Annotated in this window: 48 protein-coding genes, 2 tRNA genes and 2 pseudogenes (1 of these 52 only partly in view); 21 read left to right on the forward strand and 31 right to left on the reverse strand. The window is 67.6% G+C overall.

What is annotated here, in order from left to right; genetic code table 11:
- Positions 1-271 precede the first annotated feature (271 nt).
- On the forward strand, positions 272-1,279 hold the full coding sequence (locus ACP95_RS02090; protein WP_202593752.1) for a tyrosine-type recombinase/integrase: 1,008 nt from the start codon (positions 272-274) through the stop codon (positions 1,277-1,279).
- A gap of 7 nt (positions 1,280-1,286) precedes the next feature.
- Here the strand turns inward: ACP95_RS02090 and ACP95_RS15535 are convergent, their stop codons facing one another.
- From ACP95_RS15535 to ACP95_RS15110, 4 genes are all read right to left on the reverse strand, one after another.
- On the reverse strand, positions 1,287-1,832 hold the full coding sequence (locus ACP95_RS15535) for a hypothetical protein (RefSeq protein ID WP_154018419.1): 546 nt from the start codon (positions 1,830-1,832) through the stop codon (positions 1,287-1,289).
- Between the two features lie 149 nt (positions 1,833-1,981).
- Positions 1,982-2,545 (reverse strand): hypothetical protein, encoded by a 564-nt coding sequence (locus ACP95_RS02095; protein WP_049979624.1) that lies wholly within the window; start codon positions 2,543-2,545, stop codon positions 1,982-1,984.
- Positions 2,546-2,669: 124 nt separating this feature from the next.
- Positions 2,670-6,584 carry an Eco57I restriction-modification methylase domain-containing protein gene (locus tag ACP95_RS02100; RefSeq protein ID WP_049979625.1) on the reverse strand — a complete coding sequence of 1,305 codons (3,915 nt, stop codon included), beginning with the start codon at positions 6,582-6,584 and terminating at the stop codon, positions 2,670-2,672.
- Between the two features lie 1,756 nt (positions 6,585-8,340).
- Positions 8,341-8,583: a winged helix-turn-helix domain-containing protein gene (locus tag ACP95_RS15110; protein WP_082224540.1), complete on the reverse strand. Its 243-nt coding sequence runs from the start codon at positions 8,581-8,583 to the stop codon at positions 8,341-8,343.
- Between the two features lie 169 nt (positions 8,584-8,752).
- On the opposite strand from ACP95_RS15110, the gene ACP95_RS02105 reads away from it, so the two are divergent.
- Both ACP95_RS02105 and ACP95_RS15965 read left to right on the forward strand, forming a co-directional pair.
- Positions 8,753-9,283, forward strand: coding sequence for an SWIM zinc finger family protein (locus tag ACP95_RS02105; RefSeq protein ID WP_049979626.1), 531 nt, complete (start codon positions 8,753-8,755; stop codon positions 9,281-9,283).
- Positions 9,284-9,285: 2 nt separating this feature from the next.
- Positions 9,286-9,432 carry a hypothetical protein gene (locus ACP95_RS15965; protein ID WP_202593753.1) on the forward strand — a complete coding sequence of 49 codons (147 nt, stop codon included), beginning with the start codon at positions 9,286-9,288 and terminating at the stop codon, positions 9,430-9,432.
- Here the strand turns inward: ACP95_RS15965 and ACP95_RS15540 are convergent, their stop codons facing one another.
- Positions 9,433-9,960: a hypothetical protein gene (locus tag ACP95_RS15540; RefSeq protein ID WP_154018420.1), complete on the reverse strand. Its 528-nt coding sequence runs from the start codon at positions 9,958-9,960 to the stop codon at positions 9,433-9,435. It lies immediately after the preceding gene.
- Between the two features lie 92 nt (positions 9,961-10,052).
- Here ACP95_RS15540 and ACP95_RS02110 point away from each other — a divergent pair, with 92 nt between their 5' ends.
- On the forward strand, positions 10,053-10,280 hold the full coding sequence (locus ACP95_RS02110; protein ID WP_049979627.1) for a hypothetical protein: 228 nt from the start codon (positions 10,053-10,055) through the stop codon (positions 10,278-10,280).
- 295 nt (positions 10,281-10,575) lie between these two features.
- Here the strand turns inward: ACP95_RS02110 and ACP95_RS02115 are convergent.
- From ACP95_RS02115 to ACP95_RS02140, 6 genes are all read right to left on the reverse strand, one after another.
- Positions 10,576-10,647: transfer RNA gene (locus ACP95_RS02115), tRNA-Ala, on the reverse strand.
- Between the two features lie 109 nt (positions 10,648-10,756).
- A complete protein-coding gene (gene rpsJ / locus ACP95_RS02120; RefSeq protein ID WP_049979628.1) occupies positions 10,757-11,071 on the reverse strand; it encodes a 30S ribosomal protein S10 in 315 nt (104 codons plus the stop codon).
- The gene (gene tuf, locus ACP95_RS02125) at positions 11,072-12,340 is read right to left on the reverse strand and encodes a translation elongation factor EF-1 subunit alpha (RefSeq protein WP_049979629.1); all 1,269 of its coding nucleotides are present in this window, start codon (positions 12,338-12,340) and stop codon (positions 11,072-11,074) included.
- Between the two features lie 126 nt (positions 12,341-12,466).
- Positions 12,467-13,423 (reverse strand): homoserine dehydrogenase, encoded by a 957-nt coding sequence (locus tag ACP95_RS02130; protein ID WP_049979630.1) that lies wholly within the window; start codon positions 13,421-13,423, stop codon positions 12,467-12,469.
- The gene (locus tag ACP95_RS02135) at positions 13,420-13,944 is read right to left on the reverse strand and encodes an amino acid-binding protein (protein ID WP_049979631.1); all 525 of its coding nucleotides are present in this window, start codon (positions 13,942-13,944) and stop codon (positions 13,420-13,422) included. Before ACP95_RS02135 ends, ACP95_RS02130 begins: the two co-directional genes overlap by 4 nt.
- A gap of 142 nt (positions 13,945-14,086) precedes the next feature.
- On the reverse strand, positions 14,087-16,276 hold the full coding sequence (locus ACP95_RS02140; protein ID WP_049979632.1) for an elongation factor EF-2: 2,190 nt from the start codon (positions 16,274-16,276) through the stop codon (positions 14,087-14,089).
- A 242-nt stretch (positions 16,277-16,518) separates the two neighbouring features.
- Here ACP95_RS02140 and ACP95_RS02145 point away from each other — a divergent pair, with 242 nt between their 5' ends.
- On the forward strand, positions 16,519-17,256 hold the full coding sequence (locus ACP95_RS02145) for a DUF5781 family protein (protein ID WP_049979633.1): 738 nt from the start codon (positions 16,519-16,521) through the stop codon (positions 17,254-17,256).
- Here the strand turns inward: ACP95_RS02145 and ACP95_RS02150 are convergent.
- The 9 genes from ACP95_RS02150 to ACP95_RS02190 form a co-directional block, all read right to left on the reverse strand.
- Positions 17,253-18,614 carry a PQQ-dependent sugar dehydrogenase gene (locus tag ACP95_RS02150; RefSeq protein ID WP_049979634.1) on the reverse strand — a complete coding sequence of 454 codons (1,362 nt, stop codon included), beginning with the start codon at positions 18,612-18,614 and terminating at the stop codon, positions 17,253-17,255. The genes ACP95_RS02145 and ACP95_RS02150 overlap by 4 nt on opposite strands.
- Positions 18,615-18,741: 127 nt before the next feature.
- The gene (locus ACP95_RS02155) at positions 18,742-19,371 is read right to left on the reverse strand and encodes a 30S ribosomal protein S7 (RefSeq protein ID WP_049979635.1); all 630 of its coding nucleotides are present in this window, start codon (positions 19,369-19,371) and stop codon (positions 18,742-18,744) included.
- Positions 19,368-19,796: a 30S ribosomal protein S12 gene (locus ACP95_RS02160; RefSeq protein WP_049979636.1), complete on the reverse strand. Its 429-nt coding sequence runs from the start codon at positions 19,794-19,796 to the stop codon at positions 19,368-19,370. Before ACP95_RS02160 ends, ACP95_RS02155 begins: the two co-directional genes overlap by 4 nt.
- 106 nt (positions 19,797-19,902) lie before the next feature.
- On the reverse strand, positions 19,903-20,325 hold the full coding sequence (locus ACP95_RS02165; protein ID WP_049979637.1) for a NusA-like transcription termination signal-binding factor: 423 nt from the start codon (positions 20,323-20,325) through the stop codon (positions 19,903-19,905).
- Between the two features lie 49 nt (positions 20,326-20,374).
- Positions 20,375-21,613 (reverse strand): DNA-directed RNA polymerase subunit A'', encoded by a 1,239-nt coding sequence (rpoA2, locus tag ACP95_RS02170; protein WP_049979638.1) that lies wholly within the window; start codon positions 21,611-21,613, stop codon positions 20,375-20,377.
- Positions 21,606-24,530 (reverse strand): DNA-directed RNA polymerase subunit A', encoded by a 2,925-nt coding sequence (locus ACP95_RS02175; protein ID WP_049979639.1) that lies wholly within the window; start codon positions 24,528-24,530, stop codon positions 21,606-21,608. Before ACP95_RS02175 ends, rpoA2 begins: the two co-directional genes overlap by 8 nt.
- A complete protein-coding gene (gene rpoB, locus ACP95_RS02180) occupies positions 24,531-26,363 on the reverse strand; it encodes a DNA-directed RNA polymerase subunit B (protein WP_049979640.1) in 1,833 nt (610 codons plus the stop codon).
- Position 26,364: 1 nt separating this feature from the next.
- Positions 26,365-27,933, reverse strand: coding sequence for a DNA-directed RNA polymerase subunit B'' (locus ACP95_RS02185; RefSeq protein ID WP_049979641.1), 1,569 nt, complete (start codon positions 27,931-27,933; stop codon positions 26,365-26,367).
- On the reverse strand, positions 27,933-28,160 hold the full coding sequence (locus ACP95_RS02190) for a DNA-directed RNA polymerase subunit H (protein ID WP_049979642.1): 228 nt from the start codon (positions 28,158-28,160) through the stop codon (positions 27,933-27,935). Before ACP95_RS02190 ends, ACP95_RS02185 begins: the two co-directional genes overlap by 1 nt.
- Positions 28,161-28,371: 211 nt before the next feature.
- Here ACP95_RS02190 and ACP95_RS02195 point away from each other — a divergent pair.
- A tRNA-Asp gene (locus tag ACP95_RS02195) sits at positions 28,372-28,444 on the forward strand.
- Positions 28,445-28,680: 236 nt separating this feature from the next.
- Here ACP95_RS02195 and ACP95_RS02200 read toward each other — a convergent pair.
- Positions 28,681-30,225, reverse strand: a complete 1,545-nt coding sequence (locus ACP95_RS02200) for an alpha,alpha-trehalose-phosphate synthase (UDP-forming) (RefSeq protein ID WP_049979643.1) — start codon at positions 30,223-30,225, stop codon at positions 28,681-28,683.
- A gap of 126 nt (positions 30,226-30,351) precedes the next feature.
- Between ACP95_RS02200 and folP the strand changes: the two genes are divergently transcribed.
- The gene (gene folP, locus ACP95_RS02205) at positions 30,352-31,566 is read left to right on the forward strand and encodes a dihydropteroate synthase (protein ID WP_049979644.1); all 1,215 of its coding nucleotides are present in this window, start codon (positions 30,352-30,354) and stop codon (positions 31,564-31,566) included.
- A gap of 13 nt (positions 31,567-31,579) precedes the next feature.
- On the opposite strand, the gene ACP95_RS02210 is transcribed toward folP, so the two are convergent.
- Together ACP95_RS02210 and ACP95_RS02215 are read right to left on the reverse strand one after the other, a co-directional pair.
- Entirely contained in the window at positions 31,580-31,846 is a 267-nt protein-coding gene (locus tag ACP95_RS02210) for a hypothetical protein (RefSeq protein ID WP_049979645.1), read from the reverse strand.
- A pseudogene (locus ACP95_RS02215) lies at positions 31,843-32,978 on the reverse strand (ATP-binding protein). The gene ACP95_RS02210 and the pseudogene ACP95_RS02215 overlap by 4 nt, the downstream one beginning before the upstream one ends.
- A 74-nt stretch (positions 32,979-33,052) precedes the next feature.
- On the opposite strand from ACP95_RS02215, the gene ACP95_RS02220 reads away from it, so the two are divergent.
- A complete protein-coding gene (locus ACP95_RS02220) occupies positions 33,053-33,535 on the forward strand; it encodes an Ig-like domain-containing protein (protein ID WP_049979646.1) in 483 nt (160 codons plus the stop codon).
- 124 nt (positions 33,536-33,659) lie between these two features.
- Here ACP95_RS02220 and ACP95_RS02225 read toward each other — a convergent pair whose 3' ends face one another.
- The 3 genes from ACP95_RS02225 to ACP95_RS02235 are packed head-to-tail and all read right to left on the reverse strand — an operon-like array spanning position 33,660 to position 36,126.
- Positions 33,660-34,460: a protein-L-isoaspartate O-methyltransferase family protein gene (locus tag ACP95_RS02225; protein WP_049979647.1), complete on the reverse strand. Its 801-nt coding sequence runs from the start codon at positions 34,458-34,460 to the stop codon at positions 33,660-33,662.
- A gap of 42 nt (positions 34,461-34,502) precedes the next feature.
- Positions 34,503-35,450: a hypothetical protein gene (locus ACP95_RS02230; RefSeq protein WP_049979648.1), complete on the reverse strand. Its 948-nt coding sequence runs from the start codon at positions 35,448-35,450 to the stop codon at positions 34,503-34,505.
- A 46-nt stretch (positions 35,451-35,496) separates the two neighbouring features.
- Complete coding sequence (locus ACP95_RS02235) at positions 35,497-36,126, reverse strand: protein-L-isoaspartate(D-aspartate) O-methyltransferase (protein ID WP_049979649.1); 630 nt, start codon at positions 36,124-36,126, stop codon at positions 35,497-35,499.
- An 86-nt stretch (positions 36,127-36,212) separates the two neighbouring features.
- Between ACP95_RS02235 and ACP95_RS02240 the strand changes: the two genes are divergently transcribed.
- The 5 genes from ACP95_RS02240 to nikR all read left to right on the forward strand — a co-directional run bounded on the left by ACP95_RS02240 (position 36,213) and on the right by nikR (position 41,782).
- Entirely contained in the window at positions 36,213-37,358 is a 1,146-nt protein-coding gene (locus ACP95_RS02240; protein WP_049979650.1) for a DHH family phosphoesterase, read from the forward strand.
- A 64-nt stretch (positions 37,359-37,422) separates the two neighbouring features.
- Entirely contained in the window at positions 37,423-38,523 is a 1,101-nt protein-coding gene (locus ACP95_RS02245) for an aldo/keto reductase (protein ID WP_049979651.1), read from the forward strand.
- Between the two features lie 81 nt (positions 38,524-38,604).
- Positions 38,605-38,913, forward strand: coding sequence for a hypothetical protein (locus ACP95_RS02250; protein WP_049979652.1), 309 nt, complete (start codon positions 38,605-38,607; stop codon positions 38,911-38,913).
- A gap of 66 nt (positions 38,914-38,979) precedes the next feature.
- A complete protein-coding gene (gene ppsA, locus ACP95_RS02255) occupies positions 38,980-41,247 on the forward strand; it encodes a pyruvate, water dikinase (RefSeq protein ID WP_049979653.1) in 2,268 nt (755 codons plus the stop codon).
- Between the two features lie 61 nt (positions 41,248-41,308).
- Entirely contained in the window at positions 41,309-41,782 is a 474-nt protein-coding gene (nikR, locus tag ACP95_RS02260; RefSeq protein WP_049979654.1) for a nickel-responsive transcriptional regulator NikR, read from the forward strand.
- A gap of 25 nt (positions 41,783-41,807) precedes the next feature.
- On the opposite strand, the gene ACP95_RS02265 is transcribed toward nikR, so the two are convergent.
- A complete protein-coding gene (locus tag ACP95_RS02265; protein ID WP_049979655.1) occupies positions 41,808-43,238 on the reverse strand; it encodes an amidohydrolase family protein in 1,431 nt (476 codons plus the stop codon).
- Positions 43,239-43,331: 93 nt separating this feature from the next.
- Between ACP95_RS02265 and ACP95_RS02270 the strand changes: the two genes are divergently transcribed.
- From ACP95_RS02270 to mutL, 3 genes are all read left to right on the forward strand, one after another.
- On the forward strand, positions 43,332-43,988 hold the full coding sequence (locus ACP95_RS02270) for a DsbA family oxidoreductase (protein WP_049979656.1): 657 nt from the start codon (positions 43,332-43,334) through the stop codon (positions 43,986-43,988).
- A 217-nt stretch (positions 43,989-44,205) separates the two neighbouring features.
- Positions 44,206-46,890 (forward strand): DNA mismatch repair protein MutS, encoded by a 2,685-nt coding sequence (gene mutS / locus ACP95_RS02275; RefSeq protein WP_049979657.1) that lies wholly within the window; start codon positions 44,206-44,208, stop codon positions 46,888-46,890.
- An 85-nt stretch (positions 46,891-46,975) separates the two neighbouring features.
- Complete coding sequence (gene mutL, locus ACP95_RS02280) at positions 46,976-49,276, forward strand: DNA mismatch repair endonuclease MutL (RefSeq protein WP_049979658.1); 2,301 nt, start codon at positions 46,976-46,978, stop codon at positions 49,274-49,276.
- Here mutL and coaBC read toward each other — a convergent pair whose 3' ends face one another.
- Positions 49,277-50,437, reverse strand: coding sequence for a bifunctional phosphopantothenoylcysteine decarboxylase/phosphopantothenate--cysteine ligase CoaBC (coaBC, locus tag ACP95_RS02285; protein ID WP_049979659.1), 1,161 nt, complete (start codon positions 50,435-50,437; stop codon positions 49,277-49,279). It abuts the gene before it with no gap.
- Positions 50,438-50,492: 55 nt separating this feature from the next.
- On the opposite strand from coaBC, the gene ACP95_RS02290 reads away from it, so the two are divergent.
- Complete coding sequence (locus ACP95_RS02290) at positions 50,493-51,257, forward strand: NRDE family protein (RefSeq protein WP_049979660.1); 765 nt, start codon at positions 50,493-50,495, stop codon at positions 51,255-51,257.
- A gap of 51 nt (positions 51,258-51,308) precedes the next feature.
- Here the strand turns inward: ACP95_RS02290 and ACP95_RS02295 are convergent, their stop codons facing one another.
- Positions 51,309-51,587 (reverse strand): hypothetical protein, encoded by a 279-nt coding sequence (locus ACP95_RS02295; RefSeq protein WP_049979661.1) that lies wholly within the window; start codon positions 51,585-51,587, stop codon positions 51,309-51,311.
- Positions 51,588-51,658: 71 nt separating this feature from the next.
- Positions 51,659-52,237 (reverse strand): RNA 2',3'-cyclic phosphodiesterase, encoded by a 579-nt coding sequence (gene thpR / locus ACP95_RS02300; RefSeq protein WP_049979662.1) that lies wholly within the window; start codon positions 52,235-52,237, stop codon positions 51,659-51,661.
- 81 nt (positions 52,238-52,318) lie between these two features.
- Here thpR and ACP95_RS02305 point away from each other — a divergent pair, with 81 nt between their 5' ends.
- Both ACP95_RS02305 and ACP95_RS02310 read left to right on the forward strand, forming a co-directional pair.
- Entirely contained in the window at positions 52,319-53,062 is a 744-nt protein-coding gene (locus tag ACP95_RS02305) for a tetratricopeptide repeat protein (protein ID WP_049979663.1), read from the forward strand.
- Positions 53,062-53,364, forward strand: a complete 303-nt coding sequence (locus ACP95_RS02310; RefSeq protein WP_049979664.1) for a DUF424 domain-containing protein — start codon at positions 53,062-53,064, stop codon at positions 53,362-53,364. Before ACP95_RS02305 ends, ACP95_RS02310 begins: the two co-directional genes overlap by 1 nt.
- A 54-nt stretch (positions 53,365-53,418) precedes the next feature.
- Here ACP95_RS02310 and ACP95_RS15115 read toward each other — a convergent pair whose 3' ends face one another.
- Positions 53,419-54,246, reverse strand: coding sequence for a high-potential iron-sulfur protein (locus ACP95_RS15115; protein ID WP_082224541.1), 828 nt, complete (start codon positions 54,244-54,246; stop codon positions 53,419-53,421).
- Positions 54,247-54,444: 198 nt separating this feature from the next.
- On the opposite strand from ACP95_RS15115, the pseudogene ACP95_RS02320 reads away from it, so the two are divergent.
- Positions 54,445-55,718, forward strand: a pseudogene (locus tag ACP95_RS02320) (aminotransferase class V-fold PLP-dependent enzyme).
- A gap of 75 nt (positions 55,719-55,793) precedes the next feature.
- Positions 55,794-55,995: the beginning of a Fe-S cluster assembly sulfur transfer protein SufU gene (sufU, locus tag ACP95_RS02325; RefSeq protein WP_049979665.1), read on the forward strand. 218 nt of this gene lie beyond the right edge of the window; only the first 202 of its 420 coding nucleotides appear in the window; it begins with the start codon at positions 55,794-55,796; its stop codon lies off the right edge, out of view.

Raw genomic sequence — 55,995 nt, forward strand, 5'->3', positions numbered from 1 at the left:
GGAAGACGGTCGCCTCGCTTCGCTCGGCGCTGCGACTTCCAGGGGTTCAAATCCCGCTCGTGTGAGTTCTGCGCCGCTCGCGACCGTTGCTCGCGGCGCAGAAACATGGACTCGCTGGGATTTGAACCCAGGGCCTCTTCGCTTGGCGAATAGCCTCCCCCGAGACCGCAAAGGGAGGCCGCCAAGCGGTCGTGAGGAAGGGCACGCAATGCACTACTCTGCGTGCCCGCATCCAACTGCGTGGGCGCGTTCGGTGATTCGAGGTACGAGAATGAACGCAATCCCACCGCACGAAGCGATGAACCGCTACCTGAAAGACAAATCTACAGACGTTACGGATTCGACGCTGTCGAATTATCAGACCACGCTAAACGGTTTCTGTGATTGGTTATGTGATGAGGCAGGAGTGAAGACGCTCAACACGCTGTCGAGCGACGAAATACAACAGTTCAAAGAGTGGCGGCTGGAGCGCGTGAAGACAATCACGCTCAAGACCGATATGACCTGCATCAAGGGGTTTGTCCACTTCTGCGAACACATCGACGCCGTCCCCGAGGGGATGCACCAGTTGGTTCGTGTTCCGAAGCCGAACCGCGAGGACGAGGTTGCAGATAGCATCCTGACGAGCGACGAGGCGACCGAGATTCTGACCTATCTGGATAAGCACGAGTACGTGAGCCTCCGTCACGTCATCTTCTCTGTTCTGTGGAAGACCGGAATGCGACGGAGTTCGCTGTACGGACTCGACAAGCGTGACTTTGAGGACGGTGCGAACCCATACCTCCGTGTTCGTCATCGACCGGAAACCGAAACGCCGCTGAAGAACAAGAGTCGGGGAGAGCGTGACGTGCGCATAACCGACGAGGTTGCCAGCGTGCTACGGGACTATCTTCGGTTCAACCATCCCGATGATGAGGATGAACACGGACGCACGCCGCTACTCACGTCGTCTCACGGAAAACGATGCGAACCTTCCACCATCCAGCGGAACATCTACACGGTGACTCGCCCCTGTCACTACACAGGAGAGTGTCCAATGGAACGCGACCTCGATGAGTGCGAAGCGACCTCTTACAATACCGCGAGTAAGTGCCCTGCTTCCGTGAGTCCTCACGCGCTTCGACGGGGGTACGTGACGGAATCCTTGAACGCTGGTCAGCCGAAGGACGTGACTGCTGACCGCGTGGATATGAGCCACGAGGTAATGGACAAGCACTACGACAAAGCGACGAAAAACGAGCAGATGGAACGGCGAGAAGATTACCTGATAGATGTCTGACTTAGATTCACTCAAAGAACTCCCGAATCTCTTCTACTAAGTCCTTCGTTGAGGTCGCATCAAATTTAAACTCTTTAGTTATTTCCTTCTCTTGGTTCCCCTCTTCATCAACTTGCACCACCTCTTTTCTCCGATACTCAATACCCCCGATGACCCATAGCACGGCGATAAATAGACTGCTTCCAGTTAGACCAATTAGAAGCGGACTTTCTTTTTGAATCCGCCTAATATTCAGGCCCTCATATTCATCGCTCAAGTAGATATATCGACGTACGCGTGACTGTGGGTCGTAGTGTGGCTGTAGATCGCGAATGTCGCCTAATACTCCGTATCTATGGAGACGGCCTACGAAAGTGTCTCTGGCAGTGTCATCGTAAAACACCTCTTCGTTCATCTGAGATGGGGATATATCTTGGATTACCCCTGAGTTCCTTATAAATGTCTGATATAGGTCTTCGAGTTGCGACAATAATTCTGCTAATTCAGAAGCCGGTGTGTCTTCTTCATTTGTGAACTGTATCTCGGCATAAACACGTTCTTCATATTCTACCATAGGATGCTATCCATCCACAATCAAAAAGAGTGTTACCCCACTCTAATACGCATCTGATTCACTGAACAAAAGACGACAGCCCCAATTCCTTGGAAGTCCGTTCTGTTTTGCTCGACTGAGTTGATACGCGAGGAGGCGGGGAGCCGGAGTCACCCATCTCCCACTTCAGTCTCCTCCACAGCTTGATGTTCCTCGATCTCCTGTTCGACCGCCTCCTCGATTAAATTGAAGAACGTTTTGAGTTCTCTGTCAACCTTTCTCGGCCGGGTTGAGAATATCTCTATGTCTTGTTTACTGAATCCCGAACGGGCTACCTTTCCGTCAAACTCTCCGGTATCGTCCAACTGACTGATGGCCCGTTCCAGATTTAGACCACCAAGTTCGGGCATCTCGTCGGGGAAGTCGTTCCATTTAATCGACAGTTTGACCATAGTATTACCATTACTCCCGAAAATGAGCCGCTTGACCCGGTAGTAACGAGAGGATTCGGGTTCGTAGCATTTGATGTAGTCTATTGAGATAATCAAAAATAACCGGCTGCTGTTGACGATGAACGGAATCGTTATCGGGTCATCGTCTTCATCGCTCAGATGTTCATTTCGGATTATTTCTTGCTGTGAGTAGAGGTCTCTGGATTCGCTACTTCTCCAAATCAGGAAAGAGAACACGGCACCTACGATGGAGAAGAAGAGTATGGCCGGATTCAGATTCATTACGTTAATGAGAGAATCTGGTTTCTGTGCTAAAAACTTGTGTGGGCCTGCGTTCATACAGCTCCATAGTGAGAATAACCCTCTTGTGAGTTGTGCGAGATCGAAGTGCGATGAGGCGGAGCAGTCAGAACACTTCGAGGTAGTCCTCCACGACCTCGCGCTCGTCCTCCGTCAAGTCAAACAGATCGTACACGGCGTCGTCGATCTCTGCTTCGAGGTCGTCGATGTTCGTCGCCGCCACCTCATCGCGGTCGTCATTGAGACGGCTCAGTAGTTCTTCGACGCCGTCGTCGCTCCGAGGGATGGGAATGGTCGTTTCCTCTCCACTCTTGACGTTGCGACCATCCACGGCGGCGTGGACGTACTCGGCGCGGCTCATCCGGGCTTCACGGTCTTCGGAGTACATCGCAGGATCGTTGATCACGTCCGACCGCCCGGCTTGTACCGTGAAGTCTCCCTCCACGTCACCTTGGACTTCAGCGTTGACTGGATACCTGCGGGTCTGCCATTCGTAGGAGATGTATTCCAGTTCCCCGTCATATTCGCCGAGATACGCTTCAGGGAAGCGGTCGGTCTTGCTGTCAAGGTCGATGGAGTCAACTATCTCTCCTGCTCGCTCACGCATTGTTCCGAAGACGCCTGCATCCTCCTCGGTGATGCAGGGAAGATTTTCGACGTACTGTGAACGGTATTCGTAGAATCCACCCATCTTGACCGTCGTGATGTGCTTGAAGTAGAAATCCAGAGCCTTCGAGTTGAGTTGGCAAGCCATCTCCTCGGTGAGGTCGCGATATGCGTCATCCAGTTCGATACCGTATGCTGTTTTGAAGTACCACATCCCTTCGCTATCCAGCATAAACCGAGCCTTTGTGGAGATATGTGCGCCGATAATCTTTGGCTTCTCGAATCGCTCGTGACTCTTTGGATAGATGAACGCGTACCAATCTTCCCTCCCCCTCATTCGCCCGCTCTCCCGGCTTTCCAACTGTTCACGATGGGCATCGAAGTAGTCCCACGTCAGCGGAAGTTCTTCCTGTAGATACTCAGCATCGTATGCCTTCGTTGTTGCGTCGTCTCCTTCTCCTTCGACGTAGTGAGGGAGAATAACGTGTAGGCCCGACCATTCGCCCCGCCATCGCTCAACGTCTTTCCCTTTCAGCCACGGACAGAGAAGGTCTGTTTCAATCTCATACTCGCGGTTTTCACCTGTAGGAACAACACGAACTGTTTCTCCCCCATCTTCCGGCTCAATCCGGTCAGCATTGACGGGCTTGACCAGATATACCTTATTCGCGCTCGTTTGCGTTCCCGCGAAGATGGCATCGGTGATCTCGCCGAAATTCTCGGTGCTTTCCGCTTCCAACTTCTCGAACACCTGCAACTCCTCGGGGGGCATCAACGGCCAGTATTCCTCTGCCGAGAGTTTCCGCTGTGGATAGTCGAACACGTCGATGAACTCGTCAGAGTACCCCGGCTCGCTTCGATTCTCGCGTACCGACGCGATGATGGCCTCGTCCAACTCCCGGTCACTTTCCTCATCGGTATTCGCTTTGACCCTCACGCATCGGATCTCGTTGTCTTCTCTCGCGGCCTCATCGGGTTCGTCTTCGAGAATGACGATAGCCGGGTAGTTTGTGGCGTCCTCGAACACCCCGGAGTCGCGGAAGTCGTACACCTCTCTGATTTCGCTATCTTCGAGCAGGACACGGCGAAGACCTTCCCCGTAGTCCGTGACCATAAACTGATTCGGCGTGATGAATCCGAGTTTGCCGGTGTCCTCTCGAAGCCAGTCGAGTCCCCGCTCGTAGAACGGACAGTAAATGTCGTAGTTCCCCGTCGTCGCGTCGTAGAGGGTATCCATCATTTCCTTCTGGCTGTCGGGGAGGTTCTGAATACGGACGTAGGGGGGGTTGCCCACGACGTAGTCATACTCCATATAGTTCTTCACGACCAGCGCCAGTACCGTATCCTCGAAGATCTTGAACAGCCGCCCGTCGTTGTGTTCCTCCTTGAGGTACCGAACGTTCTCAAGCATATCTTCGACGTAGGGGGTGAAGAACTCCTCCACGCCCGAATATTCCTGATCGGTGTGTTCGTTGATTCGCTCCTCAAGGCCGCTCTGGTACGTCCAGTCGAAGTCGTCGCCGAACTCCTCGGCGAGAGCCATATGGTCTTTGACGGTGTCCAGTACACCTTGCAGAGCCGCGAAATACTCCCCGAAGTTCCCAACACCAGTCTCCAACTGAATGGTGTCGAATAGCGGCATCCGAACGCGACGAACGAGGAACCCGTCTTCCGTTTCTGCGACTTCATCCTCGTCAACTTCGACGGGGAGCGGGACGGGAATCCTCACGTCCTGCTCGTCCTCGGTCATCGCATCGAACGTCATCTGTCGCGTCCCATCGTCGCCGAGATCAGCTCCCGTTAGTTCGCGCTCGTTCCGAAGGGTGTCCGTTCGGTAGATGGGGAGCCGGCGAATGGTGTAGTCCGGGTAGGACTGCTTCGCTTCGCGGTATGCCGGGAGAATTGCGACGACGAACCGAATCTGTGCCATCAGAACGGCGAACGGATGAATGTCGAGTCCGACGATTCGGGGGCGCGTACAGAGGTCTTGGAGGTGGTCTTTCCAGTCCGGGTCGTCCTCATACCGCTCTACCTCTGTGAGGTATCGTTCGACGGCTTCGACAAGGAAGGTTCCAGACCCACAGGCCGGGTCGATGAGGCGCTCGTTTGAGACGCCACGCTCGTACCCGACGCCGTCCATAATGTAGTCGATGACGGGTTGTGGAGTGTAGAACTCCCCAAGGGCTTTGCGCGTTTCCGGGTCGAAGTACCGTTGATAGAGGTCGCCGAGGAGGTCGCCTTCGACGTTACCGAAGTCGAACCGGAGAACGTTGAAGAAGACCTCGGCGACGGCGCGGCTGAAACGTTCTCGTGTTGGCTGGCTAATTCGCTCAATATCTGAGTCTCCCCGCCCCTCGGCGACGGCCTCGAACTGATTCGGCCCGGATTCGTGCCCTCGTGAAAGTTGCTCCTCGTAGCCATCAGTCCACCACACGAAAATGTCGTCTTGGAACAGACCCTCCACTAACTGATCCTGCATATCGTCGATGAGGTTGTCGGCGGCGACGGGGAAGGCGTCGAGATTGATGCTTTGGCCGAACCCCTGCAAGCCCCGGAAATAGTCGTCCATCCCGTCGTATCCGGTTCCCGCGAAGAAGTCGTGGTCTTCCGTCGCTTTCGCAAGGAGGAGACGCGCGAGGAGGGCGTGGCCGCTTTCGAGACAGAACATAAAGTCCCGTAGCGACTGGTTTCCGTCGATAAACGGCTCCCACGAGTCTGGTACCTCGTCCGGTTCGCTCGCGTAGGTCGCTTCCCAGAAATCGTACGCCCCCTTGACGAACTTCGCTTCCCGCTCATCGCGGAGTTCTTCGAGCAAGTCCATCATCCCGGTCACGAGATCGGCGAACGGACTGCCTTCTTCGAGCCGGAAGGTGTCGAAAAAGTGTTCCTGCCCGAGTTCGGCCTGCTCGTCAAGGGGAATTGGGTCGAGATCTTCGAGGAACTGGTTCACGTCATCCGCACTCGTTAGATCGAACTCGCGTTTCTGAAGCGCACTCACGAGGTCGCGAGCATCACTCTCAGTAATCGACGCCATCGACGCCACGAGGAGGGGTGAATCGACGCCGCGTCGATAGAGCCGCAACTCCTCCCCGTTAGTCAGTACTCCGTACTCGGCCCGCAAGAACTCCATATACCCGAACAACTGCGATTCGTGAGTGGGTAGATCGCGTCCTGTCGTCTTGAACTCATACACCGCAGTCACAGCTTCGTTCGAGTCAAGAGTAATGTAGTCCGGGCGTCGGTCGTCGGGAAGTGTGAACTCGCTTCTCAGATCCGTGCCCGTGCCCTCGTAATCCAGGGCATCATAGAATCCGCGTTCGAGAAACAGATTCTCAACGTCCCGCTCGCTCATATCTTCGTCCGTCTGCTCAGCGATTGAACGCAAGGAGTCGTGGAGAGCGGAGGCGTCCGGCATTAATCAGCCCAATACGTTCGCTTGTCAAAAAGGTGAGTGAGAGGAATATGCCGTGCAAAAGGAGAGAGTTATACATAAGTAATCAGGTATATTGGGAGAACTACCAGAAAAATATAGTAAATTTTCACCTCTATTTCTGCCGAGCGATGGGAGAACACCTACTGCATCCCATCCGAAACGCACAGCAAGCCCACAGAGCAGTTTGTTTTCTTTAATGAAGACTTCCTCTCGAAACCTTGTGGGATTATTCTGTGGGTCGTGTGTTGCCTTACGTAGATTCTCTCACCTTGCTCTGTCCGTAGCACTCGAAGGTGTGTTGAGATCGTCTGAACTCTGCTGAAATGCTCCACGTCACACAACGCGCTGTGCGGCCTCCTGTGCGGTTCTTTTTTGAGATGATGTAGGGTACACAAACCCCCGTAGTATTTCACCACGAGAGTGTCAGCTGCCTTAGAATCGCTCTACACTACGGGGCACAACTCACCGTCACATAGCCTCCTGCTTGCGCCCCACGCGTGCGCTCTGCGGTGTGCCGCTACTAATGGGCCACTACAGAGTGCTTCCTCATCAACAACTCATAGTTAAACTCGTAAAGTTCAATGCGATGAGGCAGGGGCTTATACTCCAGATTTGCTGTAGATATAGACCTTTGAGTTGAATATGAACTATCCACGGTACAGCTCTGTGGGTTGTAGTTCCGTAGTGTACTATTGAGTCGCATTTTGGATTGAGTACACGTTTGGCAGTCTCCTGAGTGGCCCCACAGAGAACGTAGAACAGTATGGCAACCCGTAGAGTGGCAACGCGATGTACCGGCTCGATCCTCGCGCCCTCATCGTGGTACCTCTCGTGGTTTTGGGCGCAGCGATAGTATGAGAACCCAAACTACCAGATAGTTTAGTATCCTGTAAATTTTATACTACTCCGATCCCACTCTCTCGGGTGGCACCGATGTGAACTCCCATCCCCGGTAGACGTAGGCGTACTCCTCGTTCAGATACTCACGATACTCCTGATCGTCGTCTTCCAGTCACTCCTTGATTTCTCGGCGACGCCCTGCGAACCAGTCGTTGTAGTCGAATAGCACAGACCCACAGCACACCTACAAGATCCTGCATACATTCAGTTCCCGAGACTCGTATGTCGAGAAATTCGACGCGTGAAGCGACGACAAAAGCTGCCCACTTGGAATCCGTCGAGAGCTGTCGAATGGTAGATCTCCGAGATTGCAGTCAAAATCGACAGAATACTGAGGCGGGGTTACGTAAGTATGCGCACACGCCCGCTCCCCGGTGTCCTAACCGATGGGCGCTGTCCGTGTTTCTTCCCCATCCTTAACGCGATGAGGAGGGGGGTGTTCGCTTAAGCAGTCCCGGCTGATCTGCTGAGCATTGGCAGAAAAGAAGGAGAGAGACAACAGAGAGAGGTAGTTCGCGGAGTAATTCAGAGGATTAACTCACCGAGTCCAATTGCGATGAGGCCGGGATAGACTTCGAGTAGTGGAGTTCACTTCTGCTGTGGATCCAACCGCTGTGGTCTGAAGTTCACGAATTGAATCCCACCGCTGAACTGAACCAACACTCCCGCCCTCATCGCGGTATAGATAGGACCGAGTCTTCCGGACAAACTACTCTGGATACCGATACTAATCAGCAATGCCGTACCGAACTACCACAGCAAAACCACATTACTCCGTCCGAATTGCCCTCACTCTATACACAACGTGTATCAGCATAAAGATACCGATATGTTTCTCTCAACGGTCTTTCTGCTGGTTTGGCTGATCTTCTATCGGGAACCACACAAGAGAGTTCCCCACCATTTTCGCGTCAACCGCGCCCTCATCGCGGAGCCGACGCAGTCGATAGTCAGCGTTCCGGCGCGTACAGCCGACCACGTCTGCCACCTCACCTGTGGACGCAGGTTGCCGATCACGAACCGCCTGTAGGAACTCCTCATCAGAATATTGCTGTCGTGAATCCCCGCCCTCATCGCTCATACTCTCCGTTATCAGCCGTAGCCGTAAAGTTGTTTCCTACAAAGGAAACTATATATGGGCTTCCTGCGTAGGAAAAGCCGAGGAGGTAGCCGTCCCTCGGGGCGTGGCTGTTCGGAAAACGCCCGGCGCTGGAGACGCCGGACGGTGGCCTTCTGTGGAGAGAAAGCCAATGGAAGATATACCGACTACGGCTGATAAGCGCATCGTTGAGGAACTGAGCTTTGGTGCGAAGACGGCGAAGCGCGTTGGGTGGGAGCAGTTCGAGTTTGGCGTCGAAGCACCCCACCTCGTTCGAGTGACGAACGCAAGTTACGGGTGTGAGAAAGACGACCACTCGTATCTCGTCGGCGTCGAAGATCGCGACGGGCTTCTCGTTCCCGCCGAGTGCGAGTGTCCCGCTGACAAGTATAACGAGGAGTACGACTGCAAGCACAAGGTCGCGCTGGCAACAATCGGCGGCCCGGTCGTTTTGCAAGCGGCTGTTGACTACTCTACCCCCACCCAAGACACCGAAGGAATAGGTTCCAAGACCCTCGCCGAGCGGGTTCGCGCCGATGGTGGCGTGATTCCCAAGGAAAGACGCGAGGAGGCCGGCGGCGTCATCGACGACGAACGCGAGGAGTGCGATTGCTCGAAACTCTCAGGAGGCTTCCCGTGCTTCGACTGCTACCTCGCCGGCGAGAAGGAACTCCCCGACTGACTATGCCTGTTGCTCAAAAGACCGACGAACCTTGCCCGCGCTGTGATGACGACCGCGACGTGTGGATGTTCGAGAAGGACGAGCCGACCGTCACAAAGGAACACTACACTTGTGAGGCGTGTGGGTTCGAGTGGACTGAGATGGAGTGATTATACGACAGTCACAATAGACAAGGTTGCCCACAAGACTGCTAAGACGACTGTAATCGTGTGGCTCCTTTCTTGCGCTCTTAGGCGAGTGCCTCTGGACAACTTTTCCAGTTCGAGGGTGGTTGTTGGACTCCACGCCTCCCATCGGAGCAGTTCTTTCTGACCATCGGCTTCCTCAATGTAGAGTACTCCATTGTCCCCAATTCCGTACTGCATTCCGAACCCGGTGAACTCTCCCAAGTCTTTGGGACTACCAACAGCCAAACAAAGCCGCTCTGCGTCTCCATTGTAACCAAACATCAACTCCGCGACCTCAACAAGTTGTTTGAACCCATTCTCACCTTCTTCTAAGTACGCAAGTCGAACTTCATCGTGTTCCTCACGTACCTGTTGAAGTCGGTGAACGCCGTTGCGCGAACGACGTGAGAACAGAGAGTAGCGGGGGTAGAGAATTGGGGTAGAGACTACTCCAAGGGATACCAATACGGTTGAAATTCGGAGTAGTGTCCCAACATCTATCTGGAACATTGTCACCTGTTGTGGAGTCTTTCCCCTTAGGACTTCTCCGCAGACGTGAGAAGAACTAACCCACATCCCCGCCTCATCGCGTTCCAACGCGAATGAACCGCTTCACCAACGGCGACCGCGTGCGGGTAGACATTCCCGACGAAACAGATCCCGATCACGAACGGTACCACGGGGTTCACGGAACGGTCGTGAAGGTACTCGGCGACGACGGCGGCGTAGTGACCGGCGACGACCGCGACGCGACGATTTACCGTGTCGAACTCGAAAACGAGGAGACGGCTGATTTTCGCTGGCGTGACCTACGGCCGGCGATTGAGTGAGTCTATCCTACCAGATTTGTTCCACCGCGCTGTTGCGCGTTTCCGCATCTGAGTGTAGGTACTTCATCGGTGTAGTTTGATGAGTACCGCCTGCTCATCGCGCCGTTGAACGTGATTGGCGCGCGTGCCGTCATTATTGCTAACGGGTATACGGCTATCGGGTCGCTCAAAGAAATCATCAAAACACAACCGGCAATCGACGCCGAAGGACGGGGCGAATACGCGACTTTAACGGTGTAGTGGTTATATAAAGAAGGGCCGCCTTGTGGCGATTACCGAACGAGCGTAACGCGAGTGGACTCGCTGGGATTTGAACCCAGGGCCTCTTCCTTGCGAAGGAAGCGATCTACCACTGATCTACGAGCCCGCACCCGAATCGACGCGGGGGAGCGGTTTGAACGTTGCGCTTCCTCGTCGCCGGGGCGTCACCGGCGCCGTCGCTACCCGGCGGAGAAAACGTGAGAACGGAAGGCCGCTCAGTCCTCGAGGACGATCTCGATCGAGACGTCGTTCGGGACCTGAATCCGCATCAGCTGGCGGAGCGCGCGCTCGTCCGCGTCGATGTCGATCAGCCGCTTGTGGACCCGCATCTCCCAGTGCTCCCACGTGGCCGTCCCCTCACCGTCGGGGGACTTCCGCGCGGGCACGTTGAGCTCCGTCGTCGGGAGCGGGATGGGCCCCGAAAGCGAGACGCCCGTCTTCTCCGCGATCTCGCGGACGTCGTCGCAGATGTCGTCCAGATCCTCCGGGCTCGTCCCCGTCAGTCGGACGCGGGCCTGTTGCTCGGGCATCTATCGCTCTTCGACGCTCAGGACCTTGCCGGCCGCGATGGTCTGCCCCATGTCGCGGATGGCGAAGCTCCCCAGCTCCGGGATCTCGCTCGACGGCTCGATCGAGAGCGGCTTCTGGGGGCGGACGGTGACGACCGCGGCGTCGCCGGACTTGATGAAGTCCGGGTCCTCCTCGGCGACCTCGCCGGTCGACGGGTCGATCTTCTGGTCGATCGACTCGATCGTACACGCGACCTGTGCGGTGTGGGCGTGGAACACCGGCGTGTAGCCGGCGGTGATCACGCTCGGGTGCTGCATGACGACGACCTGGGCCTGGAACGTCTCCGCGACGCTGGGCGGGTCGTCGGCCGGGCCACAGACGTCGCCACGGCGGATGTCGTCCTTGCCGATGCCGCGGACGTTGAACCCGACGTTGTCACCGGGCGCGGCGCTGGGCACCTCCTCGTGGTGCATCTCGATCGTCTTCACCTCGCCGCCCACGTCGCTGGGCTGGAAGGAGACGTTGTCGCCCGTGTTGAGCGTCCCCGTCTCGATCCGTCCGACCGGGACCGTCCCGATGCCGGAGATGGTGTACACGTCCTGGATCGGCAGTCGGAGCGGCGCGTCCGTCGGCGGCTCCGGCTCCGGCAGGTCGTTGAGGGCCTCGAGCAGAGTCGGGCCGTCGTACCAGCCGGTGTTGTCGGACGCCTCGGCGACGTTGTCGCCCTCGAACGCCGAGATCGGGATGAACGTGGTGTCGTCGGTCGCGAACTGGACCTGGTTGAGGAGGTTCGTGACTTCGTCGATGACCTCCTTGTAGGAGTCCTCGCTGTAGTCGACGAGGTCCATCTTGTTGATCCCGATGATGAGCTCGTTGATACCCAGCGTGCGGGCCAGGAACACGTGCTCTCGGGTCTGGGGCGCGACGCCGTCGTCGGCCGCGACGACGAGCACCGCGTTGTCGGCCTGCGAGGCGCCCGTGATCATGTTCTTCACGAAGTCACGGTGGCCCGGACAGTCGACGATGGTGAAGTAGTACTCGTCGGTGTCGAACTCCTGGTGGGCGATGTCGATGGTGACCCCTCGCTCACGCTCCTCGGCGAGGTTGTCCATGACGTAGGCGAACTCGAAGCCGCCCTTGCCCTTCTCCTCGGCCTCCTCCTTGTGCTGCTCGATGACGTGCTCGGGGACGCTCCCTGTCTCGTACAGGAGTCGGCCCACGAGCGTACTCTTCCCGTGGTCGACGTGGCCGATAATGGCCAAGTTCTGGTGCGGTTTGTCTTCGCTCATGGTGGATTCACGCGCTAAAGGCGCTGTGGGGAAACGTTCGGCAGAACGCCGTAAAACCATTTCGATACGCACCACCGTAATCCGGCCGCGTACGGCGGTTTGTGCCACTGTACCGTGGTTCTGCCCTCAGCGGGGCGACAATCGCCCCACGTCGGAGAGCACCGCCGACGCCGTCTCCGGGCCGCCGGCGCCGTGACCCGAGAGGTTCAGCCGGCCGGCGTGGGCGGTCTCGACCTGCACGATGTTCTGGGTGCCGGTCACCGCCAGCGTCCCGTTCTGGGGCACCAGCCGCGGGCCCACCCGGACGCCGTCGGGCGACGCCTCGGCGATCAGCCGCACCGTCCGGCCGTCGTCGCCGGCCAGCGAGAGCGCGCTGACCGGGAGCTTCTCGATCCCCGCCACCTCGGCGTCGGCGAGCGAGAGCGCCTCCTCGCCGCGGGCCTCCCGGAGCACGTTCGCGACGATCACGCCTTTCAGCGCCGCGTCGGTGCCGTCCACGTCGAACGTGGGGTCGGCCTCCGCGACGCCGAGCTCCTGGGCCTCCGCGAGCACGTGGTCGTAGCTCAGCCCCTCGGCGGCCATCCGGGAGAGCACGAAGTTCGCCGTGCCGTTGAGCACGCCCCGGACGCGCTCGACTCGGCTCGGCCCGAAGTCCTCGACGGTCCGAACCGCGGGGATCGCGCCGCCGACGGTCGCCTCGAAGCGGAGTTCGCCGGCGCTGTCGCGGGCGGCGGCCCGGATCTCGTCGTACCGTTCGGCGACCGGCCCCTTGTTCGCCAGCACGACGTGGCGGTCCCGGTCGAGCGCGGCGACGGCGTTGGAGAAGCCGGGCTCGGCGTCGCCGAGCGTCGTCGGCGTCGCCTCGACCAGCACGTCGTAGTCGGCGCCGAGCAGGTCGTCGTGGCGCTCGTCGCCGACGGTTCCCGTCTCGGATTTCCGCTCGAACGCCGCGGCCACGTCGAGCGGATCGCCCAGCGCCGCGCCGGTCGAGTCGGCGACCCCGACCACGTCGTGGCCGTACTCGCCGGCCAGCTCCGCGACGGATCGGCCGACGGCGCCGGCGCCGACGATTGCGAGCTTCACGAGCCCGCCTCCAGCGGTTCGACGACGGTCAGTCCCTTCGCGTCGGCGATCTCGCGGACGCGGGCGAGCGCGGCGCCGCGCTCGCCCGAGCGGGCGCCCAGCCGCAGGTACGCGCTCGAGACCGCCTCGACGCCGTCCGGCGCCGACAGCGAGAGCTCCTCGACGGACACCGTCGACGCGCTCTCGATCTCCCGCAGCGTCGCCGAGAGGTCGGTGTCGACGAGGTGGCCGGTCAACAGCACTCGGAACGCCTCGCCGTAGTACTCCTCGTCGGCGGCGACGACGGTCACGCCTTCCTCGCGCAGCCCCTCGATCACGTCGTCGAACCGGCCGGCGGGACAGTCGATGGCGACCTCGACGGGGATGCGCCCGCCGGGTGTGAGGTTCCCCCGCTCGTGGAACACCGAGAGCAGGTTCCCCCCGTTCTCGGCGATCGGCTCGAGCGCGGCCCTGAGCTCGCCGGGCTCGTCTGTGAGTTCGAGCCGGAGCGTGTGGGTGGTGACGCCGTCCTGCCGACTCATTGCTGTACGGCACCTCGATCGAACGGATACGGACCAAGCACGTGTGGACGGAGCTTCCGGGCCGGTAAAAGCCTTCCCGGGGTGTGTGAGCGGTCGCTACGGGGTCGAAAAAGCGCGGAGAGAAACCGCAGACGCCGCGGAGTTAGAGGTAGTCGACCGACTCGGGCAGCTCGAGCTTCATCCCCTTGCGCTCGCGGATCTCCATGATCTTCTCGCGCTGGAGGTTGTCCGCCATCACGCGGAAGCCGGCGTTCTCGGTGTTCCAGGAGGCGCGCCCCTCGGTCGCGCTCCGGATGTCGCTGGAGAAGCCGATCATCTCCTCGACGGGCGCGACGCCCTCGACGACCATCAGGCCGCCCTCCTGGTACATGTCGTCGACGCGGCCGCGGCGACCCTGGATCTCGCCGGAGGCGGCGCCCATGTGCTCGCTCGGCACGTCGATGCGGACGTCCTGGATCGGCTCCAGCAGCCGGATCTCGCCGTCGATCAGCGCGTGGTGGACGGCCTCACGGACGGCCGGGATGACCTGTGCGGGACCGCGGTGGATGGTGTCCTCGTGGAGGCGCGCGTCGTGCAGTCGGAGCAGCGTCCCCTGCACGGGCTCGGCCGCCAGCGGGCCGTCGTCGAGCGCCTCGCTCAGCCCCTCGACCACCAGCTCCATCGTCTCGTTCAGGTGCTGGATCCCCTTCGTGTCGTCGATGAGGATGTTGGTGCCGTGGATCGTCTCCACGTTCTGGGAGGTGTCCTTGTCCATGCCGGCGTCCTGCAGCGCCTCGCGGCGCTCCAGCTCGGGCATGTCCATGGAGACCTCGCCGCGCTGGATCGCCTCCACGATCTCCTGGCCCATCGGGTGGATGGAGATGTAGAACTTGTTGTGGCGGTTGGGCGAGACCCCCTCGACCTCGCGGGACTCCTCCTGGGGCTGCTCGCGGTACACCACGATGGGCTCACCGGTGTTGACCGGGATCCCCTGCTCCTTCTCGATACGCTGGGTGATCACTTCGAGGTGGAGCTCGCCCTGCCCGGAGATGAGGTGCTCGCCCGTGTCCTCGTTGATCTCGATCTGGATCGTCGGGTCCTCCTTGGCGACCTGCTGGAGCGTCTCGATCAGCTTCGGCAGGTCGTCCATCGTCTGAGCCTCGACGGACTTCGTGATCACCGGCTCCGAGATGTGCTCGATCGACTCGAACGGCGTCATCTCCACGGAGGAGACCGTGGAACCGGCGATGGCGTCGCGCAGACCGGTGACGGAGGCGATGTTCCCCGCGGGGACGCGCTCCACTTCCTCGCGTTCGCTCCCCATGAACAGCCCGACGGACTGGATCCGGTTCTTCCCGGCCGTCCCGGAGACGTAGAGGTCCTGGCCCTTCTCCAGCGTGCCGGAGAACACGCGACCCGTCGCGATCTCGCCGGCGTGGGGGTCCATCGAGATGTCGGTCACCATGAACACGACCTCGCCGTCCTCGTTGACCAGCCGCATGTCCTCCGCCAGCTCGGACTCGGCGTCGCCGCGCCAGATGCGCGGGACACGCCGGGGCTGGGCGTCGACGGGGTTGGGGAAGTGCTCACAGACCATGTCGAGCACCACGTCCGACAGCGGCGAGCGCTCGTGGAGCTCGTCGCGCTTGTCGTTGCGCTCCAGCTCGATGATGTCCTCGAAGGAGATGCCGGTGCGCTGCATCGACGGCATCGAGACGCCCCACTTGTAGAGCGCCGAGCCGAACCCGACGGTGCCGTCCTCGACGGACACCGTCCAGTCGTCGTCGATGTCGTCCATCTCCTCGATCATCCCGCGGATCAGCTCGTTCACGTCGGCGATGACGCCGAGCAGGCGCTCCTGCATCTCCTCCTCGCCCTCCTGGAGCTCGGAGATCAGGCGGTCGACCTTGTTGATGAACAGGGTCGGCTTCACGCCCTCGCGGAGTGCCTGTCGGAGCACTGTCTCCGTCTGGGGCATCGCGCCCTCGACGGCGTCGACGACCACCAGCGCGCCGTCGACGGCACGCATCGCGCGGGTCACGTCGCCGCCGAAGTCGACGTGGCCCGGGGTGTCGATCAGGTTGATGAGGTGGTTGGTGTCCTCGTACTCGTGGGTCATCGAGACGTTCGCCGCGTCGATGGTGATCCCACGCTCCTGTTCGTCCTCCTTCGTGTCCATCGCCAGCTGCTCGCCGGCCGTCCCCTCGGAGATCATCCCCGCGCCCGCGAGGAGGTTGTCCGAAAGGGTGGTCTTCCCGTGGTCGACGTGGGCGGCGATGGCGATGTTCCGGATGTTCTCCGGACTGTCCATCAGCCGCTCACACTCTTGGACAATTTTCTTGCGTCGGCCCATTACCGTCGAGTACCCGTGGCGGGGTCAAAAGGGTAGTGTTTCGCGTAGCCGGGTGTGCCACCGCCACACGGCGGTTTGGCCGTTCGTGCGGGTGATTTCGGGTCGACGCCTCCGACCGTTCGGAATCGGCGGCTGACTGTCGCCGCCTTCTACCCGGTCCGGAATCGGCGGCTGACTGTCGCCGCCTTCTACCCGGTCCCCCCGAAACCGTCTTCCCCCTCTACCCCGTGGTACTGACACACATGGATATACGACTCCCCGACAACGGCCCCGCGGAGCCGTTTCTCGGCGCAGCAGACCTACTCGAGACAGAGAGCGACATCGATCTGCCGGTCCACGTCCGCGTCCGCGACGATCCGGACGAGCGGACCTGGGCGGGCCACTACGAGGACCGCCACGTGCTCAACATCTCCCGGCAGGCCGCGACCAGCGCGATGGCTCGCGAGCTGGCGCTCCACGAGCTCTCCCACATGGCGCGCTACGAGCAGGAACACCCCTCCCACCACCAGTCGACCCGGGAGGCGATCTTCCTCGCGCTGGCGGGCAAGAGCGTCGAACGCCGCAAGCTGACCCACGTCCACCAGCTCGCCAACCACATGAAGGACATCTACGCCGACGACATCACGCTCTCGGTCGCGCCCGGTGGGAAGCTCGTCACGTTCCTCGAGTCCCGGCTGGCCGACGCCGTCGCCGACCGCCCGCCCGCGGTGCCGACGGGCTGGCAGCTCGCGACGCCCGGCTCGGACCCGGAGATCACCGCGGTCAACGCCGCCTTCGCGCTCGCGCTGGTCGAGCGCCACGACCTCGTCGACGAGGGGCACCGCATCTACGACCTCGCGCACGCGGCCGCGGACGACGCGCCCGAGATCGGCGTCGAGCGCTTCGCCGAGACGTTCCGCTCGCTGGCGGACGACCCCTCCGAGAGCGAGTACCGGAAGGCGCTGGTCGACGTGACCCGGAGCTACGTCGGCGCCGACTAGGGCTCGCTGATCCGCACCAGCACGTCGTCGATCTCCCGCGGGAACGGGTCCTTCGCCCGCCCGTCGCGGTTCGACGTGATCGCGTACAGCGCGCCGTCGGGCCCCTCCTCGAGGTGGCGGATCCGCCCCAGCTCGTTCACCAGCAGGTCGTGGCTCGTCACCGTGTAGGCGTCGTCGAGCCAGTCGGCGTCGTGGCGCACGCCGGTGTCGCCCAGCGCCGGCGGCTCGCCGTCGGGCGGCGTCAGCGTGAACGCCTTCAGCCGCTGGTGGACGAGACAGCCGACGAGCAGGCGGTTCGACAGCGTGGGCGCCGCGTCGCCGCGGTAGAACGTCGAGCCCGACGGCGCCCAGGTCGCACCCTCGACCTGCGAGCTCGCGACCGGCGGGCGGTAGTCGGTGTCGGGGTACTCCTCCGCGCTCGCCGCCTCCGGCCAGCCGTAGTTCGTCCCGACTTCCAGGGCGTTCAGCTCGTCGGGGCCGGTGCCGTGCTCGTTCTCGATCGGCGTCGCGTCCGGGAGCCAGCTGATCCCCTGTGGGTTGCGGTGGCCCAGCGTGAACACCCGCGGGTCGCCGCCGCTCTCGTTGCCGGCCGCGCCCTCGCCGGTGGGGGTGAGCCGGTGGATCTTCCCCGCCGGCGAGGAGGGGTCGGCCGCGAGGTCGCCGTCGCCGGCGTCGCCGGTCGTCACCCAGAGGTAGTTGGCCGGGCCGAAGCGCAGCCGGCCGCCGTTGTGGATGTTCGCCCTGGTCCCCTCCCGTGCGGGCGCCTCGAGCAGCACGTTCGCCGGCTCCGCGGGCCGGTCGCTCTCTGGGTCGAACGCGGCGACCCGGACGACGAGCTCCTGCTCGTCCTCGCCGACGTCGGCGGTGTAACAGACGTACAGGAGCGGCACGTCGGGGTAGTTCGGGTGGACTTCGACCCCCATCGTGCCGCCCTCGCCGCCGTCGACGAACCAGCTGGCCTCGTCGCTCCCGGGCTCGACGGCGCCGGCGTCGATGACGTCCGCCGGCTCGAACAGCGGCGTCACCTCGCCGTCGGCGTACCGCAGCACCTGCCCCGTGCGCTGAGTGAGGAACAGCTCGCCGTCCCCGGCAAAGGAGAGGTCCCACGGGATCTCGAGCGTCTCGGCCAGCACCTCGATCTCGAGTACGGGCTCGGCGGCGCCGGTCGGCGCCGACCAGTCGGGGTCGTAGCCGTCCCAGGCGGTCTCGTCGTGTTCGAGGCTCGGGTCGTACTCGGTCCCCCCGCCACCTGGCGAGTCGGTCGGCGAGTCGTCCGGCTCGTCGGGGCTGCTACAGCCCGCGAGACCGATCGTCGAGAGGGCCAGCATCGTCCGGCGGGAGAGCACGTCGGGGTCCATTGTCCGGCTATCCTCGAGCCGGGAGTAAAGGCCTTCTGTCGTCGGCGCTCCCCGCGGCGTCGACGCCGCCGGGATCGACGGCGCCGCCGCTGGCGGGCTGGAGAACGAGAGAGAGGGAGAGAACCGCTTAGCGGGCCGCGGCCGCGACGCGCTCGGTCTCCTCCTTCTGGGAGATCGGGTAGACGTTCACGTCGTAGTCGGCGGCGCCGATCAGCTGCTGGGCCAGCGCCTCCGCGACGGGGGTGGCCGTGTTGCGCGAGCCGTTGAGCGTGCCCTGCGCGATGAACTTCAGCCCCTGGTCGACGCGGCGCTGGGGCGCCACGTCGACGGCTTTCGGGACGGAGATCCCGCCGTACTTCAGGCGGACGGTCTCCTCGCGCGGCGCGGCGTTCTCGACGGCCGTGACGAGCACCTGCGCCGGGTTCTCGTCGGTCTGCTCGTGGACCATCTCGAAGGCGTCGCGCACGATGCGCGTCGTCTTCTGCTTGTGGCCCGTGTTGTCCTCGGTCTGCATCAGCCGGTTGATCAGGCGCTCGACGACGCTGATCTCGGACTTCTCGAACTGCTTGCTCGCGTGGCGGCCCATCGTGTGCGCGACGGGCGTCACGTTGAGATAGCGCTGGGTCGAGGGGTCGGAGTACTCGATCTCGCTCACGTCCCACTCGCCGAACAGGTCGGCGCCCGTGGTGGACGACTCCTCCGCGGCCTCGGCGTCGACCTCCTCGGTCTCGGCCTCGGCGGCTTCTTCCTCGCTCATCTGACTGGCTTCTCCGCGTTCCCGCGAACCAGTTCGATCAGCGACACGCCGTTGACCTTCTCGACCTTGTAGTTGACACCGGAGATGTCACCCATCGCACGACCCTTCGAGCCGCCGATCCCGGCGATCGTGACCTCGTCGTGCTCGTCGATGAACGAGATGGCGCCGTCACCGGGACAGAACGCGGTGACCTGCTTCCCGTTCTTGATGAGCTGGACCCGGACACACTTCCGGATGGCCGAGTTCGGCTGCTTCGCCTCGATGCCGACCTTCTCCAGCACGATCCCTCGACCCTGGGGCGCTCCCTCGAGCGGGTCGGACTTCTCCTTGAGTCCGCGTTCTCGGCGCGCGTACTCGGAGTCGGACCACCGCCGCTTCTGGCGGTCCTTCTTGAGTTTGCGCGCGGCGTATTTGCCGTTCGCCATACCCCAACTCCTCGACGGAGCCACTTAAGCGTCCCCTTTCGGGGAGGAGAAGACGGTTCGAGAGCGCGTTAGAGGTACCGCTACTCCGATCTGCGCCGGTCGCGCCCTACGCCAACTGCACGTCGTCGATGTCGAAGTGGCGGTCGGCCAGCCGTCGGGCGGCCTCGATCGACTCGCCGTCGGCGCCGATGGCGACGCCGCGGTCGGCCTGGGCGACCTCGACGTACGCGACCGTGCTGCCGCCCTGCGTCGAGAGCGTGACGTTACGCACGGCCGCGGGCGCGAGGCAGTTCGCGACGAACGCGGCGGGCTCGTCGGCGTCCTCCACGAGGTCGACGCGGGTGCCCAACCGTTCCTCGACGGCGTCGACCGTCCGGCCGTCGGGACCGATCGCCGCCCCCATCTCGCCCGCGGGGATCAGGAACACCGCGCGGTCGTCGTCGACGAGGCAGTCGACCGGCGTCACGCCGGTGGCCTCGTCGAAGGCGCCGATGTACTGCCGGGCCTCGTCCGACAGCGTCAGCGTCATCGACGCCACCTCGGGGCTGGCTCGCGGGCTGGTGGGCGGCGCCGTCCCATCAGTCGTCGGCCGACTTCATCGCGCTGCCCGAGCCCATGCGGAGGTCCACGTCGCCGGTGCCGATCGACACCGGCTTCCCGACGATGACGTTCTCGATCACGCCGTCGAGGTCGTCGACCTCGCCGTGGACGGCGGCGTCGAGCAGGTGGTTCACCGTCACCTCGAACGCCGCGCGGGCGAGCACGGACTCCTTCGAGCCCGAGATGCCGTGGCGGCCGATCGACTCGATCGTCCCGCGGTTGGTCATGATGTCCGCCACCAGCATCAGGTGCCGGACGTTCACGTCGTCGAGCCCCTGTTCGGCCAGCGTCTCGTGGGTCTCGTTGATGATCGTCTCGCGGGCGGCCTCGATCCCGAGCTCCTGGTGGATCTCGTGGATGTTGTTACACGTCGAGCGCGTGGTGTCGACGCCCTCGATCTCGAGCACGTCGCCGAACGCCGACCCCTCGGTGTAGAGCACGAACTCCTCCTCCTCGCGGTCGTCGAGCTCCTCCTTGCGGATCACGACGCGGGTGACCTCCTCGATCCCCTTGAACACGACCTCGCGGAGCTCCTCGACCAGCTGGAGCAGCTCGCGGTAGCTGGGCTGCTCGGGGCCGAACGCGATCGTCGTCCCCTTGCGCTTGGTCGCGACTTTGAGCTCGCTCTCGATGGTGTCCTGGATCTGCTCGGCGATCTCGCCCACGTCGTCGTAGGTGGGCCAGCGCTTCTGGAGCGTCTCCTCGTTGAGGTCGATCGTGACCTGCATGTCCGCGACGTTGGTCGAGACGTTCCCGAGCGCGAGGATCTTCGTCGCCTCGATCTGCCAGACGACCTCGCGGGCCTTGTCGCGGTCGGTCGCGTACTCCTCCTCGAGGTGGACCGTCATCGTCGGCGTGTCCGGCGTCTTCCGGGCGTCGACGAGCTCGATCAGCCGGGGGAGCCCCTGTGTCACGTCGATCTCCGCGACGCCCGCGAAGTGGAACGTGTTCATGGTGAGCTGGGTCCCCGGTTCGCCGATCGACTGCGCCGACACCGTCCCGACGGGGTCGAGCGCGTCGACGCGGGTGTCCTCGTACCGGGCGACGACGGCCTTGACGATCTCCTCGATCTCCTCGGCGGTCGCGCCCTCGTTCTCCTCGATGGCGCCGTAGATGCGGTCCTTCAGCCGGCGCGGGAGCTCGGTGTCCTCGACCAGCGCCTCGGTCGACTCGTCGACGTGCTCGAAGCTCTCGGGGAGCGCCTCGGCGTCAGTCATCGCTCACCCCCTGTCCCGCCTTGTTCAGGCCGGGACCGGCGAACTCCGAGAGGTTGGTCTCCTCGACCTGCTCGCCGAGGAAGCGCGCCTTCTGCTCCTCGCTGCTGAACTCGGCGTCCAGCACGCGCTGGGTGATCGCCTCCACGTCGACGGGGTCGTCCTCGTCGGAGGAGACTTTCACCGGCGAGGTGCCGTCCTCGCCGAACTCGAACTGGACGACGGTGCCCGAGGTGTCCCGGACGGTGCCGTCGTACTGCGCTTCCAGCTCCGAGAGCGCGTTGATCAGCCGGCGCTGGAGGTAGCCGGACTTGGAGGTCCGGACTGCCGTGTCGACCAGCCCCTCGCGGCCACCCATCGCGTGGAAGAAGAACTCCCGCGGGGTGAGGCCGGAGCGGTAGGAGTTCTCGACGAACCCGTGGGGTTTCGCCGAGAGGTCGCCCGGCTCGAAGTGGCTGAGCGTGCGGCCCTCGTAGCCGCGGTTGATGCGCTCGCCACTGACGGTCTGCTGGCCGACCGAGCCGGCCATCTGGGTCAGGTTCAGCATCGACCCACGCGCGCCGGACTGGGCCATGACCACGGCCGGGTTGTCGTCGGCGAAGTGGTCGTCGGCGATCTCCCCGGCGGAGTCACGCGCCTTGCCCAGCGTCTGCATGATCTTGAGCTCGAGCGTCTCGTCGACGGTCCGGCCGGGGATCGAGTTCAGATCGCCCGCCCGGTACGTCTCGATCAGCTCGTCGATGCGCTCGTGAGCGTCCTCGATCGCCTCGTCGACCTGCTCGCTCGCCTCCGGCGGGATCGACTCGTCGTCGATCCCGATCGAGAACCCGAAGTGCATGATCGAACGCATCGCGAGCGTCGCGACCTCGTTCACGAACACGCGGGCGCGAGTCTTCGAGTACTCCTTCGTGATGGTGTCGACGATGTCACCGCCGAACGCGCCGATGGCGCCCTCGTCGATGGTGCCCTGCAGGAGCTGGCCGTCCTCGATGACGACCTCGTCGTCGGCCTCCGAGCGGAACTCGAGGTTGAGGTCGTCGGGCAGCAGCTCCGAGAACACCGTCCGACCCTCCCAGACCGGCTCGCCGTCCTCCTCGCCGTCGGGGTCGGGGAGCTCGTCGACGCTGGTCGCCCGCAGCAGGTCCAGCGCCTGGTTCTCGGTGAACGTCGGGTTGTTCCGGGTCAGCAGGTACGTCCCACTGATGTGGTCCTGGATGGCGCCGATGATGTTCTCGCCGAAGCGCGGGCTGAGCATCTGCTCCTGGACGCGCATCAGCACGCGGGCCTCCGCACGCGCCTCCTCGTTCTGGAGCGCGTGCATGTTCATCTCGTCGCCGTCGAAGTCGGCGTTGTACGGCGTACACACCGTCGTGTTCAGCCGGAACGTCTTGTACGGCATCACGACGACCTCGTGGGCCATGATCGACATCCGGTGCAGCGACGGCTGCCGGTTGAACACGATGATGTCGCCGTCGGTCAGATGCCGGGAGACCTCCCAGTCGGGCTCGACCTTCTCGGCGAGCTCCTCGCAGTTCTTCTCGGTCACCTTCAGCCGGCGCCCGTCGGGGCGCTTGACGTAGTTCGCGCCGGGGTGGCCTTCGGGGCCGTTCCGGACGTACGTCCGCGCCTCCTCGATGTTGCGCTCGGAGACGTTCATCGTCTGGGTCATCTCCCGCGCCACGCGCTCGGGGACGCCGACCTCGTTGAGCGAGAGCGTCGGGTCCGGTGAGATGACCGTACGCGCGGAGAAGTTCACGCGCTTCCCGGAGAGGGAGCCACGGAACCGACCCTCCTTCCCCTTGAGCCGCTGGGAGAGGGTCTTCAGCGGCCGGCCGGAGCGGTGTCGGGCCGGCGGCGTGCCGGAGATCTCGTTGTCGACGAACGTGGTGACGTGGTACTGGAGCAGCTCCCAGAGGTCCTCGATGATCAGCTGGGGCGCCCCCGCCTCGCGGTTCTCCATGAACCGCTGGTTGATGCGGATGATGTCGACCAGCTTGTGGGTGAGGTCGTCCTCGGAGCGCTGGCCGTTGTCCAGCGTGATCGAGGGGCGGGTGGTCACCGGCGGCACCGGCAGCACCGTGAGGATCATCCACTCGGGCCGGGAGGTCTCGGGGTTGACGCCGATGTTCGCCAGGTCCTCGTCCGGGATGTCCTCGAACCAGTCCCGGATGTCGCTGGGCATCAGCTTGTTCTCGTCCTCCTCGGTGAGGTCGATGTCGAGCGCCTTCTCCAGCGCCTTGCGGTCCTCCTCGCGCGGGCGGAACTCGCCGCCGAGGATGTCGTTGATCCGGTCGAGCGCGATGCCGGTCTCGTCGGCGAGCTCCGTCGGGGCCATCCCCTCGTCGTCCTCGTCGTCGGGCTGCATCGCGTCGGCGATGATCTCGGAGTACTCGCCGGCGAGCACGTCCTGGACCTCGTAGTAGGTGGTCGGCTTCTCGTGTTTGATGTCGTACTGGGTCTCGCCGCAGTACGGACACCGCGAGGTCTTCCGGGCCTGCCGGATCGCCGCCTTCAGCACGTCGTCGGGGTCGTCGCCGAGCTCCTTCGCGCGCTCCAGCCGGTCGGCGAACTCCGCCTGCTCGTCCTCGGTGAGCGAGATCCGGCCGCACTCCCGACAGGTGCCGCGCAGCAGGCGGCGGATCAGCTTCGCGAAGCCGACGTGGATCACCGGCGCCGCGAGCTCGATGTGGCCGAAGTGGCCGTTACACGAGCCGGAGTGCTGACCGCAGGTCCGGCACTCCAGCCCGGGGTCGATGACCCCCAGCCGGGGGTCCATCAGCCCCATGTCGATGGGGTAGCCGTCGTCGTCGTACGTGTCGGCGGTGATCACCTTCGTGGCGCTCATGTCCCGGTACGTCTCCGGGTCCATCAGGCCGAAGCTGATCTTGCCGATCTCCTTGGGTGAGCCTGAGATTGACATTTATACTGCGTCCTCCAGTTCGAGTTTGGGTCGGATGCCGAGCGCTTTCATCTCGTCGAGCAGCAGCTTGAACGCGTAGCTGACCTCCAGCTCGTGGATGTTGTCCTCGTCCTTCGTGATGGGGTCGTACACCCGGCGCTGCTCCACGTCCTCCACCGCGACCATCCCGGTGTCCTCCGAGATGTACACCGTCTCGCGGTCCGAGGAGTCGAGCAGGCGTTCCTTCAGCGCCATCGCGGCGCCGTGCCCGATCAGCACCTCGCGCTCCATCTCCCCCACGCGCAGGCCACCCTCGCGGGCGCGCCCCTCGGTGGGCTGGCGGGTGAGCACCTGCACCGGCCCGCGGGAGCGGGCGTGCAACTTGTTGCTCACCATGTGGTACAGCTTGTGGTAGAAGATGGTGCCGACGAAGATCTCGGCCTCGATCTTCTCGCCGGTGACGCCGGAGTACATGACCTCCTTGCCGGAGGACTTGAACCCGTGCTCCTCGAGCGTGCCGCGGAGTTCGTCCTCGCCCTCGCCCTGGAACGCGGTGCCGTCGACGCGCCGGCCCTCGAGCGAGCCGACCTTGCCGCCGAGCATCTCCAGCACGTGGCCCACGGTCATCCGCGAGGGGAGCGCGTGGGGGTTCATCACGAGGTCGGGGATCAGCCCCTCCTCGGTGAACGGCATGTCCTCCTGGGGTGCGAGGTGGCCGACGACGCCCTTCTGGCCGTGGCGGGACGCGAACTTGTCCCCGAGTTCGGGGATGCGTTCGTCACGCACCGAGACCTTCGAGAGCTTCGAGCCGTCCTCGCCCTCCATCAGCGTGACCGTGTCGACGATGCCGTCCTCGCCGGAGCGCATCGTTACCGAGGTCTCGCGGCGCTTCTGGGGCGAGAGGCCGCCGAGGTCCTCCTGCTCCTCGAGGAACCGGGGCGGCGAGGTCTTCCCGAGCAGCACCGAGTTCTCGTCGACTTTCGTCTCGGGGTTGACGAGGCCGTCCTCGTCGAGGTGGGTGTAGGCGTCCTCGCCGCGTGCGCCGCGCACGTCCTGCGAGGGCGTCTCGAAGCGGTCCTCCTGGCCGCCGGGGTAGCGTCGCTCCTCACCCTCGTAGGTGCGGAAGAAGTGCGACCGGGCGAGCCCGCGCTCGACCGACCCCTGGTTCATCACCAGCGCGTCCTCGATGTTGAACCCCTCGTAGGACATGACCGCGACCGTGAAGTTCTGGGCCGCGGGGCGCTCGTCGAACCCGATCTGTTCGGTGGTCTGCGTCTTGACCATCGACAGCTGCGGGTAGTGCAGGAGGTGCTGACGGGTGTCCGGCCGGATGCGGTAGTTCGCCGACGGGAGCCCGAGGGACTGCTTCATCATCCCCGCGCCCATCGTGATCCGTGGCGACGCGTTGTGTTCGGGGTAGGGGATCATCCCGGCGCCGATGCCGAAGATGAGCTGCGGGTCGACCTCGAGGTGGGTGTGTTTCTCGGTGAGGTCGTCCTCGTCGACGGCGACGAGGATGTCCTCCTCCTCCTCGGCGTCGATGAACTCGATGATCCCGCGGTCGACGAGGTCCTCGAACTCGAGCTCGTCGTTCTCGACGGCCTCGATGTGCTCGTCGGTCAGCCGCGGTTCGCCGTCGTCGACGACGATCAGCGGCCGTCGCGCGCGGCCGGAGTCCGCGTTGACGATGACCTCGCGGGTCCGCTCCTTCACCGCGACGTTGACCATCTCGCTGACCTCGCCGTTGCGGCGGGACTCTCGGATCTGTGCTGCCAGCTCATCGGGGTCCGGATGGGTCCCGACGAGGCTGCCGTTGACGTAGACCTTCGCAGGTCGTTCTTGTTTTCCTGCCATCTCAGTCGTCCGCGGGTGTTGCTCGTTCGACGCCCTCGATGCCGGGGATACCCTCCACGCCCATCTCGTCGAGCTCGCGCTTCAGTTCGCGCTCGTCGTCGACGTGCTGGGAGAGCTCCATCGCCTGGGCGAAGTTCTTCACCAGCCCACAGTTCGGCCCCTCCGGCGTCTCGGAGGGACAGATACGCCCCCACTGGGTGGCGTGCAGGTCACGCGCGTCGAAGTGGGGCTGGGAGCGACTCAGCGGCGACCGCAGCCGCCGCAGGTGGCTGAGAACGCCCATGTAGTCGGTGCGGTCGACCAGCTGGGAGACGCCCGAGCGGCCGCCGACCCAGTTCCCGGTCGCGATCGGGTGCTCCAGCCGTTCGGTGAGCACGTCCGACCGGACGACCGTGTTGACGCTGAGGTCGCGGTTCCGCATGTTGGCGCGCTCGAGCTGGTACTTCACGTCCCGGGAGAGCTTGTTCAGCGCGGTCCGGAACAGGTCTTTCATCAGGTCGCCGCTGACCTTGAGGCGCTTGTTGGAGTAGTGGTCCTTGTCGTCGGAGTCGCGGCGCCCGAGCGCGAGCTCGAAGCAGGCCTCGGCCATCCGACAGAGGTAGTACGCCTTGTTGATGCGCACGTCCTCCTCCTCGACGCCCTCCTCGTGGAGGTGCGGGAGCAGGTAGCGGTCGATGACGTAGTTCGCGCGCTTCAGCTGGTAGTTCTTCCCCTGGCCGGAGGCGACGCGCTTCCCGAGGGTCTCGATCGCCTCCTCCTCGGTCTGGACGTCGGCCTCCTCCAGGTTCTCCAGCATGAACTTCACGATCTCGGGGTCCTCCGAGACGCGGTGGACGATCTCCTCGTCGGACTCCAGCCCGAGCGCACGGACCAGCGTCACGAACGGCACCGAGCCGGAGACGGAGGGGAAGCTCACCTCGAGCAGCCCCTCGCGGTTGCGCTCACAGAGCACGAGCGCGCGGTAGCCACGGCGCTGGGAGAACGTCTTGGCCACCTGGATGTCGTCGCCGTACTTCGTGTCGTGCTCCGCGAGGATCTTGTTCGGCGCCAGGTCCTCGCTCGTCATCAGCACGCGCTCGGAGCCGTTGACGATGAAGTAGCCGCCGGGGTCGACGGGGTCCTCGCCGATGTCGATCAGCTCGTCGTCGGAGAAGCCGTCGATGTTACACTTGTTCGAGCCGACCATGATCGGCATCCGGCCGACCTTGGTCTCGGTCTGGTCGACGACCTCCTCGGGCTCGTCCTCGCCGCCGCGGACGATGGACATCTCCATGAACACGGGGGCGGCGTAGGTGATGTTCCGCAGGCGGGCCTCCTGTGGGTAGAGCAGCTCCTCTGAGCCGTCGGCCTCGCGGACGCGTGGGGTGAGGATGCGCACGTCGCCGAGCTCGACCCAGACGGGCTCCTGGCCCTCCTTGTCGCCGATGTCGGTGCCGATCGTCTCCTTCTCGTCGACGACGTCCTGCATGCCGCGGTCGAGGAAGTTGTTGAACGACCGGAAGTGGTGCTCCGCCAGTCGCTCCTGGGAGAAGTACTCCCGGGAGACTGCGCGGCGACTCTCTCGGTCCATTATTCGACCACCAGCCTGTAGACGACGGCGGTGTCGGTTGTACGGGAGTCGCGCTCGATGCGGACGACGTCGCCGGGCTCTGCCTCCTTGGGCAGGGCAGGATCCCTGCGCTTGATCTTGGGTAGGTTCGTCTTCTTCACTTGGTACTCCTCCAGCACCTCCTCGACCTCGGGCTCGTCGAGGAGCGTGTGCTCCGGAACCAGTTCGTGTTGGCTTACGTCTACCATAGGTGTTGGGCGTTCAGAGAATCGGTCACGAGATACTACGGCTGTATTTTAGCCGGCGGCACATAACGCTTGCTAATGTAGGTTGCGCGTGCGCGAGGCGTTGGCACCCGGCGCCGTCGACGCCCCGGCACGGGGTGGCGTCGCACGGCGGCGATGGATGGCAAGCCTTATTTACAACACGGCGGTACGATTGAGTGCAGCGAGGCAGCGTGCCCGGATGGTGTAGTGGCCCATCATACGACCCTGTCACGGTCGTGACGCGGGTTCAAATCCCGCTCCGGGCGCTTTCTGCTGGACTCAACTGGCGAGCGAGAAGCTTGCTTCGAGCGAGCCCGAGTCCAGCGAAACGCCGACGAAGGGATTTGAATCAGGGAGTGAAGCGAAGCGAAACGACCGTGGTTCGAATCCCGCTCCGGGCGCTTTCTGTTGTGACAAACTAACGAGCGTCGCCGCGATTCCTCACGGTTCTAATCTCGCTCCAGGCTACTTCTACGGACGAGAAAACCGACGCTTCGACGACTCAGTCGTCGTCGGCCGCCACGACCCGCTCCCGGCCCGCCAACACGTCGAGCTGCGTCGCGAGCCACGCGTCGATGTCCTCGCCCCGAACCGACGCCTGCAGCGACGCCATCCGGTCGTGTCGCTCGGGCTCGCCCATCTCGAGCGCGTCCCTGATCGTCTCGGCGAACGCCGACACGTCGTAGGGGTTCACTGGGAGCGCGGCCGGGCAGAGCGACTCGGCGGCGCCGACGAACCGACTCAGGACGAGCGCGCCCGGGGCCCGGTCCCTGGCGGGGTTGTCGAGCCCCTCCGTCTGCGCGAGGCCGGCGTTGGGGAACGGCCGCCCCTGGGCCGCGACGAACTCCTTGGCGACGAGGTTCATCCCGTCGCGGCGGGAGCTCACCACCGCCACGTCCGCGTTACGGTACAGCCCCGCGAGCTCGCGGTCGTCGACGTCGTCCTCGATGTACAGCGCTGGCGTCCAGTCCTCGGTGCCGTGGACGCGGTCGAGCTCCGCGATCCGGTCCCGGACCGCGTCGTAGTAGCGTCGGTACGCCGGGATCCCCTCGCGGGTCCGCGTCCCCTTCTGGACGTACGTGAACTCGCCCGCGAGTTCGGGGGTCGTCTCCAGCAGGTGCGCGAGCGCGTCGAGGCGCTCGACGACGCCCTTCGTGTAGTCGAGGCGGTCGACGCCCAGCACGACGGGCCGTTCGGGGTCGAGGTCGTACCGGTCGACGACGCGCTCCCAGTAGTGGGCCGCCGCGTCGCTCCGGGCGTTGTCGGCCACGCGCTCGGTGTCGACGCCGATCGGCGACGCGTACGTCTCGACCAGCCGCCCGTCGTAGCGGATCCCCGCGTCGGTCACCTCGGCGTCCGGGACGAACCGCGCGACGCAGTCCCGGAAGTTGTCGGCGTAGCGCTCGAGGTGGAAGCCGACGGCGTCGTTCCCCAGTAGCCCGCGGAGCAGTTCGGTCGCCTGCGGGCAGATCTCGAAGAACTCCGGCGTCGGCCAGGGGACGTGCCAGAACTGGACCAGCCGCGCGTCGGGTCGCTGCTCCCGGACGAACCTCGGCGCCAGCCCCAGGTGGTAGTCCTGGAACCAGACCACGTCCGGGTCCGCCGCGACGGCGCGCTCGGCGAACCGCCGGTTGGCCTCGCGGTAGGCGGGCCAGAACTTCGCGTCGACGGTCACGGGGTCGGCTTCGAGGTGGCAGATCGGCCAGAGCACCTGGTTGCTGTAGCCGTAGTAGTAGTTCTCCACCAGCCGGCGGGGGAGGTCCAGCCGGGCCAGCGTGTAGCCGGGGCGGTCGTCGGCGCTGTTTGCCCGCGCCTCGGGCGGCATCCGGACCTCGCCCTCCGGCGCGACTGCGGGGTCGAAGTCGGCGTCGCCGCTGCCCCAGGCGACCCACGTGCCCCCGGTCTCGGCGACGACGCCGTCCAGCGCGGTCACCAGCCCGCCCGCGGGGCGCTGGACCGCCGGCTCGCCGTCCGCGTACTCGTGGACGTACGGCTCGCGGTTCGACACCACCACGAGCGATCGGTCGCCGAGCGCGTCCTCTATCACGGTGGATTGTGGTCGCCGGGCGGTGTTGAACCCATCGGGAGCGGCAGTCCGCCGCCGCGGTGGCGTCGACGCCGACCCGGGGGCCGGTTCCAGCACGCTTTAGCCCGCGCCGCCGGACGCTGAACCATGAACCCCGTCGACATCGCCGGCCTCCCCGTCGGGGACGGCCACCCGCCGCGGATCATGGGCGTGCTGAACATGAGCGTCGAGTCGAACTACGACCCCAGCACCTGGGGCGACGTGGACGGCGCCGTCGAGCACGCCGAACAGATGGCCGAGAACGGGGCCGACATCATCGACGTGGGGCTCCAGTCCTCGAACCCGAAGAACCCGTGGCAGGCCGTCAACACCGAACTCGACCGGCTCGAAGGCGCGCTCGAGGTCGTCGACCGCGCGGACTGCGACGCGGTCTGGTCGATCGAGACGCGCTACGCCGAGGTCGCCGACGCCGCCCTCGAGGGCGGGTTCGACATGGTGAACGACGTCTGCGGCTTCGCCGACCCCGACATGCCCGGCGTCTGCGAGGCCCACGACGCCGCGGTCGTGAAGATGGCGTCGCCGCCGGACATCCAGTCGCCGGGCCACCTGCAGTCCATCGACGACTGCTTCGCCGCGCTCGAACGCGGGGGCTTCACCGAGAAGACGATCATCGACCCCGCCTTCGGCGGCTGGTACGACGAGAAGACCCACGAGGACAACTGGGAGATGTTCCGCCGGCTCCGGGAGTTCCGCGCCTTCGGCCGGCCGATGCTGACCGCGACGAACCGCGAGGACTTCCTCGGCGTCGTCGCCGACCGCCCGGAGACCGAGGACCAGCTCGCGGTCAGCCTCGCGGCGGCGACGATGGAGGTCGAGCGCGGCGCCGACATCGTCCGCACCCACGACGTTCCCGAGACGGCCGACGTGGTCGCCGTGGCGGAGTTCCTCGGCGACGGCGACCGCGCGAACGACGGTGAGGCCGACACAGCGGCTGCGACCCTCCCGAGCGTCGCCGCCCGCGAGGTCGAGCGGAACGTCGGCCTGCGCGGCCACAACGGCGTCGACCCCGGCGACGCGGCGACGCTGTCCTTCCGGACCAGCGACCTGGCGGCGTCGACCCGCGAGCGCCTCGCCGAGATCGGCGCCGACCACGGCGTCCTCGTCGCCGCCGGCGGCGACGACCGCCCGTCGCCCGAGAACGTCGCCGGCGGGCGCGGCGACAGCCCCGCCAGCGAGGGAACGTTCGTCGCCGGCACCGCGTCGGCGTTCGAGGCGGCGCTCCCGGATCTCGCCGCGGTCGACGGGCTGGAAGCGCTCGCCGGGCGAGTCCGTCGGACGCTCGCCCGCGAACGCCTCGCCTGATGGGCCCCTGGTCCTAGTCGCCGCGCATCAACAGCGTCACGGCGCCGATCCCCCCGAGCACGACGGCGAGCGCCAGCACGCCGACGCCGAGGATCACCACCCACTCGACCGTGCTGAACGCGAGCACGGTCGCGACGAAGAACACCAGCGCGAGCAGGAGCAACAGCAGGATCCCGACGCCGCGGATCGGGTTCTGTCGGACGGCCAGTCTGAACCGCTCGCGGAGCGTCGGCGCACCCTCGTCCCACGCCCGGTCGGCTCGGTCGTCTGAGCGACTCACAGGTCCACGTTCGCCCGCTCGTACCTGTCGCTTTCCCTTCGGCCGTCGGCCGGCTCCGCCCCGGCGACCTCGCTCGCCCGCGGCGTGTGGCCGCCGTGGGGGGTGTGCCGCTCACGAACCCGGATCGTGTGCGTCGACTCCGTCCGGTCGTCGACGACCAGCGCCTCGCCCCGGCCGCTCGGGAGCCGCTCCCGTACTGTCCCCGAGAGATACGTCGGGTTCGCCCGCTCCAGCGCGTCGATGTCGGGCTCGCTGGTGAGCCGGTGGGCGATCAGCAGGTCGGCCTGCGAGGCCGCCACCGGCGGGAACGCCGAGGGGCGCTGGGTCGCCAGCACCAGCGAGACGCCCGGCGCCCGGCCCCGGGTCAGCAGCGTCCGGAGCGCCGACCCCGCGACGCCGTCGACGGCGACGTGGGCCTCGTCGACGATCAGCCACGGCAGCCGGGGCGGGGGGTCCTCGCCCGCACGAGCGTCGTACAGCAGGCGCGCCACGGCGGCGACCACGGCGCTCGTCGGCGCGTCGTCGACACCCGAAAGCGAGAGCACGGTCGCCGCCGGCCCGAACAGGTCGCCGGCGCCGAGCCCGTCCGGATCGAAGATCCCCCACTCCCGCGCCCGACCGAGGTGGTTCGCCGCCGCGCGGCGGGTCGCCCGCTCGCACTCGACCGCGTCCACCCGATCGAGCATCCCCGCGAGCGTCGACGCCGACGCGGCGGCCTCCCAGACAAGCGCGCCCGGCCCCGATTCGGGGTCGAGACCGACCAGTGGCGGCCAGTTCGACGGGGGGACGGCGCTGGCGCGGATCCGCGGCGCCTCGACCACGCGCGCCGGAACGGGCTCGCTGTCGTCGGCCGAGTCGCTCGCCAGCCCCGAGAACGCGCCCATCGGATCGACGACGACCGGCGCGACGCCGCGGCCCGCGCAGTCGCCTCCGCGAGCACGCCGAGCGTGTGCGACTTCCCGGCGCCGCGTTTCCCGACGACGAGACCGGCGTGTGGCCGGTCGAGGTCGATCCCCACGGCCGCGCCGGCGCTCCCGTCCCGGGCGAGATAGCGCCCCAGGCGACCGACCATCGACGGCGACGACGGTTCGCCGTCCAGCTCTGGCTCCCGCTCGCGTCCGACGACGTGCATGGCGGGGGTGGCCGCGTCATCCCCCTTGAGTGCTCGCCCGGCGATTCAAGTGCGATGACGGGACCACCCACCCCATGCTCGATCCGAGCCGTGCTCGAGACGCCGTCGCCGACCGACTCGCCGAGCTCCGCGGGGACGAGCGGGCGATCGAGGGGCTGCCAGTCCGCCTCGTGGTCTCGCTGGTCGTCGGCGCCGCCTGCCTGAGCGTGATGCTGAACCTGGTCAACGGCGTCGGCGGGCTCGCGGCCGCCGAGGTCGACGTGCGCCCGACGCCGGAGGTGGTCGAGACCGGGCCACAGGAGCTGACGCTGCGGGTCGTCGACGCCGAGGGCGACCCCGTCGCGGGCGCGACGGTGATCGTCGACGGCGGCACCGCGAGCCTCGACGGGGTCGCGACGGCGAGAACCGGCGAGAACGGCACCGCGACAGTCTCGGTCGACCCCCAGCTCGGGGCGAACCAGGCCGAGGGGACGTTGACGCTCGACGTGAAGCCCCCGGCCGGCGGCTCCTACGTCGATCGCCGCGAGAACAGCCACGTGCTGGTGATCCGGGAGTGAGCCGTACCGGGCGGCCGGCGGGCAACTGCGGCCCAGAACCGGCCCAGCGGTCGCTCCCGCGCTACCTGCTCGTCGGGCCGGCGTTGCGAGGGGCGGCACCGGGAGACGTGGCTACTGCGTCGCCCTACCGCCGGTCGCCGTAGTCGCCCCAGTTGGGCGCGCCGTCGCTCCGCTCCCGGCCCGAGAGCCGCTCGTCCCAGTCGAGCCACTCGTGCTCCCAGCCGGGGTCGGGGCCGCTCTCGGCGTGTTCGCGGTCCTCACGGCGGGTGCGGTTCCGCGTCACGCCGGGCTGCTCGCCGTCGACCAGCAGCGGCGCGAACCGGACCGGCCCGCGCTCGTCGACGCGCCGGTAGCCGTCGGCCGCGTCGTCGTCGGGCGTCACGGCGACGAGCGTCTGGTCGGTGTTCCCCTTCGGGAACACCAGCCGGCCGCCGTCGGCCAGCTGGTCGAGCAGGTCGCGCGGGGGTTCGACGGCCGCGGCTTCGACCAGAATCCGGTCGTAGGGCGCGTACTCCGGGAGCCCCGACGACCCCTCGCGGCAGTCGACGAGCACGCCGCCGTAGCCGGCGGCCTCGAGGTTCGAGCGGGCGCGGTAAACCTGCGGCCGCGCGATGTCGAGCGCGTGGACGCGGCGGTCGTCGAGTATCTCCGCGAGCACGGCCGCGGTGTAGCCGGCGCCGGCGCCGACGATCAGCGCGTCGTCCTCCTCGCGGGGGTCGAGCGCGGTCAGCAGGCGGGCGACCGTCCCGGGCGCGAGCGTCACGGCGCCGTCGACGGTCGACGGCCGGTTGTCGTAGGGGGCGTCTTCGACGAACTCCCGACGCGGCACCGTCCGCATCGCGAGCCCGATGGCCTCCGGGAGCGGGCGACCGAGGGCGTGTTCCAGCCCGTCGACCATGTCGTCCCGGAGCACCGCGGGGTCCATACCCGCGAGTCGGTGATGCGGCTATTTGAACTCGGCGGTGCGTCAGACGTTCGACCCTTCGTCCGGCCGCCGTCCGGCGATCGCCTGGTAGGGCGTCTCCGGCACCTCGCTCGTCTCCACCGCCTCGAGGCCGGCGTCGGCGAACCACTCGCGGACCGTCGCCTCCGGGTACGGCCGGCCGTTCCCGGTCGCGAGCGCCGCGGCCGCGACGGAGACGCCCGCGCTGGAGCGGTCCCGGAGCGGTTCGACGCAGACGGCCGCGCCGCCCGGGGCGAGCGCGGCGGCGACCGCGAGCGTCGTGAACCGGTTCTCCGCGGGGGACTGGCGCCACGCCGCGTCGACGGTGAGCACGAGGTCGAACGTCGCCGCCACGTCGGCGAGGCTCCCGGTCCGGAGCGCCACGTCGGTCCGCTCCAGCAGCGGCTCGACGACGGCGGCCACGTCCGCGCCCTCGAGCAGCGTCACGTCGAGCCCCCGGTCGGCGAGCGCGCGGGCGTGTCGGCCGGGGCCGTCGGCGACGACGAGCGCCCGATCAGCGTCCGGGTTCGCCGCCAGCGCGGCGTCGACGGTCGCGCGCACTGTCGCGTCGTCGAGCGCCTCGGCGGCGCCCAGGCGGTGGCGGATACGCGACTCTGGATCGGACTCGATCGGCGGGACGCCGCTCTCCATCGTCCGCGGGAGCGCGGCGTAGGCGTCGAAGCGGTCCAGCGCGGTCGGAACGTCGCCGATCGACCGGAGGTCACGGGTCGCGAGCAGGCCGAGCGCGCGGTTCGTCGGTTCGACGCCGTCGCCGACGCGGCGCAGGAACTCGAGTTCTACTAGCGCGTCGACGACGATCGAGGCCGCGCGCTCCGTGACGCCCGTCGCGTCGGCGGCCGCGGCGGCGCCGCCGGGGGCGCGGAGCAGCGCCTCGAGCAGCCCCGTCTCGCGGGCGGCCCACAGCAGCGCGAGCGACGGCACGTCGAGGTCGGTGTCTCCAGCGGTCGGCATGTCTCCCAGACGAGGGGGTCGGGTAGAAAGCGGTTGGGATCGGCGACTACTCCCCCTGCATCCGGACGAACCGCACGCCCTCGAACGCCTCGCGCTCCGTCCGGCCGTCCTCGCGGAGCGTCAGCCGCACCAGCTGCTGGCGCCGATTGCCGACGGGGGCGAGCACCCGGCCGCCGGGGCGGACCTGCTCGACGACCGCCTGCGGCACCGACTCGGCCGCGCAGGTGAGGTAGGCGGCGTCGTACGGGGCGTGCTCCGGCCAGCCCTCGTGGCCGTCGCCGGTCCTGATCGCGACCTCGTAGCCGAGTCGGTCGAGCGTCTCCCGGGCCTTGTCGGCCAGCTCGGGGACGTACTCGACGGAGAACACGTTGCCGTCGCCGACGACCTCCGCGGTGACCGCGGCGTGGTAGCCACAGCCGGTGCCGATCTCCAACACGCGATCGCCCGGCTCCAGCGCGAGGCGGTCGACCATCGACGCCACCATGTGCGGCGCGGAGATCGTCTGCCCCTCGCCGATCGGGAGGGGTCGGTCCCGGTAGGCGCCGCCGCGCTCGTCCGCGGGGACGAACTCGTGGCGGGGCACCGCGCGCAGCGCGTCGGCGGTCGACTCGCGGTCGATCGCGCCCCGCTCCCGGAGCCGCTCGACCATCCGCTCGCGGCGCTGTTCGAACGCCATACCCCGACGGTTGGGTCGGCACGGATAAAGGCGTTCGGCGAGCGCGTGCCGAAACTACTTCCCTCCCCGGTCGGAGAGGGTCACCTATGCAGACCGCCGGCTACGCGGACGCGATCGCGAGGGCCGAGCGGTTCGCCCAGCAGAACCCCGAACTCGTCGCCGCCGCCGCGGCGGTGGTGATGGTGTCGATCGTGGCCGCGCTGGCGCTGCTGCGCTACCGTCGCCCGATCGGCGTCCGGTTCAAGGAGGCGCTGGCGAACAAGGAGCGGGTGGCGGTGTTGATGCATCCCGACCCCGACCCCGACGCGATGGCGGCCGCGATCGGTATCGCCCGACTCGCCGAGCAGGTCGGCTGCGAACCGACGGTGCAGTTCACCGGGCAGATCCGCCACCAGGAGAACCGCGCGTTCAGGAACGTGCTGGACCTCGACATCGAGGCGATCGACCACGTCTCGGAGCTCGCCGCCGAGGCGGTGGTGCTGGTCGACCACAACCAGCCACGGGGGTTCGAGGGCGCCCACGGCGTGCTGCCGTTCGCCGTCGTCGACCACCACCCCGGCGAGGGGACCGGCGAGGAGTTCACCGACGTGCGGACCGACTACGGCGCGGCCGCGAGCATCGTCGCCGAGTACTTCCAGGACGTGGGCGGGAAACCCGTACCGCCGGACGTGCACGAGAGCGAGGTCGACGCGCGGTTCACCCTCCCCTCGCGGGAGTCGACGGGGCTACTGTACGGCATTCTCGCGGACACGCGCCACCTCACGACCGGCGCCGCGGCGGCGGACTTCACCGCGGCGGCGTCGCTCGCGCCGGGCGTCGACGAGGACGCGCTGGACCGCATCGCCAACCCGCAGGTCAGCGGCGAGACGCTCGACGTGAAAGCCCGCGCCATCGCCGGCAGGCAGGTCGAGGGCTCGTTCGCCGTCAGCGACGTGGGGACGCTGTCGAACGCCGACGCGATCCCGCAGGCCGCCGACGAGCTGATCACGCTCGAGGGGATCACCGCCGTCGTCGTCGTCGGCGAGCGCGAGGGGACGGTCCACCTCTCGGGCCGCTCGCGGGACGACCGCGTCCACATGGGCCGGGCGCTCGAGAACGCGGTCGAGGACGTGCCCAACGCCGGCGCCGGGGGGCACGCCCGCATGGGCGGCGGGCAGTTCCCGGCGGACGAGGAGGTGTCCCGCGAGGCGCTCGTCGAGCGCATCTTCGACAGCCTCGAGGGCGACGTGTAGGGAGTCGGGCGTCGACGACCGCTCGAACGGCAGCCCTATCCGGATCGGTGCCGTTCCCCCGACAATGGCGACCCACGACGCGACGTGGCGCTACCGCGAGCGCTTCGGCGACCGGTACGGCCGCACGTACTTCCGCCGGTTCGGCCCCGGCGTCGTCTCCTCCGTCGGCGCCGGCAGCTACCGCGGCGAGCCGACCCCGGCCGTCGACGAGCGCCACCGCGACGCGCTGGTCACCGCGCTCGAGAACGGCTGTAACGTGCTCGACACCGCGCCGGACTACCGGGCCGGCCGCGCGGAGCGCGTCGTCGGCGACGCGCTCGCCGCCGCCGACGTGGACCGCGACGCGGTGCTGCTCGCGACGAAGGGCGGGTTCGTCCCGTTCGACGGCGAGCGCCCCGACGACCCCTCGGCGTACGTCCGCGAGCGGTTCGTCGAGCCCGGCGTCGTCGACCCGGCGGATCTCGCCCGCGGGAGCCACGCGATGACGCCCCGCTTCCTCGAGGCGATGCTCGACCGCTCGCTCGACGCGCTGGGCGTCGACGCGGTCGACTGCTACTACGTACACAGCCCCGAGACGCAGCTGGCCGCGCGCTCCCGGGAGGCGGTGTACGACCAGCTCCAGGCCGCCTTCGAGCAGCTGGAACGCGAGATCCAGCGGGGCCGGATCGGCCGCTACGGCGTCGCCTCCTGGGAGGCGTTCCGGGTGCCGCCCGATCACGAGCGGCACCTCTCGCTCGCTCGGGTGCTCGACCGCGCCCGGGCGGCCGCCGAGTCGGTCACCGGGGATCCCGACGACCACGGGCTCGCGGCGCTCCAACTGCCGTTCAACGTCCACATGGCCGACGCGTTCACGAGCGCCCACCACGAGGACCCCGAGAGCGGCGAGGCGGTGAGCGCGCTCGAGTTCGCCCACCGCGAGGGGCTGTCGGTGTTCGCGAGCTCGGCGCTGCTGGGCGGCGATCTGGTCGAGGGGCTGCCGCCCGACATCTCGGCGGAGCTGGCGGGCGACAGCGCGGCCCAGCGCGCGATCAACTTCTCGCGCTCGGCGCCGGCGGTGGTGTCGGCGCTCGTGGGGATGGGTCGCGAGGCGTACGTGCGGGAGGATCTGGCCGCCGGGACGTTCGACCCGCTCGGCGCGGCGGCGTTCGACGCCGTGTTCGAGTAGCCGCGCGCGTCGACGCCGCGTCGTCGATCCGACCCGTCGCCGACCCGAACGGTTTTCCCCGGGAGTCCGCAACTCGTCCCCATGGCAGACGATAGCGAAGGCGACGGGGAGATCGTCGCCGAAGCGACGGCGGCGGAGGACGAGGAGCAGCCCCGCGAGATCCACCTCGTCGAGGAGGAGAACGGCTACTGGACCCTGGTCGACACCGAGCGCGGCGCCATCGGCGACGCGCCGTCGAAGGCCGCCGGGCTCCACCTGATGGAGCAGGTGCTCGAGGAGATGGACGGCGTGGAGATCCCCGACGTGGAGCCGGAGGAGCCCAGCGAGCGCCCGGACCGGGACCCGAAACTGCCGCCCGAGCCGTCGATGCCGGACCGCGACGACGCGTAGCGTCGGCGGCGGCAACCACCCGGGCGTCCGGAACCTTCTTTATCTGTAGCCCGGATTTTTGAACTGATGGGAGTACTCTGGCTCGACGACGTTCGCGCCGCGGACCTGGAGACGGTCGGCGGGAAGGGCGCTTCCCTCGGTGAACTCACTGGGGCGGGGCTTCCCGTGCCGCCGGGATTCGTCGTCACGGCGGGGACGTATCGGGCGTTCATCGAGGAGGCCGGCATCGACGAGGAACTGTTCGCGGCGATGGACGTCGATCCGGAGGACTCCGCCGCGCTCAAGGCGGCCTCCGAGACGGCCCACGAGCTGATCCTGGAGACGCCGTTCCCCGAGGAGGTGCGCGAGGAGATCCTCGCCGCCTACGACGACCTGGGCAACGGCGAGGCGTTCGTCGCCGTCCGCTCCTCGGCGACCGCCGAGGACCTGCCCGACGCCTCCTTCGCGGGCCAGCAGGAGACGTTCCTCAACGTCACCGAGGAGGCCCTGCTCGAACGCGTCAAGGAGTGCTGGGCGTCGCTGTTCTCCCAGCGCGCCATCTACTACCGCGAGCGCAAGGACTTCCCGCACGACGCGGTCGACATCGCCGTCGTCGTCCAGCAGATGGTCGACGCCGAGAAGTCCGGCGTGATGTTCACCTCCCACCCCTCGACGGGCGAGCCGCGCCTGATCATCGAGGCCGCGTGGGGGCTGGGCGAGGCGGTCGTCTCGGGCACGGTCTCCCCGGACAACTACGTCTACGACCGGAACAGCGACGCCGTCGAGGAGGTGACCGTCGCCGACAAGAAGGTGAAGATGGTGAAGGACGAGGACACCGGCGAGACCGTCGAGCAGTCCGTCGAGCCCGACCGCCGGAACGAGCGCGTGCTCTCCGACGACGAGATCGAAGCGCTGGTCGAGCTCGGCGAGCGCGTCGAGGACCACTACGGCGAGCCACAGGACGTCGAGTGGGCGATCGTCGACGGCGACATCTACATGCTCCAGTCCCGGCCGATCACCACGATCGACGACGACGACGCCGACCTGGAGGAGGAGCGCGAGACCGAGAGCGACGACGACGGCGACGTGCTCCTCCGCGGGCTCGGCGCCTCGCCGGGCGTCGTCTCGGGCGAGGTCCGCGTCGTCACCGAGCTCGACCAGCTCGACAAGGTCGGCGAGGGCGACGTGCTCGTCACCGAGATGACGATGCCCGACATGGTGCCCGCGATGAAGCGCGCCGCCGGGATCGTCACCGACGAGGGCGGGATGACCAGCCACGCCGCGATCGTCTCCCGGGAGCTGGGCGTGCCCGCCGTCGTGGGGACCGGCAGCGGCTCCCGCGAGCTCGTCGACGACCAGGTCGTCACGATCGACGGCGACCGCGGCAGCGTGATCGACGGGCGGGCCGAGCCGGCCGAACCCGACCACGAGCCCGTCGAGGAGGTCCGGCCGAAGACGCCGGTCAAACCCATGACCGCGACCGAGGTGAAGGTCAACGTCTCCATCCCCGAGGCCGCCGAGCGCGCGGCCGCGACCGGCGCCGACGGCGTGGGGCTGCTCCGGATGGAGCACATGGTGCTCACGCTGGGGAAGACCCCCGAGCGCTACATCGCCGACGAGGGCGGGGAGGCGTACGAGCAGCAGCTCGTCGACGGGATCCAGGGCGTCGCCGAGGAGTTCTACCCCCGGCCAGTTCGGGTGCGCACGCTCGACGCCCCGACCGACGAGTTCCGGACGATGGAGGGCGGCGAGGACGAGCCGAACGAGCACAACCCCATGCTCGGCTGGCGCGGGATCCGGCGGAGCCTCGCCAAGCCCGGCGTGTTCGAACACGAGCTCGCCGCGTTCCGCAAGCTGTACGAGATGGGGTACGACAACGTCGAGCTCATGCTGCCGCTGGTCAACGACGCCGAGGACGTGATCCAGGCCAAGCAGCTGATGGAGGACGCCGGCATCGACACCGAGAAGCGCAACTGGGGCGTGATGATCGAGACGCCCGCGAGCGCCCTCTGCGTCGAGGAGATGGCCGAGCAGGGGATCGACTTCGCCTCCTTCGGCACGAACGACCTGACCCAGTACACGCTGGCGGTCGACCGCAACAACGAGCACGTCGCCGACCGGTTCGACGAGCTCCACCCCGCGGTGCTCGAGCTCATCAGCGACACCATCCAGACCTGCCGCGAGCACGACGTGGACACGTCGATCTGCGGGCAGGCCGGCTCCAAGCCGGAGATGGTGAACTTCCTCGTCGAGGAGGGGATCTCCAGCATCTCCGCGAACATCGACGCCGTGCGCGACGTGCAGCACGAGGTCAAGCGCGTGGAGCAGCAGCTGCTGCTCGACTCGGTGCGCTAACCGCCGCCGCCGCGACCCCGTTTTACTAAGCATTATTAACGAACGGCGCCTCGGTTGCTACATGACCGTCGTCAGCGTCTCGATGCCCGAGGAACTGCTGGAGCGCATCGACAGCTTCTCCGAGGAACACGGCTACACGGGCCGCAGCGAGGTGATGCGCGAGGCCGCCCGGAACCTGCTGGGCGAGTTCGAGGACCGCCGGCTCGAGGACCGCAACCTCATGGCCGTCGTCACCGTGCTGTTCGAGTACGAGACCACGAGCGTCGAGGAGCGCATGATGCAGCTGCGCCACGAGCACGAGGGGCTGGTCGCCTCGAACTTCCACTCCCACGTGGGCGAGCACCACTGCATGGAGCTGTTCGTGCTAGAGGGCACGCTGGAGGAGGTGTCTGCGTTCGTCGGCAAGATCCGCGCGACCCGGGACACCCTCACCGTCGACTACTCCGTCACGCCCGTCGACGGGTTCGACCCCGCGTCCGGACTCGGCCCGCTCCCCGGCCACGAGGACGGCGACGCCGGGAGCCACGACCACTGAGCCGGCCCGCTCGGAGCCGGCCCGCTCAGAGCCAGCCGTCGTCGACGGCGTCGACGAGCGCCGAGTCCGCGCCGCGCCAGTCGTCGCTCGCCCGCTCGTACAGCGCCGCCGCCCGTTCGGTCGCCTCGTCGACGGCCGCCGCGGGGTCGGCGTCGACGAACGCCCCGTCGCGCAGCAGCGCCTCGCCGGCTACGAACACGTCCCTGACCTCCCGCCCGGTCGTCGAGTAGACGAGGTTCGGCACCGCGGTGTGGAGCGGCGACTCGACGGCCGGCGCGGTCGAGAGCCGGTCGGTGTCGACGACGATCAGGTCCGCGCGGGTGCCCGCCGCCAGCGTCCCGACCTCGTCGGCGATCCCCAGCGCCTCGGCGCCGCCGACAGTCGCGATCCGCAGCGCTTCCGGCGCCGTGAGCGCCGTCGGGTCCGCCTGTTCGACTTTCGAGAGCGTCGCCGCCGTCCGCGCCTCGCGGAGCGTCGAGTGGTGCCCCGGCCCGGGCGCCTGGTCCGTCCCGATCCCGACCGGAGCGCCGTACTCGCGGAACTCGGCCACGGGCGGGACGATCCCGTCGATCGCCGCGATCGAGGAGGGGCAGCCGAGCATCGCCGCCCCGCCCTCGGCGAGACGGCGGCGCTCCGCGGGCGTCGCGCCGTGGCAGTGGACCGCGACCAGCGAGTCGTCGACGATCCCGAGCTCGTCGAGCACCGACACCGTCGACGCGTCGTCGCCGTAGCGCTCCTCGATCTGGATCGCCTCCCGCTCGCCCTGGGCGGTGTGGACGTGGAGCTTCGCGCCGCGCTCGTGGGCGTGGCTCTGCACGGTCTGCAGGAGGTCTGGCGACACCATGTCCAGCGCCTGCGGACCGTACGCCGGCGTCACCAGCGGGTCGTCGCCGAACCGCTCGAACAGGCGATCCGCCCGCGCCAGCGCGCGGTCGCCCTGCTCGCGCTCGAAGGGGTACAGCTCCCGCGGGCCGAGGTCGTCGCGCTCGTCGGGCACCTCGTTGATCGTCTCGACGGCGACCACGGCGACGCCGAGCGGTCGGTACACCTCCTCGACGAGCGTCCCCACCTCGCTCGCGTACTCGGCGATCGTCGTCGCGCCGCCGCGGACGGCCTCCAGCACGCCCAGCCGTGCGCCGGCGACGCGGTCCGCCTCGTCGGTGTGGGCCGACAGCGGCCCGAGCGCGCGGTTCATCCACTCGATCTCGGGCACGTCCTGTGCGCCGCCGCGGAGGAGGGTGTGGGCCGTGTGGGTGTGGGCGTTGACGAGCCCGGGCATCACCACCGCCCCCGAGGCGTCGACGACCTCGTCGGCGTCGCTCGGGGCCGGCGCCTCGGCCGCCGGGCCGACGTAGCCGATCCGGCCGTCCTCGATCCCTACCGCGCCGTCGTCGACGACCCCGAGGCGGTCGCCCCGCATCGTGAGCAGCGTCCCGCCGGTGACGAGCGTGTCCATGCCGGGGGGCTCGGCGGGCGGGCGCTTGAAGCTTCGCCGGGCCGCGGACGCCGCTACCCGGTAGCTTTTCCGGGCACACCCGTTGGAGACGGTATGTCCGAAACCGACAGCGTCGTCGACCGCGACGACGCCGCCGACGAAGTGGTCGTGTTCAGCGACTACGTCTGTCCGTTCTGCCGCCTGGGTCGTGCCTCGCTCGAACTGTACCGGGAGGACCGCGACGCGCCGCTGTCCGTCGAGTGGCACCCGTTCGACCTCCGGGGGTACAAGCGCGACGAGAGCCGCGAGATCCAGTCCGACGTGGACGACGGGAAGGACGACGACTACTTCGAGCAGGTCCGCGAGAACGTCGAGCGACTGAGCGAGGAGTACGGCGTCGACGCCGACATCGACGCGGTGCCCGACACCGACTCCTGGAACGCCCAGCAGGCCGCGTTCTACGTCCGCGAGGAGCAGCCGGAGCTGTTCGACGCCTTCGACGACGCGCTGTTCGCGGCGTACTGGGACGACCACCGCGACATCGGCGACCCCGACGTGATCGCCGACGTCGCCGACGCCGTCGGCCTCGACGCCGAGGCGATCCGGGCGGCCGCGACCGACGACGCGTGGGCCGACCGGCTGGAGGAGCAGTTCGAGGAAGCCCGCGAGCGCGGCGTCACGGGCGTCCCCACCTTCGCCGCCGACGGCCACGCCGCCCGCGGGGCGGTGCCGCCGGAGCAGCTCGAGCGCCTGATCGAGGGCGGGAACTGAGCAGTACCCACGAAGCACTTATACCTCGACTGTAGACCATAAGGTGTCGCGATGCCGACCCGGTTCGGGGTAGGGGCCTTCCGGGACGGCACCGCGGCGGTGCGCGCATCGCCGTGGTCGGCCAGACGTGGCCGGTCACCCACGGCGGTTTATCGGCGCGATTCACGCCCGCCAGCGACCCGCAGGGCTTTAGCCACCGACACACCGAGAGATGGGCATGTCGCAGGGTATCGTCGACGAGTTCCTCTCTCTGAAGGCCGAGACCGACGCGGACCTCCTGCTGATGCAGTGTGGCGACTTCTACGAGTTCTTCGCCGAGGACGCCGAGATCGTCGCCGACGAGCTCGACCTCACGATCTCCCAGAAGTCCTCCCACGGCTCCTCCTACCCGATGGCGGGCGTCCCGCTCTCGGAGCTCACCCCCTACCTGACCGCGCTGGTCGAGCGGGGCTACCGCGTCGCCGTCGCCGACCAGTTCGACGCCGAGGACGGCTCGAAGTACCGCGAGATCACCCGCCTCGCCTCGCCGGGGACGCTCGTCGAGACGACCGACGACGACGCGCAGTATCTCGCGTCGGTCGTCGAGGGGGCCGGGCGCGACGGCCAGTACGGGCTCGCGTTCGCCGACATCACTACGGGCAGGTTCCTCGTCACGGCCGTCGACGGCGCCGACGCCGCGAGCGCCGAGCTCTACCGCTTCGCGCCGACCGAACTGCTCCCCGGCCCCGAGGTGCGGAACGACGACGCCCTCCTCTCGCGCCTGAAGGAGCGCCTCGACGCCACCCACACGCTCCGCCCGAGCGACGAGTTCGGGCCGGGTCGGGCGCGCCACCGCGTCCGGGAGCGCTTCGGCGAGTCCACCCTCGAGAGCATCGGGCTCGACGAGGACTCGCCCGCGGTGCAGGCCGCGGGCGCCGTCCTCGCGTACGTCGACGACACCGGGCTCGGCGTCGGAGCGGCGATGAGCCGGCTCCAGCGCTACCGCCCGGACGACCACCTCGACCTCGACGCGACCACCCAGCGCAACCTCGAACTGGTCGAGACGATGCAGGGCGGGAGCGAGGGGTCGCTGTTCGACACGATCGACGCCACCGTCTCCTCGCCCGGCCGGCGGCTGCTCCGGGAGTGGCTCACCCGGCCGCGCCGGGACCGCGAGCTGCTGGCGCGCCGTCACGACGCCGTCGAAGCGCTCGCCAGCGCGGCGCTCGCCCGCGAGGCGCTGCGGGACTGTCTCGACGACGCCTACGACCTCGAACGGCTCGCTTCCCGAGCCGCCTCCGGCTCCGCCGACGCCGGCGACCTGCTCGCGGTGACGCAGACGCTGGCCGTGCTGCCGGCGCTCGAGGACGCCATCGACGGCACCGCGCTGGCGGACTCGCCGCTGCCGGACGTGCTCGAGAAGCCGGACCGCGAGGCTGCCGCCGCCCTCCGGGAGGAACTCGACGCGGCGCTCCGCGAGGAGCCGCCCAAGACGGTCACGCAGGGCGGGATCTTCCGCGAGGGGTACGACGACGAACTCGACGAGCTGATCGAGCGCCACGAGGAGCTGGAGGCGTTCCTCGACGGGCTCGCCGACCGCGAGAAGCAGCGACACGGGCTCTCCCACGTCACCGTCGACCGCAACAAGACCGACGGCTACTACATCCAGGTCGGCAAGAGCGTCGCCGACCAGGTGCCCGAACAGTACCGCGAGGTGAAGACGCTCAAGAACTCAAAGCGGTTCGTCACCGAGGAACTGGAGGAGAAGGAACGGGAGATCATGCGCGTCGAGGAGGCCCGCGGCGACCTCGAGTACGAGCTGTTCGAGCAGCTCCGCGAGCGCGTCGCCGACCGCGCCGAACTCCTGCAGGACGCCGGCCGCGCGATCGCCGAGGTCGACGCGCTGGCCTCGCTCGCCGACCACGCCGCGCGCAACGACTGGACCCGGCCCGAACTCACCGACGGCGACGCGCTGCACGTCGAGGCCGGCCGCCACCCCGTCGTCGAGACGACGACGGAGTTCGTCCCCAACGACCTCCACCTCGACAGGGAGCGGCGGTTCCTGATCGTCACGGGCCCGAACATGAGCGGGAAGTCGACGTACATGCGCCAGGCGGCGCTGATCACGCTGCTCGCCCAGGCCGGGAGCTTCGTCCCCGCGGACGCGGCCGAGGTCGGCCTCGTCGACGGCATCTACACCCGCGTCGGCGCGCTGGACGAACTCGCCCAGGGTCGCTCGACGTTCATGGTCGAGATGCAGGAGCTCTCGAACATCCTCCACTCCGCCACCGAGGACTCGCTGGTGATCCTCGACGAGGTCGGCCGCGGGACGGCGACGTACGACGGCATCTCGATCGCGTGGGCCGCCACGGAGTACCTCCACAACGAGGTGCGGGCGAAGACGCTGTTCGCGACCCACTACCACGAGCTCACGACGCTCGCGGACCACCTCGACGGCGTCGCGAACGTCCACGTCGCCGTCGACGGCGAGCCCGGCGAGGAGAACGACGTAACCTTCCTCCGCACGGTGCAGGACGGGGCGACCGACCGCTCCTACGGGATCCACGTCGCGGATCTCGCGGGCGTCCCCGGCCCCGTGGTCGACCGCGCGGGCGGCGTGCTCGACCGCCTGCGCGAGGACAAAGCCATCGAGGCCCGCGGCTCGGGCGGCGACGGCGGGACGAAACAGGCGGTGTTCGACCTGAGTTCGGGCAGCTTCGCCGGCGGCGCCGAGTCCCGGGAGTCGGCCGACCGCGCGGACGCCGTCGGCGACGGCGGCGGGGCGAGCGTCGATCACGAACCGGCCGTCGACCCCGAGGCCGCCGACGTGCTCGAAGAACTCGACGACGTGAACGTCGCGGAGCTCTCGCCGATCGAGCTCATGCAGCGCGTCCAGGAGTGGCAGTCCCGGCTGGAGGACTGAGCCCGAGCGCATCGTTCTTTGCGACGCGGCCTGTGGGTCCGCGCATGCACCGAGCGCAGCACGCCGACGGGAGGGGGCGCTGAGTATGGCCGACCCGCGCGACGGCGACGGGCCGAGCATCGCCGCGCTCGACGAGGAGACCGTCCAGCGGATCGCCGCCGGCGAGGTGGTCGAGCGCCCCGCCTCCGTGGTGAAGGAGCTGGTCGAGAACGCCATCGACGCCGACGCCTCCCGCGTGTCGGTCGCGGTCGACCGCGGCGGGAAGGACGGCGTCCGCGTCCGGGACGACGGCGTCGGGATGACCGCCGAGGAGCTCGACCTCGCGGTCCGGGACCACCACACCTCGAAGATCGGCGACATCGGCGACCTCGAGGCCGGCGTGGGCACGCTCGGCTTCCGGGGCGAGGCCCTCGCGGCCATCGGTGCCGTCTCGCGGCTCACCGTTCGCTCGAAACCCCGCGGCGGCGAGATGGGCCACGAGCTCACCGTCGAGGGCGGCGACATCGGCGAGCCCGAGCCCGCCGGCTGTCCCGAGGGGACCGTCGTCGAGGTCGACGACCTGTTCCACAACGTGCCCGCCCGACGGAAGTTCCTCAAAACCGACGCCACGGAGTTCGACCACGTCAACACCGTCGCGACGCAGTACGCGCTGGCGAACCCCGGCGTCGCCGTCTCGCTGGAGCACGACGACCGCGAGGTGTTCGCGACCGACGGCACGGGGAACCGGCGCTCGACGGTGCTGTCGGTGTACGGCCGCGAGGTCGCGGAGTCGATGGTCGACGTGGAGTGGACCGCGGCGGGGGGCGACGCCGCCGTCCAGTCCGTCCGGGGGCTCGTCTCCCACCCCGAGACCACCCGCGCGGGCCGGGAGTACCTCTCGACGTTCGTCAACGACCGCTACGTCACCGCGTCGACGCTCCGGGAGGCGGTGCTCGACGCCTACGGCGGCCAACTCGCGCCGGATCGCTACCCGTTCGCGGTGCTGTTCGTCGAGCTCGACCCCGCCACCGTCGACGTTAACGTCCACCCCCGGAAGCTGGAGGTGCGCTTCGACGACGAGGCGGGCGTGAAGGAGGCGGTCACCGAGGCCGTCGAGGAGGCGCTGCTCGGGGAGGGGCTGATCCGCAGCTCCGCGCCCCGCGGGCGCTCGCAGGCCGAGGAGACGCCGGTCCGTCCCGGAACCGACGACGAGACGGCGGTCGGCGGCGCCGACACGCGCCACGAGGCGGCAAGCGGCGTCGCCGACCGACGCGCCGAGCGAAGCGGCTGCGTCCGGAAGCGCTCGGGGCTCGACGGGGCGGACGAGTCGGCCGCCGAGGCGTCGACGGCGGACGCCGCCGACGCCGGCGTCAGAGACGATGCCGGTTCCACCTCGACCGACCTCGACGACTGGGGCGAGGACGCGGCCCCTGAGGCGACCGATCCGCAGGCCGGAGACGACGGTACCGACGACTGGTCGGTCGACCTCTCCGGCGGGTCGAGCGCGTCGTCGCCGACGGGCGAGGAGTCGTCGACGGAGGGGTCGGCGACGCAGGAGTCGGCGACTGGCGGCGGACTCGGGGGCGCGGAACCGGGCAGTCCGGAGCGCGACGACCGCACGCCGGACTCCGCACGCGGCGGCGCCACCGACTACGAGGCCGACCCAGCCTCGGAGGCCGACCCGGCGCCCACGACCGGCTCCCGGGACGCGGCCGCGGACCGCGAGCGCTCGTTCTCGACGGCGACCCAGCGGGCGCTGGGCGGCGGCAGCGCGGAGGCCGGCGGCGAGTTCGACTCGCTGCCGACGCTGCGGGTGCTCGGGCAGTTACAGGACACCTACGTCGTCGCCGAGACCGACGACGGGCTGGTGTTGATCGACCAGCACGCCGCCGACGAGCGCGTGAACTACGAGCGCCTCCAGCGCGAGTTCGCCGACGGGATGGCGAGCCAGGCGCTGGCGACGCCGGTCGAGCTGGAGCTCACCGCCCGGGAGGCCGAGCTGTTCGCGAGCCACGCCGACGCGCTGGCGGAGATCGGGTTCGAGGCCGAGCCCGCGGCGGAGCGAACGGTGGAAGTCACTGCGGTGCCGGCGGTGTTCGACGCGACGCTCGACCCCGAACTGCTGCGCGACGTGCTCTCGTCGTTCGTCGCCGACGGCGACGGCGAGGCGGCGGTCGACGACGCCGTCGACGAGCTACTCGGCGATCTCGCGTGCTACCCGTCGGTGACGGGGAACACCTCGCTCACCGAGGGCTCGGTGAGCGAGCTGCTGTCGGCGCTGGACGACTGCGAGAACCCGTACGCCTGCCCGCACGGTCGGCCGGTGATCGTCGAGATCGCCGGCGAGGAGATCGGCGAGCGGTTCGAGCGCGACTACCCCGGTCATGGGGACCGGCGACGCGAGTAATCAGTCGCCGAGAACCTCGGCCAACTGCTCGGCGACCACCGCTCCCAACTCCGGCTTGCTGCCCGTGAACTCCGAGTACCCCTCGCCGCGAACCAGCAGCGCCCGGGTCTCGTCGTCGCCCATCACGCCCGCGTCGTTGGCGACGACGAAGGCGAGCCCGGCGCGGTCGAGGATCCGCCGCGCCTCGCCGGCGAGTTGCTCGTCGCTGGCGCCGGTCTCGGCCTTGAAGCCGACGATGGGGAGCTCCGGGTGGGCGTCGCGGACCGAGTCGATCAGCTTCGGCGTCGGGGTCAGCGTCAGCGTGCGCTCCTCGCCGGACTTGATCTTCGAGTCGGCGGCGTCGACGGTGAAGTCCGAGATCGCCGCGGCCGAGACCAGCGCGTCGGCGCCGTCGTCGGCCGCCGCGAGCACGGCGTCGCGCATCGCCGCCGCCCGCTCGGCCCGCCGCACGTCGGCGTAGGGCACGTCGTCGCCGTCGTGGACCAACGTCACGTCGGCGCCGCGGACGTAGCAGGCTTTGGCGACCGCGCGGCCCGTTTTCCCCGACGCGCGGTTCGTGATGGTGCGGATCGGGTCGATCGGCTCGCTGGTCGCGCCCGCGGTGACGACGACGTGCTCGCCGGCGAGCGAGTGGGGGGTCGTCGCCCGGGCGACTTCGGTGACGATGGCCTCCTCCGTGGCGATCTTGGCCTTCCCCTCCTCGATCCGGGGGTCGACGAACTCGACGCCCCAGGACTCGACGCGCTCGATCGCGTCGAGCACGCCCGGGTGGTCGTACATCGGCTCGTGCATCGCGGGGGCGACGACGACCGGCACGTCGGCGCCGATCGCGGTCGTCGCGGTCGTCGTCACCGGCGAGTCGTCGACGGCGGCGGCGACCTTCCCGACGGTGTTTGCGGTACAGGGCGCGATCAGGAGCACGTCGGCCCAGCCGTCGCGGCCGCAGAGCTCGACGTGCTCGACGCGCCCGGTGAGCTCGGTGACCGGCTCGTAGCCCGTCGCGAACTCCACCGCCCACGGGTGGACGATCCCCTGCGCGCTCTCGGTCAGCACGCCGCGGACCGCAGCCCCCTGTCGGCGGAGCTCGTGGGCGAGCTCCACGACTTTCACCGCGGCGATGCTGCCGGTGACCCCGAGCGCGACGTTGACGCCTTCGAGCATCGACCGTCCGGTCGAACGCCGCGGGCTTAAACACCCGCCGCGCGTACTCGACCCCGTGTGTACGCTGACGCTCGCCTGGCAGGTGTTCGAGGACGCGCCCGTCGCGGTCGCCGCGAACCGCGACGAGCAGCGTGATCGTCCCTCCGAGTCGCCGGCGCTGATCGAGGAGGAGCCGGCCGTCGTCGCCCCCCGGGACGCGAAAGCCGGGGGGACGTGGCAGGGGTACAACGAGTCGGGGCTGTTCGTCGGCGTGACGAACCGCTGGACCGACGCCGAGCTCGCGGGCGAGCGCTCGCGCGGACTGCTCGTCCGCGACGCGCTCCGGGAGCCCTCGGCGGAGGACGCCGTCCGAACGGTCGAGCACGCCGTCGAGGAGCACGAGTACGCCGGGTTCAACCTCGTGCTCGCCGACGAGAACGCCGCGTTCCTGCTGGAGTGGGACGGCCGCCTGCTGGTCCGCCAGCTGGAGCCGGGCGTCCACGTCGTCGTCAACGTCGGCGCCAGCGACGCGCCGGCGATCCCGGCCTCCGCCGCCGAGCGCGGGCGGGAGCAGGCCGAGGACGCCGCCGCGGTCCGGACCGCGCTGCTCCCCGAGCCCGACGAGGAGCCCGACGCGTGGCTCGACCGCGCGGCGTCGGTGCTCGGCGACCACGAGTTCGGCGTCTGCGTCCACGAGAACGGCTACGGCACCGTTTCGGCGTCGCTCATCGCGCTCGGCGGCGGCGATGACGGGTTCGCCGCCGACGACGTGCGGTTCGAGTTCGCCGACGGCCCGCCCTGCGAGACGGCGTTCGAACCGGTGGACGCGACGCTGGAGTGAGCGGCGCGACCCCGGACTGAAAAACCCGAAGAAACGGACCGAAACCGCGTGTTAGCGTCGGATGGCCGCGCCGGCGACCGCACCGACGGCGACGCCGGCCGCGAACCCCGCGGCGGCGACGCGGCGGCGCCGGGCGGCCACCTCGGCGGGGAAGTACTCCTCGGTCAGGTCGAGCGTCCGCTCGGCGAGCCGGTGGCGCGCCGCCGCGGCCTCGTCGCTCTCGGCCGCGCGGGCCCGGAGCGCCGCGAACCGCGCCCGGAGCTGTTCGGTCGTGAGGTCGGCGTCGACGGCTCGGCCGCCCGCGTACTGCTGAATCTGGCTGAGTTCCATACACTGTCTTCGCCCGGAGACGAGATAACTGTTGCGTGGCGAAGGTCAGAAGTTGCCACGGTCGAGGTCGCTCAGAGCGGGAACCGCGCGATCGTCTCGTGCTCGGCGCGGTCGTCGTCGAGGATCGATCGCTTCAGCCGGAGCTCCTCGGCGGTGAAGCGGCCGACGGTAGGGTCCGTGTTCCGGAGCCGGTCCTGGACGAGCTCCTTCCCACGGGCGTCGTCCATCCGGGCGAGCGTGACGTGGGGCGTGAACTCGTTGTCCGCCTCGGCGAACCCCCGATCGGTGGTCTCGGTTTCCAGTGCGTCGGCGAGATCGTGGAGCCCGGCCGCGCCGTCGCGGACGCCGGCCCAGACCACCGAGATGTACTCCTCGGAGGGGAACGCGCCGAGGCCGCCGACCTCGACCTCGAACGGCGACAGGTCGGCGGCGTCGACGGCGGCGGCGCCGGCGACTTTCGCGTCGTCGACGGTCGGTTCGTCGCCCCCCGTCTCGTCCGGGGTCGGCGTGTCCCCCAGGAACTTCATCGTCAGGTGGGCCTGCGCGGGGTCGGTGAGGCGGAGCCCCTCGGCGTCGGCGAGGTCGTCCTGGAGCGCGGCGAACGGCTCGCGGAGCGCCTCGGGGAGGTCGATCGCGAAGAACAGGCGCATACGCGGCGGCAGGTGCCGGCGCGACTAAGCGTTGGTGCCGGACGCGTAACCCTTACCCCCGACGGCCGCAAATCACGGGTAATGAGTGATAACCCCCGTGAGGACCGAGACCACCAGTTCTCGGAGGGGCAGGGGCTCCCCGACGAGTTCGAGGAGTTCGACATCGACCCGCCGGAGCTGAAAGTCGACCCCGACCAGGTCGACCCCGTGGACAGCCGGGTGCTGTCGGACCTGCTCGACGAGCGCTCGATCCCGAAAGACGAGGTCGACACCGACCAGCTCATCGACGTCGGCGTCTCCTACACGCAGATCAACCGCTTCGAGGAGGCGACCGAGACGTTCGAGCGCGCCGCCAACTTCGCCGAGGACCCGCTGAAGGAGCAGGAGGCCTGGGTGAACAAGGGCGCCGCCCACGCCGAACTCGAGGAGTACGACGCGGCGATCGGCGCGTACAAGGAGGCCATCGACATCGACGACGACTCCGAGCACGCCGCCACCGCCGAGACGAACCTCGCCTACGCGCTCTGGGAGTTCGGCCAGAGCGAGGAGGCGCTGCGCCACGCCGAGAACGCCGTCGAGATCGACCCGCGGTTCGCGCAGGCCTGGTACAACCGCGGCTTCTTCATGCTCGAACGCGGGCTCGCGGAGGACGCCGTCGACTGCTTCGAGAACGCCCAGCGGCTCGGCATGTCCAACCCCGAACTGCTCGAGGAGAAGGTCCGCGCGCTCGAGGAGGTCGGCCGCGAGGAGGAGGCCGAGGAGGTGCGCCAGCGCGCCGAGGAGCTGCGCGAGGAGGCCGAGCAGCGGATGGTCGACGAGCACTGATGCTGCTGCGCGAACGGGAGACCGAACGCGGGCTGCTCGTCTCGGTCTGTGACGCCGACCTGCTGGGCCGAACGTTCGAGAACGGGGAGGTGTCGATCACGGTCGAGGAGTCGTTCTACGGCGGCGACAGCGCCGTCGAGGCCGACGCCGACGCCGTCATCGACGGCCTGCGGCGCGCGTCGGTCGCGAACCTCGTCGGCGAGGAGTGCGTCGGCGTCGCCGTCGACGCGGGCATCATCGACGAGGGGGCGGTGCTGGAGATCGGCGAGACCCGCCACGCTCAGTTACTGCAAATCCAGTAGCGGGGTCCCGAACGACACGTCCGACCGAGACGCCGCGCCCGGGGGCACCGACGCTCAGAGTTGGGCGCTGACCTGCTCCCAGATCGCACACCAGTCCTCGGTCGCGACGTACCCCTCGACCTTCGCACAGGCGCCCCAGCCGTCGCCGTTCTTGTCCGGGATGTACTGCGAACAGTTCCCGCAGGACTGGCCGGGGCGGGCGACCTCGTCCGCGATAGCGTCGACGGACTCCATCACCTGCACGTCCTCCTGGCTCAGGAGCTCGTCGGGGTCGCGCGTTACGCCGACCTGTGAGTCCGCAGTCCGGTACTCTTCTGGAACGTCGGCGGTCGCGAGGTCGGCCTCGTCCATCCCCTCCGGCACCGCTGGCTCGGGGAGGGACTCGTAGATCGTACACCAGGCCGCGCCGTCGATGTACCCTTCGACCTCGGCGCAGGCGCCGAACTCGTCGCCGTTCTTGTCCGGGATGAAGTCGCCGCAGTTCGCACAGCACCTCCCCGGTTGGTGGGCCTCGTTCTCCAGTGCCGCCTCGTAGTCGGAGAAGGCGACGTCGGCTTGGGCGTTCAGGTTCTCGGGGTCGCGCTGCTCGTTCGCGAGCGACGTCGCCGACAGGTACACGTCCGGGACCGGCCCGTTGACGAACTCCTCCTCGGAGACGCCCGCTGGGCGGTCCTCGTCGCCGTTCGCCGTCTCCGTCGGCGGCTCGGTATCGGTTGGGGGTTCTGTATCGGTATCCGTCGGCGGCTCCGTCGTCTCGGTGCCGTCACCCGTCCCTCCGCAGCCGCTCAACGCGGCGACGCCGACGGTGGCTACGAGGTAGTGCCGCCGCGTCCACATGTCGTAGATCGACGCGCTCTCGTCCGACTGTTCTCGCTGTGACATTTCGATCCGACTTTGCGAGGGTCACGGATAATTAAGCGGAGCTTTCTGAACCCGTTGGCTTGGCTGGTGTTACGGTCGTCGCGGGTGACGAGAAGGGATCGCCGGCAGGAATCGCCCGCTGCGGCGCGGTTCGGCCGGTGTGACAGCGTCCCACCCCCTACCGAAGGGGTGTTACTTCTCCAGCCCCTGGTTCCAGTAATGCCTGTATCCGACGCCGCCGGCCTCGACGTCGAGGCGATCCGGGAGGACTTCCCGATCCTCGACCGGCAGATCGGGGGCGACGTGACCGTCCCCGGCCCCGACGCGGAGGACGACACGCCGCTGTACTACCTCGACAACGCCGCGACCAGCCACACGCCGCGGCAGGTCGTCGAGGCGATGACCGAGTACTACTACGAGTACAACTCCAACGTCCACCGCGGCATCCACAGCCTGAGCCAGGAGGCGTCGGTCGCCTACGAGGAGGCCCACGACCGCGTCGCCGAGTTCGTCGGCGCCGACGGCCGCGAGGAGATCGTGTTCACCAAGAACACCACCGAGGCGTTCAACCTGATCGCCTACACCTGGGGGCTGACCGAACTCGAACCCGGGGAGAACGTCGTCACCACGCAGATGGAGCACCACGCCTCGCTGGTGACGTGGCAGCAGCTCTGTGAGAAGCAGGGCGCGGAGCTCCGCTACGTCGAGATCGACGACGACGGCCGCCTCGACATGGACGACCTCCGAGCGAAAGTCGACGACGACACCGCGATGGTCAGCGCGGTCCACGTCTCGAACACGCTCGGCACGGTCAACCCCGTGGCGGAGATCACCGAGATCGCCCACGAGCACGGCGCGCTCTCCTTCGTCGACGGCGCGCAGGCGGTCCCTACCCGCCCCGTCGACGTGGGCGCCATCGACGCCGACTTCTACGCCTTCTCGGGCCACAAGATGCTCGGCCCGACGGGGATCGGCGTGCTGTACGGGAAGGAGCGGCTGCTCGAGGAGCTGCCGCCGTTCCTCGTCGGCGGCGCGATGATCCGCCGCGTCGAGTTCGAAGGGGCGACGTGGGAGGACCTGCCCTGGAAGTTCGAGGCCGGCACGCCGCCGATCGCCGAGGCCGTCGGTCTCACCGCGGCGATCGACTACCTCGAGGACGTGGGGATGGACGCCATCGAACGCCACGAGTCCGAACTCGCGCGCTACGCCTACGACCGGCTCTCGGAGTTCGACGATATCGAGATCTACGGCCCTCGCGAGGCCGCGGCGGGTTAGTCGGGTTCAACCTCGACGGCGTCCACGCCCACGACCTCTCCTCGATCCTCGACGACCACGGCGTCGCGGTCCGGGCGGGCGACCACTGCACCCAGCCGCTCCACGACGTGCTGGGCGTGCCCGCCTCCACGCGCGCCTCGTTCTACCTCTACAACACCCGCGAGGAGATCGACGAGCTGATCGACGCCGTCGACACGGCGCGGGAACTGTTCGCCTAACCCGGCGTCGGGGCGCCAGTGACGCCCGGGTGCGGGCCCGGAACCCTTTTCCGGTGAAACCGCCTGTTTCGAGCCATGAGTGGCTCGGACATGTACCGCCAGCAGATCCTCGATCACTACAAGAACCCGCGCAACTACGGGGAGATGCAGGAGCCGGACTTCTCGCACGTGGGCGAGAACCCCTCCTGTGGCGACACGATCAAGGTCGACGTGAAGCTGGCCGACGACGACGAGACCATCGAGGAGGTCTCCTTCACCGGCGACGGCTGCGCCATCT

The sequence above is a fragment of the Halolamina rubra genome (assembly GCF_000739555.1).
Lineage (GTDB): Archaea > Halobacteriota > Halobacteria > Halobacteriales > Haloferacaceae > Halolamina > Halolamina rubra.

What these genes read in the sequence shown, in the direction of transcription:
- ACP95_RS02090 (WP_202593752.1), top strand. Translation starts at nt 272, where the DNA reads ATGAACGCAATCCCACCGCACGAAGCGATGAACCGCTACCTGAAAGAC.
- ACP95_RS15535 (WP_154018419.1), bottom strand. Translation starts at nt 1,832, where the DNA reads ATGGTAGAATATGAAGAACGTGTTTATGCCGAGATACAGTTCACAAAT.
- ACP95_RS02095 (WP_049979624.1), bottom strand. Translation starts at nt 2,545, where the DNA reads ATGAATCTGAATCCGGCCATACTCTTCTTCTCCATCGTAGGTGCCGTG.
- ACP95_RS02100 (WP_049979625.1), bottom strand. Translation starts at nt 6,584, where the DNA reads ATGCCGGACGCCTCCGCTCTCCACGACTCCTTGCGTTCAATCGCTGAG.
- ACP95_RS15110 (WP_082224540.1), bottom strand. Translation starts at nt 8,583, where the DNA reads ATGAGCGATGAGGGCGGGGATTCACGACAGCAATATTCTGATGAGGAG.
- ACP95_RS02105 (WP_049979626.1), top strand. Translation starts at nt 8,753, where the DNA reads ATGGAAGATATACCGACTACGGCTGATAAGCGCATCGTTGAGGAACTG.
- ACP95_RS15965 (WP_202593753.1), top strand. Translation starts at nt 9,286, where the DNA reads ATGCCTGTTGCTCAAAAGACCGACGAACCTTGCCCGCGCTGTGATGAC.
- ACP95_RS15540 (WP_154018420.1), bottom strand. Translation starts at nt 9,960, where the DNA reads ATGTTCCAGATAGATGTTGGGACACTACTCCGAATTTCAACCGTATTG.
- ACP95_RS02110 (WP_049979627.1), top strand. Translation starts at nt 10,053, where the DNA reads ATGAACCGCTTCACCAACGGCGACCGCGTGCGGGTAGACATTCCCGAC.
- rpsJ (WP_049979628.1), bottom strand. Translation starts at nt 11,071, where the DNA reads ATGCCCGAGCAACAGGCCCGCGTCCGACTGACGGGGACGAGCCCGGAG.
- tuf (WP_049979629.1), bottom strand. Translation starts at nt 12,340, where the DNA reads ATGAGCGAAGACAAACCGCACCAGAACTTGGCCATTATCGGCCACGTC.
- ACP95_RS02135 (WP_049979631.1), bottom strand. Translation starts at nt 13,944, where the DNA reads ATGAGTCGGCAGGACGGCGTCACCACCCACACGCTCCGGCTCGAACTC.
- ACP95_RS02140 (WP_049979632.1), bottom strand. Translation starts at nt 16,276, where the DNA reads ATGGGCCGACGCAAGAAAATTGTCCAAGAGTGTGAGCGGCTGATGGAC.
- ACP95_RS02145 (WP_049979633.1), top strand. Translation starts at nt 16,519, where the DNA reads ATGGATATACGACTCCCCGACAACGGCCCCGCGGAGCCGTTTCTCGGC.
- ACP95_RS02150 (WP_049979634.1), bottom strand. Translation starts at nt 18,614, where the DNA reads ATGGACCCCGACGTGCTCTCCCGCCGGACGATGCTGGCCCTCTCGACG.
- ACP95_RS02155 (WP_049979635.1), bottom strand. Translation starts at nt 19,371, where the DNA reads ATGAGCGAGGAAGAAGCCGCCGAGGCCGAGACCGAGGAGGTCGACGCC.
- ACP95_RS02160 (WP_049979636.1), bottom strand. Translation starts at nt 19,796, where the DNA reads ATGGCGAACGGCAAATACGCCGCGCGCAAACTCAAGAAGGACCGCCAG.
- ACP95_RS02165 (WP_049979637.1), bottom strand. Translation starts at nt 20,325, where the DNA reads ATGACGCTGACGCTGTCGGACGAGGCCCGGCAGTACATCGGCGCCTTC.
- rpoA2 (WP_049979638.1), bottom strand. Translation starts at nt 21,613, where the DNA reads ATGACTGACGCCGAGGCGCTCCCCGAGAGCTTCGAGCACGTCGACGAG.
- ACP95_RS02175 (WP_049979639.1), bottom strand. Translation starts at nt 24,530, where the DNA reads ATGTCAATCTCAGGCTCACCCAAGGAGATCGGCAAGATCAGCTTCGGC.
- rpoB (WP_049979640.1), bottom strand. Translation starts at nt 26,363, where the DNA reads ATGGCAGGAAAACAAGAACGACCTGCGAAGGTCTACGTCAACGGCAGC.
- ACP95_RS02185 (WP_049979641.1), bottom strand. Translation starts at nt 27,933, where the DNA reads ATGGACCGAGAGAGTCGCCGCGCAGTCTCCCGGGAGTACTTCTCCCAG.
- ACP95_RS02190 (WP_049979642.1), bottom strand. Translation starts at nt 28,160, where the DNA reads ATGGTAGACGTAAGCCAACACGAACTGGTTCCGGAGCACACGCTCCTC.
- folP (WP_049979644.1), top strand. Translation starts at nt 30,352, where the DNA reads ATGAACCCCGTCGACATCGCCGGCCTCCCCGTCGGGGACGGCCACCCG.
- ACP95_RS02220 (WP_049979646.1), top strand. Translation starts at nt 33,053, where the DNA reads ATGCTCGATCCGAGCCGTGCTCGAGACGCCGTCGCCGACCGACTCGCC.
- ACP95_RS02225 (WP_049979647.1), bottom strand. Translation starts at nt 34,460, where the DNA reads ATGGACCCCGCGGTGCTCCGGGACGACATGGTCGACGGGCTGGAACAC.
- ACP95_RS02230 (WP_049979648.1), bottom strand. Translation starts at nt 35,450, where the DNA reads ATGCCGACCGCTGGAGACACCGACCTCGACGTGCCGTCGCTCGCGCTG.
- ACP95_RS02235 (WP_049979649.1), bottom strand. Translation starts at nt 36,126, where the DNA reads ATGGCGTTCGAACAGCGCCGCGAGCGGATGGTCGAGCGGCTCCGGGAG.
- ACP95_RS02240 (WP_049979650.1), top strand. Translation starts at nt 36,213, where the DNA reads ATGCAGACCGCCGGCTACGCGGACGCGATCGCGAGGGCCGAGCGGTTC.
- ACP95_RS02245 (WP_049979651.1), top strand. Translation starts at nt 37,423, where the DNA reads ATGGCGACCCACGACGCGACGTGGCGCTACCGCGAGCGCTTCGGCGAC.
- ACP95_RS02250 (WP_049979652.1), top strand. Translation starts at nt 38,605, where the DNA reads ATGGCAGACGATAGCGAAGGCGACGGGGAGATCGTCGCCGAAGCGACG.
- ppsA (WP_049979653.1), top strand. Translation starts at nt 38,980, where the DNA reads ATGGGAGTACTCTGGCTCGACGACGTTCGCGCCGCGGACCTGGAGACG.
- nikR (WP_049979654.1), top strand. Translation starts at nt 41,309, where the DNA reads ATGACCGTCGTCAGCGTCTCGATGCCCGAGGAACTGCTGGAGCGCATC.
- ACP95_RS02265 (WP_049979655.1), bottom strand. Translation starts at nt 43,238, where the DNA reads ATGGACACGCTCGTCACCGGCGGGACGCTGCTCACGATGCGGGGCGAC.
- ACP95_RS02270 (WP_049979656.1), top strand. Translation starts at nt 43,332, where the DNA reads ATGTCCGAAACCGACAGCGTCGTCGACCGCGACGACGCCGCCGACGAA.
- mutS (WP_049979657.1), top strand. Translation starts at nt 44,206, where the DNA reads ATGTCGCAGGGTATCGTCGACGAGTTCCTCTCTCTGAAGGCCGAGACC.
- mutL (WP_049979658.1), top strand. Translation starts at nt 46,976, where the DNA reads ATGGCCGACCCGCGCGACGGCGACGGGCCGAGCATCGCCGCGCTCGAC.
- coaBC (WP_049979659.1), bottom strand. Translation starts at nt 50,437, where the DNA reads ATGCTCGAAGGCGTCAACGTCGCGCTCGGGGTCACCGGCAGCATCGCC.
- ACP95_RS02295 (WP_049979661.1), bottom strand. Translation starts at nt 51,587, where the DNA reads ATGGAACTCAGCCAGATTCAGCAGTACGCGGGCGGCCGAGCCGTCGAC.
- thpR (WP_049979662.1), bottom strand. Translation starts at nt 52,237, where the DNA reads ATGCGCCTGTTCTTCGCGATCGACCTCCCCGAGGCGCTCCGCGAGCCG.
- ACP95_RS02305 (WP_049979663.1), top strand. Translation starts at nt 52,319, where the DNA reads ATGAGTGATAACCCCCGTGAGGACCGAGACCACCAGTTCTCGGAGGGG.
- ACP95_RS02310 (WP_049979664.1), top strand. Translation starts at nt 53,062, where the DNA reads ATGCTGCTGCGCGAACGGGAGACCGAACGCGGGCTGCTCGTCTCGGTC.
- ACP95_RS15115 (WP_082224541.1), bottom strand. Translation starts at nt 54,246, where the DNA reads ATGTCACAGCGAGAACAGTCGGACGAGAGCGCGTCGATCTACGACATG.